This is a genomic window from Pantoea pleuroti (assembly GCF_014156615.1).
Classification (GTDB): Bacteria; Pseudomonadota; Gammaproteobacteria; order Enterobacterales; family Enterobacteriaceae; genus Pantoea; species Pantoea agglomerans.
The window spans coordinates 48949-105397 of the sequence record NZ_SBFD01000013.1 but is presented as its reverse complement, the minus strand read 5'-3'; the positions used below and the strand labels follow the sequence as shown (position 1 = coordinate 105397).

Here is a 56449-nt window from a genome sequence, read left to right as displayed (position 1 = left end):
AGGGAACAGAAGGAGACACACCATGCTGTATATCTTTGATTTGGGCAATGTGATTATTGATATCGACTTTAACCGCGTGCTGGGTGTCTGGAGTGACCTTAGTCGTGTGCCGCTGGCCTCGCTGCAAAGCCATTTCCAGATGGATGAGGCGTTTGAACAACACGAACGTGGCGAGATCAGCGATGAAGATTTCGCGCTGGCGCTGTGTGAAAAGCTGGAAATCGCGCTGAGCTATGAACAGTTTGCCGCTGGCTGGCAGGCGGTATTCGTTGACGTGCGTCCGGAAATCCTGGCGCTGATGAACCGGTTGCGGCTGGAAGGTCATCGGGTGGTGATCCTCTCTAACACCAACAAACTGCATTGCGAATTCTGGCCAACGCAGTATCCGGACGTGCAGCAGGCAGCCGACAAGCTCTATCTCTCCCAGCAGCTGGGCATGCGTAAACCGGAAGCCCGCATTTACCAGCATGTGCTGGACGCAGAAGGTGTGGCTGCCGATCAGGCGGTATTTTTTGACGATAATCCACAAAACATTGAGGCGGCCCGCGCGCTGGGTATTGAAAGTGTACTGGTTACTGACAGTAAAACGGTACCCAACTGGTTGCAGGTCAACAGTAATTCATGATGTCACGTAAATTTCGTCCCGGGCTGCATGCGTTCTGGTTGTGGCTCAAACTGTTGTGGAAACGCATTGATGAGGATGGCATGACGACCCAGGCCGGTAATCTGGCTTATGTCTCATTGCTGGCGCTGGTGCCGCTGATTGCGGTGGTGTTTGCCCTGTTTGCGGCGTTTCCGGTCTTTTCAGATATCAGCGTGCAGTTGAAGCACTTTGTCTTTACCAATCTGATGCCGGCTGCAGGTAACACGCTGCAACGCTATCTTGAGCAGTTTGTGGCTAACGTAAACCGTATGACGGCGGTCGGAGCGGTCGGCCTGATTGTTACCGCCTTACTGCTGATGCATTCCGTCGATACCGCGTTAAACACCATCTGGCGCAGCAACAAGAAGCGGCCGATGGTCTATTCCTTTGCGGTCTACTGGATGATCCTGACACTTGGCCCGTTACTGGCCGGAGCCAGTCTGGCAATCAGCTCTTATCTGCTGTCGCTGCGCTGGATTAACGCGACAGGCGTCACCAGCCTGGTCGATCAGATGCTGCGAATTTTCCCGCTCCTGCTGTCGTGGCTCGCCTTCTGGTTGCTCTACAGCATCGTTCCTACCCAGCGAGTGCCGCCGCGCGATGCGCTGATTGGCGCGCTGGTTGCCGGTGCGCTGTTTGAGCTGGGCAAAAAGGGCTTTGCGCTCTATGTTACTATGTTCCCCTCTTATCAGCTGATCTACGGCGTACTGGCCGTGATCCCCATTCTGTTTCTCTGGGTCTACTGGACCTGGTGTATTGTGTTGTTAGGCGCTGAAATCACCGTTGCGTTAGCCGACTATCGGCAGTTAAAGCAGCAACACAAAGAGGAGCAACGCGAGGAAACATGATTGCATTGATTCAACGCGTACAGCGCGCCAGCGTCAGCGTCAATCAGGAAGTGGTCGGTGAAATCGATGCCGGTTTACTGGTTTTGCTGGGCGTGGAAAAGGGCGATGACAACGCGCGTGCGGAACGTCTCGCAGAACGCGTATTGGGCTATCGCATCTTTAGTGATGAGCAGGGCAAAATGAACCTGAGTGTTCGCCAGGCGGGCGGAAGCGTGCTGGTGGTGTCACAGTTTACGCTGGCCGCAGATACCCAAAAAGGGATGCGTCCTTCCTTTTCGGGTGGCGCCGAGCCCGCTGAAGCCGAGCGGCTGTATGAATATTTCAGCGACTGCTGTCGCAAGCAGGGCATCACCACGGCTAATGGCCGTTTTGCTGCGGATATGCAGGTCTCGCTGGTGAATGATGGTCCTGTGACGTTCTGGTTACAGGTTTGAGAACGTCAGCTGAGCGGCAGGGAACAGGCCACACATCCGAGCGGGAGAAACATTACATGTATCACCTTCGCGTGCCACAGACGGCGGAAGAGCTGGATATCTATTATCAGTTCCGCTGGGAGATGTTGCGTAAACCTCTGCGTCAGCCGCAGGGGTCGGAACGTGACGCCTGGGATGCGCTGGCGCATCATCAGATGGTGGTTGATGAGCAGGGAAATCCGGTCGCCATCGGGCGTCTCTATATTAATGCCGACAATGAGGCCGCTATCCGCTTCATGGCCGTTCATCCCTCGGTTCAGGGCAAGGGACTGGGTACCCTGGTGGCGATGACGCTGGAATCCGTGGCGCGTCAGGAAGGGGCTAAGCGGGTAACCTGTAGCGCCCGCGAAGATGCTGTCGCTTTCTTCGCTAAACTCGGCTACATCAATCAGGGCGAGATTACCGCGCCGCAGACGACGCCGGTTCGTCACTTTCTGATGATCAAACCGGTCGTCACGCTTGACGATATCCTGCATCGCGCCGACTGGTGCGGTCAGCTGCAACAGGCCTGGTATGATCATATCCCGCTCAGCGAGAAGATGGGCGTTCGTATTCTGCAGTTTACCGGGCAAAAATTTATCACCACCATGCCTGAAGCGGGCAACCAGAATCCACACCAGACGCTGTTCGCTGGCAGCCTGTTTTCGCTGGCAACGCTGACCGGCTGGGGATTAATCTGGTTGCTGCTGCGCGAGCGTCATCTGGGCGGCACCATTATTCTGGCGGATGCGCACATTCGCTATAGCCACCCCATCAGCGGACGGCCTGGCGCGATTGCCGACCTGGGCTCATTAAGCGGCGATCTCGACCGCCTGGCGCGCGGGCGTAAAGCGCGTGTGCAGCTTGAGGTCGAGCTTTTTGGCAATGATGAGTGTGGCGCTGTGTTTGAAGGGGTCTATATCGTCCTGCCCGCCGATCCTGACGGGCCGCTGGAAGAGGGCGGTTCCGGCGCGCGTATCAACTAATCATCAGGGCCGCATCTGCGGCCCTGATCTGTTGTTAACGTACCTCGCCAGCCTGCATGGTCTGCTGCAGTTGCTGACTGTCTGTAGTCACAGACAAACTGCCATTAACCGTCGGGCGCAGCGGCTGATTTGCGGTTAATGCACCGCTCAGCTGCAGTTGCATATTGCTGTCACCGGTTAACGGCAGTGCGGGCCATCCCCAGTTCTGCAACACATTCACCGGCACAGCACGACCTGTCAGTTGTAGCGTCAGCGGACGGGCTGGCTGCTGGCCTACGGTGGCCGTCCCTTCGAGCAGACCCTTATTACTGAACGCACTCAGCTCCGTAACCTGAATCTGCTGCTGGTCAGCGCTCAGCGCAATCGACGGATGACGCAGGTCGGTGCGATTAAAGGTTGATTCTGCCGCGTTCAGGCTGAGCTTACCCGACCAGATCCCCCACTGGTGCTGCTGCGCCAGCAGCAGGTTTTCACCGGATCCATCCAGTGAGGTCAGCTGGAAGGGAAAAGCCGGATTGATATCGATAATCAGGTTGCGATTAGAGGTGAAGCGCGTCACCGCTACGCTATCCAGCCACGCGGGCAGTGTCGCCTGCCAGCGGTCGCGCCAGTCCTGCGGCAGCGTATATTCCAGTCCGGCCACCGCCAGGTTTTTCAGTGTCAGGCGTTTATCGCTACGCGACCAGTCACCGTCAGCCCGAATCACCCCATTCGCCCAGCGTGAACTGAACTGCGTCAGCGCCACGCCCTGCGGTGAGAAGTCCAGGTTAACGATGGGGTCATTTAGTTCGAATCCACCGTTGATAAAATTGCTGGCATTCAGCGCCAGCGAACCATCGTTACTCTGCCAGTCATCACCCTGCCAGTTAACGTTTCTCAGCGTCAAATCCAGATCCGTTACCGCCCAGTCAGGCCCCTGCAGGCGGGCATCGGTCATGTCGAGTCGCGTAATGGCAATAGAGGGGACAACCTGCAGGCTATGCAGAAAATCTTTCAGGCTGCTGGTGGTCTGCAGACGGATGTCGTTCAGTCGCAGCTGATTAATTTTCCAGTTGCCCTGGGCATCGCGCTCACCGTTGCCGGTCATAGAGCCACGCGCCAGGTCGGCACCAATATTGTCAAAGCGCATCCGACCCTGGGAAACACTGCCCTGGATCAGTACGTTTTCACCCGGCACATTATTCAGCGTCATGCTGCCTGCACTCATCTGGAAGCGGGCATCGCGACCCAGCATATCAAGGGCAGTGGGTTTCCACGGCAGGATGCCGCCATTCACCTGCTGAGCAAACAGCGGTAACGCGCTGTTGGGGCTGTCGATACGCATATTGTTGAGTTGCAGGCGTTCGGCCTGAATCGGTAGCGCGCTGCCTGCTGCCAGATTGGCCAGATTCACTTCTCCATCGCGCAGCTCAAGGCTGCTGAAATGCAGCGGATCGCTGAACTGAATCAGTGCCAGACCGAGATCGACCCGTTTCGCCACCAGAACTGCAGGCTGTCCATCGTGACCAAAGCTGAAGTCATCCAGAATGATGTGAGAGGGAGAGGAGAAATTGTGTTCAATTTTACTCAGGGAGAGATGCCATTCGGTTTTGTCACTCACCCAACGGCTAAACCAGCCTGCACCCCACTGTGTCTGCAACAGAACATAGATCACGACCAGGGTGAAAAGCAGCAGCAAAAGTAAGGTGAGGAAAAACTTTCCAATAAATTTCATAGCATCCTTCCCGAGTTAAATCCGGTGAGAGGTTGTTATGCCTGAATTACCGTTACAGCTCAACAGCCTGGATGTAAATCCGAATAATTAGCAGGCAGGCCGAAGCCTGCCTGTGGCCTTACTTCTCTGGCGGAAAAATCAGGTTGAGTACGATAGCGGTAATGCCGCCCGCCGCAATACCGGAAGAGAGCAGGGTTTTCAGCCAGTCAGGCGCAAACTGCAGGATCAGCGGCTGTTGGGAAACGCCCAGGCCCACCGCCAGCGACAGCGCAATAATCATGATGGCGCGGCGGTTAAGCGGCTCGCGTGACACAATGCGAACACCCGAGGCGGCGATGGTGCCGAACATCACAATGGTGGCGCCGCCGAGTACCGGTTCAGGGATCATCTGCACCAGCCCGCTGACCGCCGGGAACAGTCCCAGCACAATCAGCATCAGCGCGACAACAAAGCCCACGTAGCGGCTGGCAACACCGGTCAACTGGATCACGCCATTGTTCTGACCGAAGCAGGAGTTCGGGAAGGTATTAAACAGCGCGGAGACAAAGGAGTTGAGGCCATTCGCCAGCACGCCGCCTTTCAGGCGTTTCATATAGAGGGGGCCGCTGACCGGCTGCTCTGACACATCCGAGGTGGCGGTGATATCGCCGATAGTCTCCAGAGAGGTCACCATAAACACCAGCATCAGCGGGATGAGCAGATTCCAGTCGAAGCCCAGCCCGTAATAGAGCGGGGTCGGCACCACGATCAGTGGCTGATCGGTGGGGATGCCGGCGGCAGGCAGCATGCCCATCGCCCAGGCCAGCAGATAGCCCACGGCCATGGCAATGACCAGGGAGGCAACGCGCAGGTAGGGATTCTTCTGCCGGTTAAGTAGCACGATCACCAGCAGCACAGCCCCTGCCAGCATCAGATTTTTCGGCGCACCAAAAGTATGGTCGTTAATCGCACTGAAACCGCCGCCAATGGAGGTCAGCCCCACCTGAATCAGCGACAGGCCGATAATCATCACCACGATACCGGAAACCAGCGGCGTAATGATCCGGCGCGCCAGGTGCAATACGCGTGACAGCACCATTTCGGTACAGGAGGCGACCATCAGCGTGCCAAACAGCGCCGCCATCATGGTGGGCACGTCAGCGCCGCCATTTTTTAGCGCCATGCCGCCCATAATCAAGGGCGTAACGAAGTTGAAGCTGGTGCCCTGAATCGACAGCAGGCCCGAACCCACCGGCCCCCATGTTTTGATTTGCAGCAGTGATGCCACACCCGATGCAAACAGCGACATGCTGATAACGTGCCGGGTATCCTCTGCGGGCAGCCCTAACGCCTGACAAATCAGAATCGCGGGGGTAATGACCGCGACAAACATCGCCAGCAGATGCTGACCGGCGGCAAACAGCGTTTGCGGCAAAGGAGGACGATCTTCAAGACGATAAATCAGTTCGCTTTGCGTGGCGGAAGGCTGTTCTGGCTGCGGATTAGTGGACATCTTCTGTTCTTCCCAAAAAATAATGTGGCGATTGTAATCATCCGCAGGCTAAAAGCAATCGTTTGCCCGGCAGGGATAAAAAAGCCGAATCAGATGGGGATCATTCAGACGTTGGTATAACGGGTGTTCTCTGGCAGCCAGCGTTCAATCAATGCGCTGGCCTGCTCGGGATAATGCTGGTGGATGTGGCGCGCCACACGCTGAACTTCGGGCACCATCGCCGCATCGCGCAGCAGGTCGGCCACTTTAAATTCGGCATTGCCGGTCTGACGGGTGCCCAGTAGTTCACCCGGCCCGCGAATCTCCAGATCGAACTGGGCAATGACGAAGCCGTCATTGCTGTCGCGTAGCACCTGTAAACGCTTCTGCGCCGTCTTGCTCAGCGGCGCTTTGTAGAGCAGTACACAGTGTGATGCCACGGCACCACGACCCACACGGCCCCGCAGCTGATGCAGCTGCGCCAGCCCTAACCGCTCCGGGTTTTCGATGATCATCAGGCTGGCATTCGGCACGTCCACGCCGACCTCAATTACGGTCGTTGCCACCAGCAGCTGCAGTTCATTCGCTTTAAACGCCTGCATTACCGCCTGTTTTTCCGCAGGCTTCATCCGGCCATGCACCAGCCCGATGTTTAAGTCCGGCAGCGCAGTTTTCAGGGATTCCCAGCTGGCTTCTGCCGCCTGTGCTTCCAGCAATTCTGACTCTTCAATCAGGGTACAGACCCAGTAGGCCTGTCGCCCTTCACGGCAGGCATGCTCAACCCGCGCCACAATCTCATCACGTCGGGTATCGGGAATAGCCACCGTGGTCACCGGTGTACGTCCCGGCGGCAGCTCATCAATGGTTGAGGTATCGAGATCGGCATAAGCAGTCATCGCCAGGGTGCGTGGAATTGGTGTGGCGGTCATGATCAGCTGATGCGGATGGAAGCCCTGCTCCTCACCTTTCTCCCACAGCGCCAGTCGCTGGTGGACGCCGAATCGATGCTGCTCATCAATAATGACCAGTGCCAGACCGTTGAACTGCACCTGCTCCTGAAACAGGGCATGTGTGCCCACCACCATCGCCACCTGACCGCTGGCTATCGCTTCCTGCTGAGCCTGGCGGGCTTTGCCTTTCTGTTTTCCGGCCAGCCAGCCCACTTCAATGCCCAGCGGCGCAAACCACTGGCGGAAGTTACTGGCGTGCTGTTCAGCCAGCAGTTCGGTCGGCGCCATCAGGGCTACCTGCTTACCATGTGCGATAACGTTCAGCGCCGAAAGCGCGGCGACCAGTGTCTTACCCGAGCCGACGTCACCCTGCACCAGCCGCATCATCGGAAAGTCATTTGCCAGATCTTTCTCTATCTCCGCCACCACGCGTTTCTGCGCATTGGTCGGTGAAAAGGGCAGCGCAGCCAGCAACTGGTCACTAAGGTTGTGCCGGGGAAGCATCGGTAAAGCGTAATAGCGCTGAGCACCGGCGCGTACCGCCAGCATGCTGAGGTTGTGCGCCAGCAGCTCTTCCAGAATCAATCTGCGTTGTGCCGGATGACGACCACTCTCCAGCTCGCTGAGTTTTAGATCGGGTGGTGGACGATGCAGCGTGCGGAGCGCATCTGGCAGGCTGATCAAACCGCCGCTCAGTTCCTGCGGCAGCAGTTCGGCAATCGGGCAGCTCTCCAGCAGCGTCAGTGCCTGATCGGTGAGATTACGCAGCGTGGCCTGCCGAATACCTTCGGTGGTGGGATAAACCGGCGTTAAGGTCTCTTCCAGCGTCACATTGCTCTGTTCGCCCTGGATTCGGTATTCGGGATGGATAATCTCAGCGCCACGCTGACCGCGTTTAATTTCACCATACGCGGTGACGCGCCGGCCCGGCGACAGGTTGTTCTTCATCCCGGCATTGAAATTAAAGAAGCGCATCGTCAGTACGCCGCTGCCATCGCTAATCTGACACACCATCATCCGGCGGCGACCAAAGGTGATATCTGTGTGCAGCACTTCGCCTTCTACTGTGGCCCAGATACCGGGCAGCAGATCATCAATGGCATAGAGTTGGGTACGATCTTCGTAGCGTAGCGGGAGATGAAGCAGGAGATCCTGAATGGTATGCAGGTCAATTTTGGCCAGCTTTGCCGCCTGGCTGGCACCGACGCCGGTCAGGGTACTGAGCGGGATGGCATCCAGCAGACGGCCTTTCATCTTCTTTTACCGGTCGATTGCATGGTTGCCCACCAGCTGGGATCGGCTTCAACTTCGCCCTGCGCATTGATGCGCGGATAGGGTAAACCTTTCTGTTTTGCGACCCGCGCCAGCACCGGGAATCCGCCTTCGAACAACAGACGTTGCTGCTCATCTTCGTCCAGCAGGCTGTAGTCGCGCAGGTACAGACCCGCGTTCTGCCGCTGCCGCTGTGCTTCATACAGGATCAGCGCGCAGGCGACCGAGACATTCAGCGACTGCACCATACCCACCATCGGAATCACAATCTGCCGATCGGCCAGCGCCAGCGCTTCTTCGGTGATGCCGGTTTTTTCCTGGCCCATCAGGATGCAGGTCGGAAGGGTATAATCGATCTCACGGAAATCCACGGCATCGGCAGAGAGATGGGTCGCTAAAACCTGCATCTTCTGTTGTTTGAGCTCTTTTACAGCATCGCCGATGGTGGGATGGGTGACCACTTTTACCCAGCTGTTGCTTCCGGCAGATGCGGAAGCCTGAGTGCGCATCCGCTGGCTCGGCCAGACGGCGTGCACTTCGTGGATGCCGACGGCGTCCGCCGTGCGGATCACCGCGGAAACATTGTGCGGCTTATGCACCTGCTCCATACAGACCGTGAGATCGTGCTGGCGTAGTGCCAGCATCGCCTGAATCCGGGCAAATCGTTGATCGTTCATGCCTAATTACGGTTACGATGGACTTTGATCACATCCGGCATCACGCGAATTTTACGCATGATATTCGCCAGATGGACGCGATCACGTGCGGTCAGGCGGATAAAGGCGCTGTAAACGCGGCCATCACGCTCTTCGGTATTCAGGCTCTGAATATTGGAACCGGCCGTGTTGATTGCCGCCGTCAGGTTAGCCAGTGCGCCCTGATGGTTAAACATGTCGACTTTGATTTCCGCCACGAACTCCTGCTCGGTGACTTTATCCCACTCGACCGGCATGAATTTTTCAGGCTCTTTCTGGTAGCCGCGAATATTCCGACAGGATTCATGATGCACTACCAGCCCTTTGCCGGGACTGACATGGGCAACAATCGGATCACCGGGAATCGGACGGCAGCATTTGGCGAAGGTAATCAACACGCCATCTGCACCTTTGATCGGCAGTTTACCGCGCTTGCTGTTGCTGCTGATGGCGTTGCTGTCAGCCTGCAACAGGTTCTTCGCTACCACCACGCTCATCGCATTGCCCAGACCGATTTCTGCCAGCAGATCGTCAAGCGAGGTCAGCTTCATACGATCCAGCTCCTGCCTGATATTCTCAGGCGGGATCTCAGCCAGTTTACGGCTGCCGCCCAGCGCATGGCTGAGCAGGCGGCGACCCAGATTGACGGAGTCTTCGCGCTTGAGGTTTTTCAGCAGCTGACGAATTTTTGCGCGGGCTTTGGAGCTGACGACAAAGTTGAGCCAGGCGGCGTTAGGACGGGCGCCTGGCGCCGTGATGATCTCAATCGTCTGACCGCTGGTCAGGGTTTGCGACAGCGGATAAGGCTGGCGGTCAACGCGTGCGCCAACGCAGGCATGGCCGATATCGGTGTGGACCGCATAAGCGAAGTCCACCGGCGTCGCACCGGTTGGCAGCTCAACAATGCGGCCTTCAGGTGTAAAGACGTAGATCTCATCGGGAAAGAGATCGGACTTCACGCTTTCAATAAATTCAAACGAACTGCCCGCACTCTGTTGCAGCTCCAGCAGGCTTTGCAGCCAGCGCTGAGCGCGAATCTGTGCGGTGGTGCCACTTTCGCCCGCCTGTTTATAAGCCCAGTGCGCAGCGACCCCCATTTCCGCCATCTGATCCATATCCTCGGTGCGAATCTGTACTTCGACCGGCACGCCATGCGGACCAATCATTGAGGTATGGAGCGATTGATAGCCGTTCGCTTTGGGGATGGCGATGTAATCTTTGACGCGGCCCGGACGCGGTTTATACAAACTGTGCATCTGGCCCAGAACGCGATAGCAGGTATCCAGATCTTTCACAATGACGCGAAAGGCATAGATATCCATGATCGAGTGAAAACGCTGCTCTTTCAGCGTCATTTTGCGGTAAATCGAGTAAAGATGTTTTTCACGCCCGCTGACGCGGCAGGGAATGCCCGCTTCCTGCAAACGGCCGTCGATCTCAGACAGAATCTTCTGGATCATCTCTTTACGATTACCGCGCGCGGCTTTCACCACCTCTTTAATGACCCGATAACGGTTCGGATAGAGGGCCTCAAAACCGAGCTCTTCCAGCTCTGTTTTAAGATGATGAATACCCAGGCGGTGCGCCAGCGGACTGTAAATCTCTAACGTTTCCAGCGCGATGCGGCGACGCTTGTCCGGACGTAATGCGCCGAGAGTGCGCATATTGTGGGTACGGTCAGCCAGCTTGATGAGAATGACGCGGATATCCTGCACCATCGCCATAATCATCTTGCGGAAGTTCTCTGCCTGCGCTTCTTTCTTGTCGCGGAATTTCAGCTTATCCAGCTTGGAAACGCCTTCGACCAGTTCCGCCACGCTTTTACCGAACAGTTGTTCCATGTCCTGGTAAGTGGCAGGCGTATCTTCGATCACGTCATGCAGCAGCGCGGCCATGAGAGTTTCATGGTCGAGCTTCATTTCCGCCAGAATACAGGCCACGGCAACCGGATGGGTGATATAAGGCTCACCGCTGGAGCGTGTCTGTCCCTCGTGGGCATCACGTGCGACAAGGTAGGCTTGCTGGAGGCGCTTGATCTGCTCCTCTGGCAAGTATTTTTCAATCAGTTGATTGAGACTTTCAAACAGATACAAGGGCGACCTGCAGGTGGCTGTTAACGACGACCTTCAGCGATAGCGGTAACGGCCTGTAACTCAGCGGCTTCCTGCTCTTGCTGTTCCTGACGATCACGCACATCTAAAATCTGATTGGTGACCAAACCTTCTTCGATTTCGCGCAGGGCGATAACGGTAGGTTTATCGTTCTCTTCCGGAACCAGTGGATCTTTGCCGCCTACCTGCATCTGACGTGCACGACGTGCAGCGACCAACACCAGGTCAAAACGATTACCAACTTTTTCTACTGCGTCCTGAACGGTTACGCGTGCCATAGGTGTGCTACTCCACAGATGAAGAAATGACTGCGCATCATACTGAAACTGTATTCAGACTGCCAACAGTTTGCTGATTAAAGCATCGTGACGCGCCTTCTGACGCGCCATACGCAGACGTTCTGCGCGAATAATGGTTTTCAGATCGGACAGCGCCAGATCGAAATCATCATTCACAATTAAATAGTCGTACTCAGCGTAGTGGCTCATTTCCGCTACCGCCTGAGCCATGCGGCGCGTGATCACCTCTTCGCTGTCCTGGCCACGACCGCGCAGACGGCGATCGAGCTCTTCTTTCGAAGGCGGCAAAACAAAGATGCTGCGTGCGCCAGGCATTTTGGTGCGAATTTGCTGCGCACCCTGCCAGTCGATGTCGAGAAACACGTCAACGCCGGTTGCCAGCACCTGCTCAATAGCATGGCGCGAAGTACCGTAATAGTTGTCGAAAACTTTGGCATGTTCGAGGAAAGCCTCTTCCGCGATCATCTGCTCAAATTCATGTTTCTCAACAAAAAAGTAATGTTCGCCATGGGTTTCACCCGGACGCATACCGCGCGTCGTGTGCGAAACAGAGACCTGCGTATCATACAACGGCTGGGTCTTTAACAGCGCCTGAATCAGGCTGGATTTACCTGCGCCGCTGGGAGCAGAAACAATATAGAGCGTGCCTTGAGCCATGGTTTTCTTGAATTGATTAAAAGCGGAGTCGATTTCCTGCACAGTATACACAGCTTCCCGCTGCCACGCAGCGTTTGCGCAGCGGCAACCCTCAACTTTTGCGCATCTTCGCGCAAATCTCTGTCGGACGACTGTAATTATTCCCTGATTGCGACGGCATCCCTTCCATAACTGAACATCACCTCTGGCTGACGCTGAAGCACCGGTATTGAATGCTGCAAAACGTCAGGAGAGAGATCATGAAAGTATTCGGCTGGCCGCTGTTTGCGGCTGCTCTGTGGATTGCCATATGGCCTGCGCACAGCGCCCTTTGTCCCGTCTGGACACCCACCCGGGCGTCAGAAGAGATCCGTCGTCTGCAACAGCAACTGCAGCACTGGGATGATGCTTACTATCGTCAGGGGCAGAGTCCGGTGGCTGATGCAGATTATGACAGTCTGCAGCAGCGACTGAATCACTGGCAGCACTGCTTTAACCCTCTGCAGCCCGCTTACGCACCGCAACTGCCGGGTGAGGGTGAGCACCTGCATCCGGTCGCCCACACGGGCGTAAAAAAGATGCGCGACAAGCTGGCCCTGGCTTACTGGATGCAGGGACGGCACGATCTCTGGGTGCAGCCGAAAGTGGATGGCATTGCCGTTTCCCTGGTTTATCGCCACGGCAGGCTGGTTTCACTGTTGAGTCGTGGTGATGGATTACGCGGTGAAGAGTGGCTGGCTAAAGCCGCCTGGATCCCTGCGATTCCGCTGCGGATCGAGACCGGACTTGAAGAGGTTGTGCTGCAGGGTGAGCTGTTTCTGTCGATGACCGGTCATCAGCAGGCGGTTGATGGCGGCAGGAATGCGCGCTCACAGGTCGCTGGCGCCATGATGAGCAAGCAGCGGGTTCCTCTGCTGGATTCGCTCGATATTTTTATCTGGGCCTGGCCAGATGGCCCCGCCACGATGACGGAACGCCTTCAGCAACTCAGCCGCTGGGGACTGGGCGTTGCCGCAAACTGGAGCCACAGCGTTAAAGACGAAGAGGAGGTTGCAGCTTGGCGGGAGCGCTGGTTTCATGCTGCGCTGCCCTTTGTCACTGACGGCGTCGTCGTTCATCAGAGCCTGCGTCCTGCGGGCAAAAACTGGCTGCCTGGAGAGGGAACATGGGCCGTTGCCTGGAAATATCAGCCTCCGGAAGTCAGCGCTGAAGTGCTCTCCGTCGATTTTCCAGTCGGCCGAACCGGGAAGATAGCCGCGGTACTTAATCTGCAGCCGGTACAGCTGGATGATAAGACGGTCAGGCGGGTCAATGTTGGATCGCTGCGTCGCTGGCAGGAGAGCGATATCGTGGCGGGAGATGTCATCACACTGAGTCTGGCAGGCCAGGGCATTCCCCGGCTGGAGCGGGTGATCTGGCGCGTGGCAGAGCGGCACTATCCTCAGCCTCCCGACGCGTCGCGCTACACGCCGCTGAGTTGTTACACCTTCAGCGCTGAATGCCAGAAGCAGCTACTGGCAAAATTACGCTGGCTCAGTCAGAAAACGGTACTGAATATTCCTGGCGTTGAGCGCAGCACCTGGCTGCACTTACTGGAAACCGGCAGTATGACACACTTGTTCGGCTGGCTGACGTTAACACCAGAACAGATCGCCGCCGCAACGGGCCTCTCTCCGGAGCGGGCGGGCCAGCTCTGGCACCGTTTTAATCTCACCCGTCAGCAGCCGCTTCGTCGCTGGGTGGATGCCTTAGGTGTTTCACTGCCGCGGAAGGCACTCAGTGCGCTGCCCGATCAGCAATGGGAGAGCTTAACGCAGCGGGATGTCAGGGACTGGCAAGCTTTACCGGGTGTCGGTGCGGCGCTGGCAAAGCGCCTGGTTACGCAGTTCCATGATGCCCGCCTGCAGGCGCTGATCGCTTTTCTGAGACAGCAGGGAATTCCCGCAGCCTCAATGCTCGGGATGGGGATAGTTGAAAATCGGCAAACCAAGACGGAAGCGCAGCGCCAGTAAACGGGCGAAGAATCCGAACAGCAGGGTGATGATAATCACCGCCTCATGCGCCAGCGTGGTTTTCAGCAGCAGGATATACATCCAGCCAGAGGCGAAAGCGATACCAGCGTAGAGTTCCTTCTGAAACACCAGCGGAATGCGATTACAGAACATGTCACGCAGTACGCCGCCAAAGACGCCGGTAATGACCGCGCTTATCGCGGCAATAATCATGGCGTGTCCTGAATCGAGCGCAACCTGCGCGCCGATAATAGAAAAGACCACCAGTCCCAACGCATCAAGCACCAGAAACACTTTGCGCAGATGCGTCATCAGGGGTGCCAGGAAAGTGGTTACTACCGCCGCCGCTGCAACAATCATGATGTATTCGGGATGTTTCACCCAGCCTAGCGGATAGTGACCCAGCAGGATGTCGCGCACTGAACCGCCACCAATGGCGGTCACGGACGCGATAATGATGACACCGAACAGATCCATTTTGCGGCGCCCCGCCGCCAGCGCACCCGTCATGGCTTCAGCAGTAATACCAATAATGTAGAGAACGGTCAGTAACATAGCAGACTCCAGTAATACGGCGGCAAGACTACGGCATTGCCTGAGAAACGGCGACTGAGCTTTTCTGGCGATCGGCGTCCGGGATGAGCGCAGTTTATACCAGCCAGCGCTGGCGTCAGCATAGAAAGACTTTTTTGCGAAGGGTCTGCGGCAGGTGATTGAAAAAGTTGAGAGGAAACAACGTACAGAGGGTTTGCGCGTTCCGGCGCGGGGTTTTCCGACTCAGGGCGGACGGTGAACTGACGACGATCGCCAGATAGTCGCTGGTCGAAAACCAGTTTATACAGGAGATAAAAAAGGTCTGGATGCTGCGGGCAAAGAATCGATCAGAGAAATAATGTGACAGACTAAATAAAAAGAAAAGGCGTGCTGGTTAACAGCACGCCAACGCATCGTTTCGGATGCTCAGAGCCCACCATACAGACTTATTTTATTATTTATTTTTTGCACGAATTTTAGAAAATGCATTCAGGCTAAAACGGTATTCCGGCTGGAACCATGAACGACCATAGTAGCAGTAAATCAGCATACGAATGGATGCCATCGCCAGGTAACCCCAGATCGCACATAATACTGAAGGGGTCAGCCAGACGGTAAATAAGGTGACGGCAAGTCCGGCTAATACCGAGGAGGTTTCAGCAAAAGCGATACGGGTATATTGTTTTTCGCGCTGTAATATCGCACGGTAATGCTGACCCTGTGGGATAATAATAAACACCACAGAGACCATTTGCAGCATTAATGCCAGTTCAGGCTGATCAAAAAGGCTGATCAGCAGATGGCTGCCAGTAAATAACAGACCAAACACCGCGACGCCCATCAACATATTCCCCCAGTAGATCGTGGAGAGGTCATTGATAGAGAGAATCGAGCGGCGGATCAGTGTATTTGAGAAGCCCCGATCGGCCAGAGTATCGATAGCCAGTAAAGCAATCACGGCGATCGCCAGCAGATTGAGTTCATTCGCCTGCAGAATCTGCGCCAGCAACGAGAGTTGTAATACGCCGATACCAATAATTTTGATTGAAGAGAGCAGAGACCATTTTGCGCTATTCAGACTGTTTTCACGTATTGCCATAATATACTCGTTAGAGTCCATCGACTCTGTGAGAATTAAATAGTTGTGTAACGGCAAGGAGAGGTTGCTGTAACACCGTTAGTTAGTGCAATTTTTCCGGCCGAAGTCCTGAAAACGCTTTACAGGCTTGCCATGTTATTATGGGTTCAATCAAATGATGCCTGGATAAAAAGATATCCCTGGTAAAATTGCTGTTTCGTATCATGGCGGAATCCCCTGCAGCGAATAAGAATTCCGCCAGATCACGAATAAATCCTGTTGTAGTTTTATATTCTCCTGCCAGCATCCTTGCGGCAATCTCAATGCATTCTTTTTCTGATAACAAAGGATACGTTGAGCGGTCCATGACTTTTTTCCTGCTTTATCATTATGGGTATTGCTGTGTGTGGAATGATTTATACATTGTTTTATTTAATTTAACACCATAAGAAAAGTCTGATTACGCGACCGCAGAAATAAATGGTTTCACTTTATGCATGATAAATATTAAATCCCCAGCAGATTGCTAATAAACGATTGTTAATGATTAATGTATGGGCCAGTGAGAAATTGTTTATGCGGCAAACCAGCAGGCCCGGAATCAGAGGGGGTCGCCTGCCTTTCATAGGGTTTTGCCAGGATTTTTCCTGGCAACGATGCTTAAGCAGGGTTGGTGATAAATGCGTAAGGATGATGAGTAATCAGATAAGCGCTTTATGCTTTATCGTCGAAAGTTTTTCTATTTTTTTTCATTAACGGCCAGTGATAAATGCAGAGAAAAAGGCGCGCTAACTCATTGATTTATTGTGTAAGAAGCTGGTTGAGTTTCTCAAGATCGTTGCTAATCCATTCAATATCCTGCTTAAATTTCTCATCTGAAGTAAATGGCTGGCGATAGACCGTTACCATCACCTCGGCGCCCTGTTCGTTTGCTATCACGCGCATCGGTACGTAGATCTCCTTTCCTGAGCCGCTATCAATCCAGTGATCCATTACCCCAAACGGATTATGTGGCGAGAACCGGATCTTCACACTGCCCTGGGGGCCTTTAGCACGCCAGCGATTGCCATCGGGTTCTAACGCACTGTGCGTCAGCCCGGAAGCCCACTTTGGGAAAAATTCTGGCTTCCAGATGGTTTCATAAAGATCTAACCAGTGACGTGGAATCGTCAGGCTCAGAGTGCGAGAGGAGAGCATGTAACCTCCAGTGAATAAGCTAAAAAAGCATTAAAGCATGGGGCCAGGCTTGTTAAAACGTTGTAACAGCAGAAGTGTGGTGTTGAAAGGGTTTCGTACAAATGGCAGACAACTGGTGATGCTGTCTGCCACTGACTCAGATGAAATTGCCGCGCGCAGAAACCACATGATCTTCGCAATGGCCGTTAGCGTGCCGCAGAACAAAGCCGTCCGACTGCGCCATCACGGCACAACTGTGATTAGGGAAGATACGCAGCAGCGTGCCGACTTCAGGGCGGCGATCCTGATAAAGCAGAAAACCGTGCTCCTCAGATAATTTTGTCACTTCATAAGTATGACCCGCTTCGTCGGCTGCCACACCAAAGCCGCTGGCATTGGTGCCGTGTGGCCCTTTATCCGAACTCAGCATTTTTGACCCGGCATCCACAATCGCGAAATGACCGTTCACCGCCACGACACGGGTAAGGACGCTCATTGCCAGCTGATCGACGTGACTTAATCCGAGACGGCAGGCGGTTAGGTCCAGTAGTGCATAGTTTCCGGGCCGGATTTCATGAATGCAGGGTGCAATCTCTGCTGCCAGCGCCGTAGGCGTTGAACCCACAGAGAGAGGGCAGTCGGTAAAACCAGCCGCCTGCAGTTTTGCCTGTACTCGCTGCATCAATGCCGTTTCCTGCCGGGCGACATCCGCAATGGCCGCGGCATTCCCGGCACCATAAGCGTGGCCGGCATGTGACACTAATCCGGCAAAGCGTAACCCTTTGTCCTGCAGCGCCTGAGCAATCAGCACCGCTTCATCTGTATCAGGATTGACACCTATCCGATGTAATCCAACATCAACCTTAATCGCTACCGCAAGGTCGCATTCCGGTTGCTGCTGACAGGCATCAGCAATAGCCGCTACGCCCTGCAGCCTGTCCGCAATCAGAATGAGCTTTACCTGATGAAGCACGGCGTGGCGCAGCAATTCAGCCACGCTTTGCGGTTGCACAATCGGGTAGGCTAATAGCAGATCACGAACGCCGCCCTGAATAAAACTGATTCCTTCGCTGGGCTTTGAGACGGTAACACCCTGGGCGCCGGACGCGATCTGACGCTGCGCAATCCAGACGCTTTTATGCGTTTTAATATGCGGTCGCAACGCGACGCCTGCCGCACTGGCTTTGCGCTGCATATGCTGCAGGTTCTGCTCCAGGCGCTCTGCATCCACTTCAATATAGGGCGTAAGGCGATCATCAATCAGCGGACGCTGCCACTGCTGTGTATCGTTGATATCCATAAGATTGTCCGGCATTGACGAGGTAAGAGGATTCATCATTCCTTAATTATCTCTTTGATACCAGCCTGCCGGACGCAGACAGGTGTGCTGAACAGCTGAAACTGCAGGGGTAGCTATAACGGCAGAGTCAGTATGAGAGCACAGCAAACGAGGATGAGAGAGTGGACGTAGAGCAGATGTCGTTCAGCAGATTAAAACAACAAAGCAGGCGCGAGGCCTGCTTTATCAGTTAACTCAGACGTAGAGCGACTCTTCACCCGGTGGCCGGGTTTTGAAGCGACGATGCAGCCAAAGATACTGTTCGGGTGCGCGAAGGATCTGATTTTCGATCACTTTGTTCATATAAGCTGCAGCAGCAGTCTCGTCCGTATGAGGATAATTTTCCAGCATCGGTTCGATGATCAAATGGTAGCCATCATTTCCTGGATTACGAATCAGCATAATCGGCACCATCGCTGGCTTCGCCAGACGCGACAGAACAAAAGTCCCGTTAGTCGTGGCGGCTTTTTCCACCGCAAACAGCGGCGCAAAGGTGCTGCCTTTGGGGCCGTAATCCTGATCAGGCGCAAACCAGACCGATTCACCCTGTTTCAGGGCATTAACCATACCGCGTAGATCACGACGGTCGATCATCGCTTTATTTGAGCGCATCCGCCCTTTAGTCTGCACATACTCCATCGCCTGGTTATTGTGTGGGCGATACATCGCCATCATTGGCTGACAGAGTCCGCTGATGCGGCCGCCCAGCTCCAGTGACATGAAATGCACACCAATCAGCATCACGCCTCGCTTTTCTTTCTGCGCGGCATGCAGATTTTCCATTCCCGACACTTTAAACAGACGTCTTACCGCACGGTCAGACCAGAACCAGGCAATACCGGTTTCAGCCAGCGCCATCCCGAGCGACGCAAAATTACCGGCGATCATATGTTCTGTTTTTTCTTCGCTGATGCCCGGAAAGCAGAGTTCGATGTTACGACGGGTAATACGCTCGCGGCGCTGCAGGAAATGGCGAGAGATTTTGCCGGCACCGGCACCGAGACGCATAAGAACAGGATAGGGGAGCTGGACCAGCAGCCAGAGTACGCCAAGGCCAAACCAGGTAAACCAATAACGCGGATGCAGCAGCGAACTGCTAAATTTTCCGGTGTTTTTCATTAACAACCTTCATGGGATAGAGGGATGCATCGCACAAAGAGCACTTCCATGAGTCTTAAGGCGGTACAGCTGTACTGATTTCGACCAACATTTTATCAAAAAGTGCCTTCAAATAAAGGGAAACTCCGGCATCTACAGGATTGAGCTGTTTCATGGAGAGGCGTTAATACCGGCTATAAAAGTACATTAATCCTATAAAATCATTATTTTTCAAATAATTAATCTAAGCCTGAAAGAAACTTTAATTGTAAGCGAGGCCGTTTCAGGAACAGTCTGGAAATGATTATTTATTTATCTTTACCTGATTCTGATGCTGGACGCGCTGAAAAAGCGATCAATTGACGGAAGGAGCTAACTCTTTAAGTGCTGACAGCGCCTGAAAGGGGAACACAGCGCCGCTGCGAGCGCTTTGTTGAGTGGGAATTGCTCGATCTTCTGAATATGAATGATGATTTTGAGTAAATCTTATAAAAATCAGCTTCTTATTTTGGTTTTTTATGACGATTTACTATTCTACTCATCAATCCAGTTTCCGATGAGCACAGCTACAAGCTCATCAGCTTACTGGCTTGATGGTTGTCGTAAATCTTTCACCTTTGAGCAGTTCACCGGATGGTTTTCGATAGTAAGACTTTCCATCAAGACGGTAGTAAGTGTAACCATCCTTTGTCTTAGTGATTTCCATGATCCAGGTTGACTTGTCTATACAATTTTCTTCTGTTTTCATGTCGTCGAAGCATAATAAGTAATCAATATCGTGGTCTGGAAACAAGCCAGAATTCTTAGGGGCAAGCTTTTGATACTTCCCATCAAACTTCCAGATTGAAACATTGTAACTTTCAGGGGAAGAGATGGTTTTAACTCCATTATTATCCCACCACTCGATTTTATCGCTATCAGTGAAAGGGATATTTTTAACTAATAATTCTTTATTAGCTTCAGAACCATGAATTGCAAGCACCTTTGGAGAACTAAAGAAGCTCACGTAAAATAATAGTAACATTGCCAATGCCACAATAAAAATAATAATCTTTTTAATTCGCATTAGTTTCTCCTGCTATTTATTTCAAACTCAGCTTTCATATTGGTTAAAAAAGGCTTAAAAGCAAAGTATTCCCATCGTTGAAGGATAAACCATATACGAAAGGCTCTGATATAATGAAATTTAGGATTCTGGATGTCAGTTTTATCGAGACCGAAATGATCCTGCCCTGTAAAAGTTATTTTTGCGATATAACCATTATCAGTTATATCGAGCTGGTTTATCAATATATTTGTAGCATGAATATCATGTATCGACATACCTAATCCATTGAAACTGTCGGCCCAACGGTTAAACTTAGGAAGTATTGAATTGCCTATAGCTTGTGTTATTAAATCTTTATCTGTAACTGATAAGCTTTTTTGTCCATCAACAATAATTTTATCTAATGAAGATTTGATTACTGTAAGTGGTGAGAGTGGCGATGTTTGACCACCTAATATTAGCGTCTTATATGCACTATCAAGAAAGGGACTGGAATAGCTTTTTCCGTTACCGTGATAAAGATGCTTTACGAGATTGTTGAATATTTGATGTTGCCCAAGGTAATATGCAGGCATAGAAAGACGAAGAAACTCATTGAAAAGAATTTCAGCCATTTCCGTTCTGGATTTTTGACGGGTATCCTGGAAGGCGTTAAATATTGATACTTCCTTTCCAGTCCAGGGATCGACGACATTTGAAACATCATCCAGGCCTAAATCACTTCTTAGCTGTTTTTCAGTAAAATCTCCACACTTCATATCATCAGTGCTGTAATCGTTAAACTTGTGCTTCGTTTGAAAAATGGTGGCAGGAAACTTCAATGCTGGCATGATGACTTCCTTGTGATATTAATGTTTCATCCTGAAAAAATCATGTAATTAATCGAATGCTAAATTATTTTAATATCGACATATCTGTAAAATCGAATGCTTCTTTGTTACAGCCCTGCTCATATAACTACCAGTTGCAGGTATTAAGCAGACTGATGTAATACTAAACGGCATGGTCGGAAAAGTGAAGGAGTGTAAGTCCCACCTTTCATTATGACCAATGACTATCCCTGACCTCACAGGACAAAATGTTACCCATATAACTGACCTGTTAAACCAGACTCAGGACTACACCATTCTGACTATTAATTTATAGCTGGTTAAGCAGACGATTTCCCCACTTTACTCCCAAAACCAGTGAACTTTGACAATAGAATATTGACATCAGGGAAAAGTAAAAAAGCCCATTTAACATGGGCTTGTGGGATGCTCTGTGCAGATGTGAAAATTATTCGATATTTTGAATCTGCTCGCGCATCTGCTCAATCAGCACCTTCAGTTCAATGGCTGAAGTCGTGATTTCTGCATTGATCGACTTCGATGCCAGCGTGTTCGACTCACGATTGAACTCCTGCATCATAAAGTCGAGACGGCGGCCCACGGCCTCTTTCTTTTTCAGGATGTTGTAAGTCTCTTTAACGTGCGCATCCAGACGATCCAGCTCTTCAGAAACATCAACCCGCTGCGCCATCATCACCAGTTCCTGCTCAAGGCGATTGTTTTCCAGCTGGACTTCAGCATCTTCCAGTTTGGCGACCAGCCGCTCACGCTGCCATTTGATTACTTCAGGCATCTGCGCACGCACTTTGCTGACTTCCTGCGAGACGCCTTCCAGACGCTGCTCAATCATTGCTTTCAGGGCGGTACCTTCGCTTTCGCGTGCCGCGATAAAGTCATCAAGCGCCCCATCCAGTGCCTGCAACAACTGGGTGTTAATGGCATCCAGGTCCTGTTCCTGCGCAGACATTACACCCGGCCAGCGCAGAATATCCAGCGGATTAATCGCGCCTTCGTCGCTCTGCATTTTTACCCAGTTGGCAGCCTGCACCAGCTGTTTCGCCAGCGTTTCGTTGAGCATCAGTTCGCCCTGCGCGCTGGGATCGGCATCATAACGAAGGTTGCACTCAATTTTACCGCGCGTCAGACGCTGGCGAATGCGCTCGCGGATAACCGGCTCCAGCCCACGAAACTGTTCCGGCAGGCGGATGTAGGTTTCCAGATAACGCTGGTTCACGGAACGCAGCTCCCAGGCGGCGCTGCCCCATTCGCCTTTGGCTTCGCTGCGGGCATAAGCGGTCATACTGCGGATCATAAGCGGTACTCATTTGCGGAAAGATGGGTGAAGTATAGCGAGGCGAGCCACGGCATAACAGGCATAAGCGTCGCACAGGAAAATAACGAACCATTTCCGCTTTCAGCGACAGCCACTTATGATGACCATTGACCCTTTGTGAGGATGACTGATCTATGTCTCGCGTTATTGCCCTTCCTGTTGTGATGGCTCTGCTGCTGGCTGGTTGCCAGGCACGCCACTCGCCGCCCACTAAACCGCAACCCATCTGTGCGGGTGGCGACATGATGATGCAGACCACGTTGTGGTTTGGACTGAGCAAGCCTGATGGCGGCAGGGTGAGTTCACTCGACTGGATGAACTTCGTGGATAATGAGGTCACGCCACGGTTTAAAGCGGGGCTGTCGGTCTATGATGCCAAAGGGCAATGGCTGGGCGAGAACGGTCAGCTGGCACGGGAGAACAGTAAGGCGTTGATGCTGATCCACGGGATCGATCCCGCCACCAACGGTGATATTGAGGCGTTACGCAGCCTCTATAAAAAACGGTTTGGTCAGGAGTCGGTTATGCGGGTGGATGCACCCGTCTGCGTCGGATTCTAAGGCGAAAGCGGGCGGCAGAACTGCCGCCCGTTGAATAATCAGATAAACAGACCGGCAAAGGCTGCGGAGAGCAGACTGACCAGCGTGGAGCCATAGACCAGCTTCCAGCCAAAACGGGAAACCACATTTCCCTGTTTCTCATTCAGTCCTTTTATTGCGCCTGCCACAATGCCGATAGAGGCAAAGTTAGCGAACGAGACCAGGAACACCGACAGAATACCCAGCCCACGCGCACTCATGCCCGCCGCGACTTTCTGCAGTTCAATCATCGCCACAAACTCGTTCGCCACCAGTTTGGTTGCCATGATACTGGCCGCCTGCAAGGCATCGGCTTTGGGAATGCCAATCAGCCAGGCCAGAGGATAGAACAGGTAGCCGAGCAGTTGCTGGAAGCTGTAGCCGAACACCGCCGCAAACAGTGCGTTGACGGCAGCAATCAGGGCAATAAAGCCAATCAGCATGGCCAGAATAATCATCGCAACTTTGAAGCCTGCCAGGATGTATTCGCCCAGCATCTCAAAGAAGCTCTGCTCTTCATGCAGTTTATCAAGTGCGATAGGCTGCTCATCTTGGCTTTTCATCGGGTTGATGATCGACAGGATAATAAAGGTGCTGAACATATTAAGCAGCAGTGCCGCAACCACATATTTCGGTTCGATCATCGACATATAAGCACCGACAATCGACAGCGAAACGGTAGACATCGCGGTCGCCGCCATGGTGTAGAGCCGGCGTGGCGGGATATCACCCAGAATCCCTTTATAAGCGATGAAGTTTTCCGACTGCCCAAGAATCAGCGTGCTGACGGCGTTGAACGACTCCAGTTTGCCCATGCCGTTAATCTTCGACAGCAGCGTCCCGAAAATACGGATCAACAGCGGCAGGATGCGCCAGTGCTGCAATATGCCGATCAGTGCCGAAATAAAGACAATCGGGCAGAGCACGCCAAGGAAGATAAATGCCAACCCCTGCTTACTCATTCCGCCAAACACGAACTCCGTGCCCTGTGCGGCAAAACCCAGCAGCGTCTCAAAGAAACCGGCGAACGAGCCGACCAGCGCCAGACCCCCGGCAGAGTGAAGGAAGAACCAACCCAGCGCGGCTTCCACCACAATCAGTTGAATAATAAAGCGCAGGCGAATCTGTTTACGGTCATGACTGACCAGCAGCGCAAGGGCGAAGATCACCACCAGCGCCAGCAGGAAATGAAGAATGGCGGCCATATGTCTTTTTTATCAGAGAGAAAGGAACGCGCATTTAGCCACAGCTGGCGGGGAATTTCATCTGATGCCTGCGTCAGACCAGCGCAAGAGACAGCGGGCAAGGAAGTCCGTATAATGCGCAGCCAATCATTAGCAAGCCGGAGAATACCCATGCGTCCAGCAGGCCGTAGCGCACAACAGGTGCGTCCAGTCACATTGACCCGCAATTACACCAAACACGCAGAGGGTTCCGTTCTGGTGGAATTCGGCGAAACGAAAGTGCTTTGCACTGCCTCGGTAGACGAAGGGGTTCCGCGTTTCCTCAAAGGCCAGGGCCAGGGTTGGGTAACGGCCGAATATGGCATGCTGCCGCGTTCGACCCACAGCCGTATGGCGCGTGAAGCTGCAAAAGGCAAGCAGGGCGGACGTACGCTGGAGATTCAGCGTCTGATCGCCCGTTCACTGCGCGCCGCGGTTGATCTTAAAGCGCTGGGTGAATTTACCATTACGCTCGACTGTGACGTAATTCAGGCCGATGGCGGCACTCGCACCGCATCAATCACCGGAGCCTGCGTGGCGCTGGCTGATGCGCTGAACAAGCTGGTGGCCAGTGGCAAACTGAAAGCGAACCCGATGAAGGGCATGGTCGCGGCGATTTCAGTGGGCATCGTCAAAGGCGAAGCGCTGTGCGATCTGGAGTATGTTGAAGACTCAGCCGCAGAAACCGATATGAACGTCGTGATGCTGGAAGATGGCCGCATGATCGAGGTGCAGGGCACCGCTGAGGGCGAACCGTTCAGCCATGAAGAGTTGCTGACGCTACTGGCGCTGGCACGGGGCGGAATTGAGGAATTAATTCAGGCGCAGAAAGCAGCGCTGGAAAATTGATGTAACAGGCGACCTCAGAGTCGCCTTTTCTTTATTTGAGGAGTGAGAAATGAAAGCCTGGCAGCGTCAGTTTATTGAATTTGCCCTGAACAAGCAGGTGCTGAAGTTCGGTGAGTTCACTTTGAAGTCCGGGCGTAAAAGCCCCTATTTCTTTAATGCTGGTCTGTTTAACAGCGGACGGGATTTAGCGCTGCTGGGACGCTTTTACGCGCAGGCGCTGGTGGATGGCGCTGTTGATTTTGATCTGCTGTTCGGCCCGGCCTATAAAGGCATTCCGATAGCCACCACCACGGCGGTGGCGCTGGCGGATCATCATGACCGCGATGTGCCTTACTGCTTTAACCGTAAAGAAGCGAAAGATCACGGCGAAGGTGGCCTGCTGGTTGGCAGTCCGCTGCAGGGCAAAGTGATGCTGGTGGACGATGTGATCACCGCAGGCACCGCGATTCGTGAGTCGATGGATATTATCGGTGCGCACAACGCCACTCTGGCAGGCGTGCTGGTCTCGCTTGATCGTCAGGAGCGTGGACGCGGAGAAATGTCGGCTATTCAGGAAGTTGAACGTGATTACGGCTGCAAAGTGACCGCGATTATAACGCTGGCAGACCTGATTGCCTGGCTGGAAGAGAAGCCTGAGATGGCCGATCATCTGGCTCAGGTACGTGCCTACCAGAAAGCGTACGGGATTTAACAGAGGCGGGCGCAATGCCCGCCTTCTTTTACGCTTTACGCCAGCTGGGCGGCAATCAGCGGCCAGCGAGCCTCAAAGTCTGCGGTAGGACTGAAACGAAACTCAGAACGGACATACCGTGACAGTAAACCCTCACAGAAAGCCAGCAACTGACTTGCCAGCAGCGCCTCATCAGCCTGAAAGGCTTCGCCCTCGCGCATTTTCCGTTCACGCATCACCTGTCGCAGCTGCACTTCAATCCGCTCAAACAGCTGATTGATGCGTCCCTGCAGTCGGTCCTGCTCAAACATCAATGCATGGCCGGTCAGAATGCGTGTCAGTCCCGGATTACGCTCACCAAATCCCAGAATCAGTTGCACGATCAGACGCAGACGCGTCATGGTCTCTTTTTCATCCTTGAGGATCAGATTGATGCGGGTAATCAGACTGTCTTCGATAAACTCAATCAGGCTATCGAACATTCGTGTCTTACTCGGGAAGTGACGATACAGCGCCGCTTCGGAAACGCCCACCGTGGCTGCCAGTTTGGCTGTGGTAATACGCTGACTGCCATCACCCGACTCCAGCATCTGCGCCAGCGCCTGCAAAATCTCTTCGCGACGATTCCGCTTCGCGACTTTTTTTTCTGCCATGACCTTAAAGACCCCTGAAATTCACCTAAAAACAGGCAACACCTACGCATCTGCCACAGGAACGCGTCCTGTGGCGATGAGGAAAAAATAACGGGCGTAAGTGAAAGTCGGTAATGCGGGTTACTGGCGGCCGGAGTGGCCGAAGCCGCCTTCGCCGCGCAGGCTGGCGTCGAAATCTTCGACCAGGTTAAATTCCGCCTGCACCACCGGTACAAAGACCAGTTGTGCCATGCGATCGCCGGGCTGCAGCGAGAAGCTTTCCTGGCCGCGATTCCAGACCGAGACCATCAGCTGTCCCTGATAGTCGGAGTCAATCAGACCCACCAGGTTGCCCAGCACGATGCCATGTTTATGGCCAAGGCCTGAGCGCGGCAGGATCACAGCGGCCAGATCGGAGTCGGCAATATGAATCGCCAGGCCGGTCGGAACCAGCGTTGTGGTGCCTGGTGCGATGTCGAGAACATCATCAATGCAGGCGCGTAAATCTAACCCAGCGGAACCTGAAGTCGCGTAGGTCGGCAGTGGAAACTCTTTGCCGACGCGCGGATCCAGAATTTTAACGTCTATTTTTTTCATCATAACGGCTGACAATCTCGTCTATTAATTGTTGGCCAAGGAGAGACTTATCGCTGAGCGGTAAGCGTTTTTCTCCATCCTGCCAAAAAAGGTGAAGAGCATTGGTGTCGCTATTAAACCCCTGTCCGGCTTTAGCGACGTCGTTAGCGCAGATCAGATCCAGATTCTTGCGCACCCGTTTTTGCCGGGCGTATTCTTCCACATTCTGTGTTTCAGCAGCAAATCCAACGACGAATGGCCGGTTTTCCTGAAGTGCAGCGACGCCGGCAACAATATCGGGATTCTTTACCAGGTTCAGCGTGACGTTATCATCGCCGCCCTGTTTCTTGATTTTATCGGCCGCAATATCGGCTGCCCGGTAGTCTGCCACGGCTGCGCTTGCAATGAAAATATGTTGTTTATCTATCTCACTCATGACGGCGGCCTGCATCTCCAGCGCGCTGGTCACATCAATTCGCCGCACACCCGCTGGCGCAGACAAGGTGACCGGGCCGCTGACCAGCGTGACCTGTGCACCGCGTCTGGCGGCGGCGTCGGCAATAGCAAAGCCCATTTTGCCGGAGCTGTGGTTAGTGATGTAGCGCACCGGGTCCAGCGCCTCACGGGTAGGGCCGGCGGTAATCATAATGTTGAGATGTTGCAGATCGTTGACGGGCGAGGCCCACTGCACCGCATGGTCAACAATCACCAGCGGGTCGAGCATCCGGCCCGGCCCGACATCGCCGCAGGCCTGGCTGCCGCTGTCCGGTCCCCAAATCAGCACGCCACGCGCCTGCAGGCTCTGCAGGTTATGCTGGGTCACCGCCGCACGATACATCTGCTGATTCATAGCGGGCACCACTGCCACGGGTGAGGCCGTCGCTAACACGGCGGTCGTCACCAGATCGTTTGCCATACCGGCAGTAATACGGGCAATCAGGTCAGCAGTGGCCGGTGCCAGCACAATAAGGTCGGCCCATTTTGCCAGTTCAATATGACCCATCGCCGCCTCCGCTGCCGGATCAAGCAGATCGTCAAATACCGGATAGCCGGAGACAGCCTGCAGGCTGAGTGGAGTAATAAATGCTTTCGCACCCTCTGTCATCATCACGCGGACATCAGCACCGCGATCGCGCAGGCGGCGCACCAGCTCAGGTGCTTTATAAGCAGCAATACCGCCGCTCACGCCAAGAAGAATTTTTTTGCCGGCTAATCCCATCATGATGTTGGCCTCACTAAGCTCTCTGCCGCTCGCGGCGGCGAATGCACGGACTTTATCACAAAAGCGCGGATGCGCCTTTTCACTGACTGCGTTTGCGAGCTGTCTCGTAGATTGCAGCTTCACTCATAGCCGCACGCTTCATGATGGGCCATGCTGAGGCTCATCTCAGGGAGAGCGGACATGAAAATAAAGGGACCACGGGAAAAACTCCAGAAGCTGGGTGCGCATGCCCTCAGCGATACCGAACTACTGGCCATTTTTCTCCGTACCGGATCGCCTGGACAGAACGTCCTGGAGCTGGCCGGTCAGATGCTGGACGGTTTTGGCTCGCTTTATCAGCTCATGACGTCAGACAAAGCGGCATTCGGTGAAATCAAAGGGGTCGGCGATGCCAAGCTGGCACAACTTCATGCGATTGCCGAACTGGCGAAGCGTTTTTTCGCCAGTAAGCTGGCCCGCGAAAGCGCAATGGAAAATCCACAAATCACGCGCCAGTATCTGCAAAGTCTGTTAGCCCATCAGGAGCGTGAGATCTTTATGGCACTGTTTCTGGATAATCAGCATCGTGTGCTGCGGGCACAAAATATGTTCTCTGGTTCCATTTACAGCGTGGAAGTTCACCCCCGCGAGATTGTCCGGGAAGCGCTGAAGCTCAATGCCGCCGCCCTGATACTGGCGCATAATCACCCGTCGGGCATGGCAGAGCCGAGCCGTGCAGACCGTGAAGTGACCCATAAAGTCAGCGAAGCCTGCCAGCTACTCGACATCCGTCTGCTCGATCATCTGGTGATTGGTCATGGCGAATATGTCTCCTTTGCCGAGCGGGGATGGCTTTGACAGCGGGAAATTTCACGCCAGGTGGCGGCTTTTTGCCCGATCATTCGGGATCTTTATCTGTTCGGGACTTGAGCACTTGGGCTGAGCGGCGTATACTACGCCACCTTTGAGAATCTCGGGTTTGGCGGTTAGGCCAGCTTAGCGGGTTCCATGGAATTCGCCTGGCGGGCTGCAAGCCTGACGAGGCGGCCCAAACCTAATTTTTAAAGCTCGAGCTGATTTGATTTTTGGAGATATTGACATGTCACGAGTCTGCCAGGTAACTGGAAAGCGTCCGGTGACGGGTAACAACCGTTCCCACGCAATGAACGCGACGAAACGCCGTTTCCTTCCGAACCTGCACTCACACCGTTTTTGGGTTGAGAGCGAGAAGCGCTTCGTTACTCTGCGTGTATCTGTTAAAGGTATGCGTATTATTGATAAAAAGGGCATTGATACGGTGTTAGCCGATATGCGTGCCCGTGGTGAGAAGTACTAAGGTACTAAGGAACTGAATCATGGCTAAAGGTATTCGTGAGAAGATCAAGCTGGTTTCCTCTGCTGGTACAGGTCACTTCTATACCACCACGAAGAACAAGCGTACTAAACCAGAGAAGCTGGAACTGAAAAAGTTCGATCCGGTTGTACGTCAGCATGTGCTCTACAAAGAAGCTAAAATTAAGTAATTTTAGTGTTCTGCTAAAAACCCGGCTCCGGCCGGGTTTTTTGTTTGTGTAAAACGCTGAGGAGAGGGTATGCCAGAGTTGCCAGAGGTTGAAACCAGCCGTCGCGGTATCGAGCCGCATTTGGTCGGTGAAACCATCCTTCACGCCGTGGTGCGTAATTCACGTTTGCGCTGGCCCGTTTCGCAGGAGATCCTGGCGCTGAGCGATCAGCCGGTGCTCAGTGTGCAGCGCCGGGCGAAATATCTGCTGCTGGAACTGCCGCATGGCTGGATCATTATCCACCTTGGCATGTCCGGTAGCCTGCGCGTGCTGTCAGAAGAGCTGCCAGCGGCGAAGCATGACCATGTTGATTTAGTCATGAGCAATGGCAAAGTGCTGCGCTATACCGACCCGCGCCGCTTTGGCGCCTGGCTCTGGAGCAGCGATCTGGCGGGCAGCAGCGTGCTGGCACATCTCGGGCCGGAGCCGCTTAGCGAGGAGTTTGACGGCGCTTACCTGTTTGAGAAGTCACGCGGCAAGCGGACGCTCATTAAGCAGTGGCTGATGGATAACAAAGTGGTGGTGGGCGTAGGCAACATTTACGCCAGCGAGTCACTGTTTACCGCCGGGATCATTCCCGATCGTGCTGCCGGCAGTCTGTCGCAGGCCGAGGCGGAACTGCTGGTCAATACCATCAAAGCGGTGCTGTTACGCTCCATTGAGCAGGGCGGAACCACACTGCGTGATTTCTTACAGAGCGACGGTAAACCCGGCTATTTTGCACAGCAGTTACAGGTTTATGGGCGGGCAGGCGAACCCTGCAGGGCATGCGGTACGCCGATTGTCAGCGGCAGACATGGACAGCGCAGCACCTACTGGTGCCCGAACTGCCAGCATTAAGCCAGTTTAGCCAGCAATGCCTGATGCACCGGCGCGGGCAGGAAGGCGGTAACATCGCCGCCGTGACGCGCCACCTCTTTGACCAGCGAAGATGAGATAAACGAGAAGCCTTCAGACGGCATCAGGAAAACACTCTCCAGCGTTGGCAGCAGATGACGATTCATCTGGGCCAGCTGCATTTCATATTCAAAGTCTGATACCGCACGCAAGCCACGGACCAGCACATTCGCGTGCTGGTCACGAGCGAAATTCGCCATCAGGTCGCTGAATCCGACCACCTCAACGTTGGGCAGATGGGCTATCACTTCACCAGCCAGCGCCACGCGCTCATCCAGGCTGAACATTGGTTTTTTACTGGGGCTGGCGGCAACGGCCAGAATGACCTGATCAAACATCTGCGCTGCCCGCGTCACGATGTCGAGATGGCCGAGCGTCACAGGATCAAACGTTCCGGGATAGATGGCTTTCGTGATCATACTCGCCCTTTTGCCGAAGCATGATTCAGCGCCCAGAGGGCTGAATATTTATTGAAGGTATATTGCGCATTGACCACCGCCAGAATCCAGCCCTGTTTTCCGTCGAGAAAACCGGCACGCAGCAGCAGGGTTTTCACAAACGCGCCCAGCGTATGGCTGAACAGAGAAAACAGGCTGCAACGCTTACCGCGCCGATGGCGTTCCGTAGCCCAGGCTTCGGCATAAGCCAGCTGCTTGCGCTGAAAGGCGATTAAATCGCGGCAGGTCAGATGCTGCAGATCGCCGGGTAATGCCACCACTGGCGCGCCGTCACTCTGCAGTGATTCATGCACCAGATTGTCATTGTAGCGGAAGGTGCGTGGATAGAGTCGCATGACGCGGTCAGGATACCAGCCGCTATGACGCATAAAGCGGCCGAGAAACAGATTACTGCGGCCAAGACTATAAACCGTACGGCTGGGTGGCGCGACCAGCACCTGCTCAATCGCGGCGCGTAGTTCAGGTGTCACGCGTTCATCCGCATCGATCATCAGAATCATGTCGCCGGTGGCATAGTGCTGCGCGCGCTGGCGCTGGATGCCATAGCCCTGCCAGTCATCATTGTGGTAGACCTTCGCCCCAGCCTGCGTGGCGATGTCGACACTGTTGTCATGGCTGCCTGAGTCCAGCACGATAATTTCATCGGCCCAGCTGACCGAGGCCAGGCAATCAGGCAGCAGTTCCGCTTCGTTTTTGGCGATCATCACCACGGAAAGACGTTGGCGTGCTGACATTAGTGGGCCCGTGGTGGCAGATGCGGTTCGAGTAACTGCAGCAGACGCTGTAGCGCACCCTGATTCTGGTGCAGCACGTCTACCGCATGACGTCCGTAATAGCGGCGGTAATCATCATCCTGTAACAGGTTGGTGACCTCTTTTTCCAGCGAAATCACGTCGGTGACGGTGATCAGCCCCTGGCCTTCCTGCAACTTGCTGCAGATATCTTTGAAGTTCCAGATATGGGGTCCCATCAGAACCGGAAGAGCATGGGCAGCAGGCTCCAGCGGGTTGTGTCCACCCCGTTCAACCAGGCTGCCGCCGACAAAGGCCAGGTCGGCAATGCCGTATAGCAGCATCAGTTCGCCCATTGAGTCTCCGATGACCACCTGCGTTGAGCCAGACGGGATCTCGCCGCTGCTGCGCAGGATAAAACTGAAGCCGCGTTCCTGCGTCAGTTCACGGGCATCGTTAAAACGTTCGGGATGGCGGGGCACCAGAATTAGCAGCAGATCCGGGAAGGTCTGCAGCAGGCGGCGATGGGCATCCAGCACAATGGCCTCTTCACCTTCGTGCGTGCTGGTGGCGATCCACACCGGACGGCGCGGCGCCCACTGACGACGCAGCGTTACCGCTCTGGCGGCCAGTTCTGGCGTCACGGAAATATCAAACTTCAGGCTGCCGGTAATCGTTAGTTGAGAACGTTTCAGGCCCAGGCTCAGGAAGCGGTCGCCATCTTCCGCATTCTGCGCCGCGATAAGCGTGATGCTCTGCAACAGCCGGCGCATGAATTTACCCAGCTTGCGGTAGCCTTTAGCCGACCGGGCCGAGAGGCGGGCATTGGCGATCACCAGTGGAATATTACGCTGGTGCAGAATGCGGATAATGTTCGGCCACAGCTCAGTTTCCATGATGATCACCAGGCGGGGATTGACCGTATCCAGAAAACGATTAATCGAACCCGGCAGATCATAAGGCAGATAGACGTGATGCACATCTTTGCCAAATGCAGATTGCGCGCGTTCAGAGCCGGTAGGCGTCATGGTGGTGACGGTAATCGGCAGGGTCGGGTAACGATGACGCAGAGCGCGCACCAGCGGGATCGCGGCCAGGGTTTCACCCACAGAGACCGAGTGCAGCACAATGCCGTCGGGCTTAACTTTGCCGACACAATAGCCATAGCGTTCTGCCCAGCGTTTGCGATAGGCAGGCGCTTTACGACCGCGCAGCCACAGGCGCAGCCAAATCAGTGGCTGAATTAAGTAGAGCAATGCGGTGTAAATGGTCGTCATAGTTACCGTTACAGCAAATTCGCGTCTAAAAGCAGATTAAAATCAGATGGCGGCATGTTATCAGAAACCCCGCATGCACTCATCCCACATTGTCAGTTGCTGCTCAGGACCTGCTGATAAAGCGAAGTCAGCGCCTGCGCCAGCCGTTGTGGACCATAAGGTTCAATTTTGCGCCGCGCCGCGTCACCCATTCGTGAATCGACAGAAAGCGCCGGTAGTGCATTAATAGCCTGATTTAACCCCTTGATATCCAAGGCATCACAGACGAATCCTTCCTGACCAGCGGTAATAAATTCTGCGCCACCGCAGCCGGTGCTGGTAATCACCGGTAAGCCGCAGGCCATCGCCTCCAGCACCACATTAGGAAAAGGATCGTAGAGGGTGGGCAGCAGCAGGCCATCAGCTGCGTGATAGAACGGCTGCACATCCTGCTGTACGCCGACAAAGCGCAGCCGGTCCAGACAGTTAAGCTGATTTGCCAGCTGCTGATACCGTTGCAGTTGCTTATCCTGACCCACCACAATCAGATAACGGTCGCTGGCAGCCAGCGCCTGTATCGCCGCTTTCAACCCCTTGCGTTCAAAGCCGGAGCCAACATAAATCAGTACGGTCGCCGCATCAGGCAGCGCCAGCTGCTGACGGGTAGCGCGACGTGCTGCTTCCATGGCGGGCTGGAAACGGCTGGCGTCGATAGCATTATGAATAACGTGGATTTTTCCGGCGTCGAGCGAGAAACAGCGCAGGATATCGCGCTTTACCATCTCAGAATTACAGATCACCGCTTTCAGCGTCGGAGAGTTAAACATCTCCGCTTCCGCCTGCAGAACATAGCGATGATAAGGGCTGAGCACAGCACTCAGTCGTTGCCACGATGAGACGATGCGGGCGCGCTGTTCCAGCCAGACGCGATGAACACCATCACCCGCGCGAAAAATATCACAGCCCGCGATGCGCTCGTGGCTTTGCACAATATCGAACTTTTCGCGCTCCCAGCAGGCGCGTGCTGCACGGGCAAAACCGCGCTCACGGGATACCCGGCCCAGCTTTGCCGGATTACAGATATGCAGATGCCAGTCAGGATTCGGTGTGCCCTGCCAGCTGCGGGTAATGATGTTGAGATCGAGCTGCTCGCTGCCCAGCGCTTCCAGCGCGCGCGAGATAAAACGCTCGGCACCGCCATCCGGACGATATTTCTGCCGGACAATCGCCAGCCGTAACTTACTCATTCAGATAGCTCCTCGCTGCCGCGACCACATCCTTCACCGGAATGGCCGACAGATAACGCTGGTCTGTTTTGGTGTCGATGGAATCGGGTGAGGGCAGCGGGCCATAGTCACCCGCCCAGATGACATGATTGTTGTCGCCCCATGGCCGCCAGTGCTGCAGCTTGGTCGGGCCAAACAGCGCAATGCAGGGCGTTTCAAGTGCGGCGGCCATGTGCATTGGTGCAGAGTCGACACCAATAAACAGCCGGGCATGATCGATAAGCGCCGCCAGCTGCGGCAGAGTAAACTGACCGGCCAGCGAAACCACATCCGGCGACGCACACAGCGCCCGAATGCGGTTAATCATCGCCAGCTCCTGTTTGTCCGGCCCGGCGGTCAGCACCACCTTGCGGCCCGGCTGCGCCAGCTGATCGAGCGTGGCGGCAACACTCTCCTCTTCCCAGCATTTAAAGCCCCAGCGTGAGGTCGGCTGCACCACAATATAGGGCGCAGTGACATGATGTTCCGCCAGTCGTGTCAGCACAGTTTGCTGGTCAGCGTCGCTGTAGTGCATTGAGACACGTGCGCCGTTGCTGCTGATGCCGAGGGGTGCCAGCGCCGACATATTCTGCTCAACGGTATGCAGTTTGCTGTGATTATGTGTGGGGACCAGGCAGTTGTGACACCATCGCCACAGGACGTTATCGCGTTTTTTATAGGCAAAACCGATGCGAACGGGTGCCGCAGAGAACCGCGTAATCAGGGCTGCCCGCCACTGATCGGCCAGATTAATCACCAGATCATAATGGGCGGCACGTATGGCGCGAATTAATGCACGCTCATGGCCCAGCTTGCGCCAGGTACCCTCCTGCTTCCATTTACGATCGATGACGTGCAAATGGCGGATAGCCGGATGCGCTTCCAGCATCGGACGCGTCTCCTGATAGAGCAACACGTCGATGCTGGCCTGCGGATAAAGCTCATGAAGCGCATTGATGGCGGGCGTTGTGAGCAGCATGTCACCATGATGGCGCAGCTTAATCAGTAATATATTTTTTGGAGAGATGTTTGCTGGAGTCAGGCTGGCCATAAACAAGAGTTCTCAGAATTCAGTGAACCGATTGTAGGGCAAACCCTTTTTAGGATAAAGCCAGCCTCAAAGGTTATTTATCACGCCAGCGATAGAGTCGGGCCAGCCACAACAGCAACTGATACCACTGCTTAATTCCCCGGGCATTGCGTAACATGCGCAGGTGTGTCCGGGTGGCGAACAGCTCGGCAATGATTGCCTGGCGTGCGCGTGCGTCAGGCTCACGTCTTACACTGTGGCAAACGCTGAGCGCTTCATGAGTCACCTGATAGTGAAACGACGGGTAGATCTTCACGCGGTCACGATAGCGGTCATTGAGCTCTTCCAGCAGTCGCGCAATCTTCATGTAGTGGCGCTGATACTCAACGTTGCGCTCGCCGGTACGTTTGCGATTGCTGATTGAGGCGTCATGCATGTAGTAGCGATAGAGCACCGCTTCGGTATAACGCACGCGTTTTGCCAGCAGCATAAATTCAGTGGTCCAGGGAATGTCCTGATGATGCAGGCCGGGTTCAAACTGCAACTGGTGCTGCTCAATCAGTTCCCGGCGATAGATGCCCAGCCAGACCACATGCATATAACGATGGGTTTTCAGCGCGGTATTCAGCCAGTCGGCACCGCTCAGAACCGGCGTGCTGCGCAGGCGATCCAGCGGAATCAGCGGCTTTACCCGCTGGCTGTGTTTGAAAAACCACTCGGCGTTGCACTGTGCCGCATCCAGATTATCTGCTTCCGCCAGCGTCACCAGCGTCTGATACATATCGGGTTTCATGGTGTCATCTGCATCAGGGAAGGTGACATATTTCCCGCGGGCAATCGCCAGCCCGGCGTTACGGGCGCGCGAGACGCCGCCATTTTCCTGATGAATCACACGAATGTGAGAATGCTGCTGTGCATACTGATCGGCGCGCTCGCCTGAGCCATCGGTTGAACCGTCATCGACGATAATGATCTCAAGCAGAGTCAGCGTCTGCGCCAGCAGTGACTGCATGAACTCATCAAACATGCTGCCCGCGTTGTACATCGGGGTAATGATACTCAGCAGAGGAGAAGTACTCATGACAATATCTGCACCAGCATTGTATTCACTGCGAAAGGGCGTTGCCTCGTCATAAATCATTTCCAAATCAGCAGAGTGAAATCAGGGAGTTCACAATTATAAAACGATGTTGCATCCCTGCTTTACTAAAAACCACGCCCGACAATAATAATGCGCTATATGCGCTTTTTTTACGCAATGTGGCCGTGCAGGTAAACAGATGATTATGCTGGCTTGCTGTCAGCGTCGTTATTACAGAGGTCGTGGCAAACAGCTGGCGGGATAAATGGCGGGAAAGTCAGGCGCTGAAATAACAGCGCCCGCATCAATCTGATAAACCTGAGTGTGCTATTGCTCACTCTGCTTAAAAAACTTGAGACTGACATACTTCATCATCCAGCTCAGGCTTTCAGCATACTGTTTCTGATGCCACTTTACGCGGGCGAATCGCTTCATCTCTTTATAATGCTTTGGCGTATCAAGTGGTTGTGAAGCCCAGGGGGAGCGCTGGTAATAGCTGTAGTAGCGCTGGGAAAGATCGCTGCCAGCCCATGCATGCCAGGGTTTGCATTTACCGGTGTAGTGAATCATCACCGTCTCTTCAGGCACGCCCGAGTGATCCCAGACTTTATTGGCGATGATGTCGTAAATGTAGTTATAGCGGTCTGGCAGGATCAGGACCTCATCCTCCAGCACGATATTCAGCGCATCCTGATCGGGAAAACCAAACTCTGCGCCCCGCGTTACCAGCACGTCGGTAATGCGCGCGGTGGTCTGCCTTTCGAGCCAGCGTGGAATATTAATCAGCATAAAGCCGGAGTTGAAATAGTGGTGATGCTTCAGCCCCAGCCTTGCGCACTGGTTATGTCGCGCTCGCGGTGTGTCATTACAGGCCGCCAGCGTGTAATCAGTGATATCCAGCGTGAACAGGGGAGAGTAGTCGCCAACCACCAGGGTGTCAGCATCAATATAGATCACCCGATCGCTGTAGCTCGCCACGGTTTCCGGGATCAGGAAACGGTAGTGGATACTTTTGGGATAGCGTCCGACCGCAGGCAACTGATCAACCCAGGCACGGTTAAAGATATGCAGCGTGATCGCCAGACGATGGCCTTTGGCCAGCGATCGCAGTTTTTCCACATCCTCTTCGCAAAGCGAGTCTGAAAAAACATGGGCGTGGAAAGCGGTATCAGGATGATGGCTGAGAAGTGAAAACAACGTAATGCCCATGCCACGCGCGTAGGCGTAGTTGATGCCAAACGCAACATGAACCGGATTATCATCCGTGTCAGCAAGCGTGTTAACCAGCAGCTGACTTTGCTGAACGGCCTCAGCAAGAGGGGTAATTGCCATTACGCTTCACTATTCCAGATTATGAGTAATAAACGTTTGTATTCTAGTCAGTTTATCGTGATCCAGCCCGAATAATTTTTCAGCAGGCTGATCAAACTGAAAACGGGTGGCAAAAACGAACGTCGACGCAGCAATATTATCCGGTCCGATAAACAAAACGTTATTGACCGGGCGCTGTTCCCGGACTTCACACGGCCCGTAAAGCATGATCACCGGTATCTGCTGCGCATCCGCAATATAAGCATTGCCAGAGTCAGAGGAGATGTAGAAATCCATCTGTGCAATGGCCCACGGAACCTCTTCCAGTTTTAGCTCACCAATCAGACTGACGATATTGTCTTTCGGGCCGGTCAGGCTCAGTAACTCATCCAGCCACGGCTGCTCAGCCGGTGGGCCAAACACATAAAAGGTACAGGGCAGGTCAGCCAGCGACGCCATCAGCTGCTGCCAGATGCTGGCAGGAATGGTTTTAGCCCGGTTACCGGCAGAAATACTGATGCCAATTTTAATACCGCCGCGCGGATTAACCAGCGCGGCGGGCGGCGCAGGCGGCTGCCAGAGCGGAGAGGTCGCATGCTTGGGGAAATCGGTGTAGCGGTAGTCTCGATTAATCAGCTTCAGGTAGCTGTCGAGCGTTAAATCCGTTTTGGTGTGGTCGACAATACCGCTGGCGCTGCGATAGAAGGTCTTATGGTAGGACTTACGCACATAGGTGCGCAGAAACTGCTTGTTCGGTGCGTTGCAGAGCGCGGCGAAAAACAGGTTCACGCTGTTTGGCTGCACCAGATAGACGTTGTCATAGCGGTTCATCAGAGTGAACGCGAGCTTCAGTTTGGCAAAAAAGCTGCGCTTCGCCTCTTCAATCAGGAAATAGCGGCTGACCGTGTCATCATGACGCGCCAGCGGCTCCACCGCTTTGCTGATCAGCAACTCAGACTGACCCAGTGCGCGCAGCATCGGGGTGATATTAATAAAATCACCAATCTTTGCCGTCTGGATGATCAGGCTGCGTCCGGTTGGCCGGTAAAACAGCCGCATTATGGCCCGGAAAGGCAGCAGAAGCAGGTAGATCAGCACATAGTTCATGGCATGTTTTCCGTAATAACGGCCCGCAGTTTCTCTGCCACCGTGTCAGCAGTCAGCTCTGCCAGATTATGATTCGGGGCGCTCAGTGCCTGTTGGTTCTGCCCGTAACCGCCAATCAATCCAGGATCGGTCGGACCATACAGCGTGAGGTTGGGGCGATCCAGTGCCGCCGTCAGATGGCTCAATCCGGTATCCACTGAGACCACCGCGCGTGCGCCCGCCAGCTGTTGTGCTATCGCTTCCAGCGTCAGCTTAGGCAGCACATCGACATGCTCAAATCCTTCTGCAAGGCGCTGCGCACGCTGATGCTCATGTTCAGCACCCCAGGGCAATTTCACCCGCAACCCGCTGGGCTGCATCTGCTCAATCAGCTGTCGCCAGTGTGATTCCGGCCAGTGCTTGTTGTCACGCGTCGTGGCATGCAGAAAGATCAGGTAATGATGTGCGTCAGCGGGCAGATGATGCAGGAAGTGTCCGGCAATCGCGTAGTCACCCTGACTTTGCGGCTTTTCATAGCCCAGGCTTTTGGCGAACAGTTCGCGCGTCCGCTCAACCGCGTGCTGTCGCTTACTGACCTCATGGCGGATGTCATACCACCAGCTGGCGAACGGCTCACGCGCGCTACGGCTGTCCTGCCCATGTTTCACCCCTTTCGATAAGCGGGTGACCAGCGCGGCACTTTTGATCAGGCCCTGTGCATCAATCACGATATCGTACTCACGTGACTGTAACGCGCGCTTAAACAGCACGCGCTCTTCACGCTGCTGACTGCCAAACCAGTGTTTGCGCCAGCGGCGAATCGCGACCGGTAACACTTTATCTACTGCGGGATGCCAGCCAGGGATCTGTGCGAAATTCTCTTCCACTACCCAGTCGAAACGGATGCCGGGAATGGCATGCATTGCATCGGTCAGTGCCGGGAGCGAATGCAGCACATCGCCCATTGATGAAGTTTTAACAATCAGGACGTGCATGGCACCTCCTGTGGCGCGAGCAGTTCGCTCAGCGTCTGATGTACACGTTCAGGCTGAATATCGATCAGGCTCTGGTGATAGCCCTGTTCGGCATCGCCTTTGCGCACTTTGTGATAGCCGGTAATCAGGCGAATAATTCGCGCCTGCTTTGCCAGCGGCGGCGTAAAGTCAGGGCTGCTTGGTCCATAGAGCGCCACCAGTGGACGATCCAGCGCCGCGGCGATATGCATCAGGCCGGAGTCGTTGCTGACCACGGCACGGCATTGTGCCAGCAGAATCACCGCCTGTTCCAGCTGAGTTTCACCCGCCAGATTACGGCAGTGGCCACGCGCCTCTTCGGGCAGCGCAGCGATAATCTCTTCGCCGGTCGGGCGATCTTTGGCGGAGCCAAACAGCACGATCTGAAAGCCTTCAGCAATCAACTGGCGGGCCAGCGTGGCGTAGTGATAGTGCGGCCAGCGTTTGGCCGGACCAAATTCAGCGCCCGGACAAAAACCGATGACCGGACGGGTCGCGGCGAGCTGAAACTGTGCGGCCGTTTCAATTTTTTCCTGCTCTTCAACCTGCAGTTTTGGCCACAACAGCGGCTGTGGCAGCTGCGCCGCCGACGCAACAGGTGTGTCGTAGCCCAGCGCAACGTAGCGCTCAACCATCAGCGGAAACGCGGCTTTATCCAGCACGCGCAAATCATTCAGCAGGCCATAGCGCATTTCACCGCGCCAGCCGACGCGGCGTTTTATTCCGGCAAAGAAGGGGACCAGCGCCGACTTGAAAGAGTTAGGCAGCACATAAGCACGGTCGTAGTGACTGGCGCGCAGCACTTTGCCCAACCGGCGACGCTCACCGATTTCCAGTGCGCCATGCCCAAGCGGCATCGCCAGCGCCTGATTCACCTCCGGCATGCGTGACAACAACGGACGGCACCATGCAGGTGCCATCACGTCAATCACCGCATCGGGATGTTCGGCCTTGAGGGTGCGATAGAGACTTTGCGACATCATCATATCGCCGACCCACGACGGGCCGATTACCAGAATTTTCATCGCCGGAGCAGCTTCCTTTATGCGTTACGGTTCAGCCAGACCATATAGTCAGCGACGCCCTGCGCCACCGTTTTAAATGGCTTGTCGTAGCCAGCGGCACGCAATTTAGTGAGATCGGCCTGAGTATAGGCCTGGTACCGTCCTTTGAGCTTTTCCGGGAACGGGATGTACTCGATCTGACCTTTCTGGTGGAACTTCAGTACTGCGTCAGCCACTTCCTGGAAGGACTCGGCGCGGCCTGTGCCACAGTTATAAATCCCGGAGACGCCATTTTCCCAGCACCACAGGTTCACTTCCGCAACATCATCAACGTGGATGAAATCACGTTTAAAGCCGTCGCTGCCTTCAAACAGTTTTGGATTTTCATCGTTGCTGATCTGCGTGTTCAGATGGAAGGCCACGCTTGCCATGCTGCCCTTGTGGCCTTCACGCGGTCCATAGACGTTGAAATAGCGGAAGCCGCATACCGGCGAGTTCGCTTCCGGCAGCATCTGACGGACGTAATGGTCGAACAGCATCTTGGAGTAGCCATAAACATTAAGCGGCTGCTCATACTGACGCTCTTCAATGAAATTCTCATTGCGTCCGCCGTAGGTCGCTGCGGAAGAAGCGTAGAGGAACGGGATCTCGCGCTCAAGACAGAAGTGCAGCAGCTCTTTGGAGTACTGATAGTTGTTTTCCATCATGTACTTGCCATCCCACTCGGTGGTGGAGGAGCAGGCGCCCTGATGGAACACCGCTTCGATCGGGCCTAAATCATCGCCCGCCATCACGCTCATCAGGAACTCTTCTTTGTCCATGTAATCGACGATATCCAGGTCGACTAAATTGGCAAACTTGGTGCCATCCTTCAGATTATCCACCACCAGAATGTCGGTGTGACCGCGATCGTTCAGCGCTTTGACAATGTTGCTGCCAATCATTCCTGCGCCGCCAGTTACGATAATCATGTTGTTACCTTCAACGTTGTGGGGTGAAACAGGAGGTTTCACACACGAATACCTCACATCATAACATTTCATCAGGGTGCAGACAGCCAGATGACTCTGTAACGCTTTGTGCGTACATCCTTGCGGCGTGAACTATGCTGCAAAAATGACATTCTGTTGGGCGATTTATCGTGAAGAAGCGGCCTGTTCAGTAAGATATGCCAGATTTTTGCCATCTGAGGAGAGCAATGATGCCTGCGCAATTTTATCAACAACTTCGTCAGCAACTTGATGATGCACGTCAGGAAGGACTGTTTAAACAGGAGCGGATCATCACCTCTGCCCAGCAGACGGAGATCGCGGTTGGCGATAATCCGGCGGTGATTAACTTCTGCGCCAATAACTACTTAGGTTTAGCGAACCATCCGGCGCTGATTCAGGCGGCGAAAGAGGGGATGGATTCGCATGGTTTTGGCATGGCGTCGGTGCGCTTTATTTGCGGCACGCAGGATAGTCATAAGCAGCTGGAAAAGCGGCTGGCAGACTTTCTCGGCATGGAGGATGCCATTCTTTACTCCTCCTGTTTCGATGCCAATGGCGGCCTGTTTGAAACCCTGCTCGATGCGCAGGATGCCGTCATCTCTGATGCGCTGAACCACGCTTCCATCATCGATGGCGTCCGGCTGTGCAAAGCGCAGCGTTACCGCTATGCCAATAACGATATGGCGCAGCTGCGCGCCTGTCTGCAGGAAGCGCGCGATAAAGGCGCGCGTCATATTTTGATCGCCACCGATGGGGTCTTCTCAATGGATGGGGTGATTGCGAATCTGCCCGCTATCTGCGATCTGGCCGATGAGTTTTCTGCGCTGGTGATGGTGGATGATTCCCATGCGGTGGGCTTTGTCGGGAACGCCGGACGCGGAACCCATGAATATTGCGATGTGATGGGCCGGGTCGACATCATTACCGGCACGCTGGGTAAAGCGCTGGGTGGCGCCTCCGGTGGCTACACCGCAGCAAAAGCAGAAGTGGTGGAGTGGCTGCGCCAGCGTTCCCGTCCCTATCTGTTCTCTAACTCGCTGGCCCCGGCCATTGTTGCCGCCTCGCTGCGGGTGCTGGATCTGCTCAGCGAAGGCGACGGGCTGCGTCAACGTCTGTGGGACAACGCCCGTTACTTTCGGGAGCAGATGACGGCGGCGGGCTTTACGCTGGCGGGAGCCGATCACGCCATTATCCCGGTAATGCTGGGTGAAGCCAGCGTCGCCCAGGAGTTCGCCCGCCTGCTGCAACAGGAAGGCATCTACGTTACCGGCTTCTTCTATCCGGTGGTGCCAAAAGGACAGGCACGTATTCGCACCCAAATCTCTGCGGCGCATACCCAGCAACAGCTGGAACGTGCGGTGGCGGCCTTTACCCGTATCGGCAAACAACTGGGCGTTATCGCCTGAGGAGACCGTCATGAAAGCACTCGCCAAACTGAAGAAGGAAACGGGCATCTGGATGGTGACCGATGCGCCGGTTCCGGAACCGGGCCACAACGATTTGCTGATTAAGATTCGTAAAACCGCCATCTGCGGTACCGATGTCCATATCTACAACTGGGATGACTGGTCGCGCAAAACCATTCCGGTACCGATGATTGTCGGTCATGAATATGTGGGGGAAGTGGTTGCGATAGGACAGGAAGTGAAAGGCTTTAAGATTGGCGATCGGGTCTCGGGCGAGGGGCACATTACCTGCGGACATTGCCGCAATTGCCGTGCCGGGCGAACGCATTTATGCCGTAACACAATGGGTGTAGGTGTTAACCGCCAAGGCTGCTTTGCGGAGTATCTGGTTATCCCGGCCTTCAATGCGTTCAAAATTCCCGACAACATTTCCGATGAGCTGGCGGCAATCTTTGATCCGTTCGGCAACGCCGTGCATACCGCGCTATCGTTCGATCTGGTGGGTGAGGATGTGCTGATATCCGGCGCGGGTCCTATCGGCATCATGGCCGCCGCGGTCTGTCGCCATGTCGGCGCACGCAACGTGGTGATCACGGACATCAATGAGTATCGTCTGGCACTGGCGCGCAAAATGGGCGTCACGCGCGCGGTGAATGTGGCGAATGAGGATCTGCGAGACGTGATGCACTCGCTGGGCATGACAGAAGGATTCGATGTCGGGCTGGAGATGTCTGGTGCACCGCCTGCCTTCCGTTCATTGCTGGAGGTAATGAATCACGGGGGGCGGATTGCACTGCTGGGCATCCCGCCGGGTGAAATGGCGATCGACTGGAATCAGGTAATCTTCAAAGGGCTTTTTATCAAGGGCATTTATGGCCGGGAGATGTTTGAAACCTGGTATAAAATGGCGGCGCTGATCCAGTCCGGGCTTGATTTAACGCCGGTTATTACCCATCGCTATGGAATCGACGATTTCCAGCAGGGCTTTGATGAGATGCGTTCAGGACGCTCGGGAAAAGTGATACTGAGCTGGGATTAAAACAGCGGCCGCCAGAGCGGCCGTATGATTAGCTTTGTTTTTTCTCTTCATCGGTCAGGTAGCGCACTTTGCGCGTGTAGTCCTGGCCTTTAAAGTTCAGCGGCTGTTGCGGATCGGCGAGGTATTTTTGCCATTCCGACAGCGGAAAGCCGCCATGTGCGCCTACCACTTCAGGCGGGATCACCGCCGACTGACCGCCAATTTTCTTTGAGACCGGCCAGTTAGCCCATTCGCCCAGATTGACGGTTTTAATATCCAGCATGTCCAGCAATACCGCCAGCGGCAGCTGGTCAGTAGGCGGCTGGCTGTCGTTCATTAAATTCCAGGTATCATTAAACAGCGTCAGCCACAGCGGCGAAATGCGCTGCCAGACTTCACGGGTGGCGGCCAGGTAAGCCCCATTCACGTGATCCACCAGCCAGGGCCGGATACTGTGCGGGTAGTAGGCGGGAATCGCCTCTTCCGGCGCATCAGCCAGCTTGGCAATCATTTTCCCCTGACGAAAACTGGAATAGAGATGGCCGGGCTTCATCATGATCTCCGGCATCTTAAGCAGATTGAGGTCGGAATCGATCATCAGAATGCCGTCGCCTTTAGCCTGTAAGGGCGCCTGCAATTTAATCAAACGACTGCGATAGATCTGCTTGTAGCGATAACTCTCTTCCCGATGCGGGACATCCAGCGTAGCGACACGGGTTTTTACTGGCAGGCTGCCAAAGGCGTGAGCCGGCTGATCGCTGACAATTACAATCTCTTCAGCCTCTGTCGCAAAGCGCGCCGCAAAATCGGCACTGAGCAGGGCTTCTTCGATATAGTCCGCGCCGGTGCAGGGGATCACGACAGAAGTGACCGGTACAGTACCCTGAACCTCTTTATGCGAATAAGGCAGGTTATGACTCGCCCTGATATGGCGATAACGGGGATTTAAAAAATTAAGCATGAGGTTTCTTTTTCACGACGCTTTGTAAAATATTCTCGACGCCGCTGATATAAGTTTCAATAGCGTACTGTTCACGTACGCGTTTCGCTGCCGCATTGATCAGGCGTTGACGTAAATCCGCATCCTGCCACAGTGCGGTCAGATGCTGGGTCAGTTGCACCACGTTGCCATAATCAAACAGCAGCCCGGTTTCGTCATGACTGATCAATTCGGCAGTACCGACCACGCGGGATCCCACTACGGCGGTATTCACCAGCATCGCCTCCAGCACAACCCTTGGTAAACCCTCACTGCGTGAGGCAAGAATAAACGCATCAAAGGCAGTGAGGTAATCCAGCGCGTTGTTCTGAAAGCCGGTAAAGACCACGTGCTGCTGGATGTTCTCTGCGGTAGCGAGTTGCAGCAGATGCTGAAGTTCCGGACCCGCTCCGACCACCACCATCTTCCAGTCGGCATCAGGATTAGCGCGTTTAAAACGGCCCAGTGCCTGCAGAATATGGTGATTAGATTTACGCAATATCAGCGAGCCAATCGTGCCGAACACAAAGGTCGAAGGGGAGAGTTTAAAGCGCTGGCGTACTTCAAGGCGGTCGGGCAGAGGCTGGTGGATGTCGATAGCGTTATTGACGGTAAAACAGCGTTCCGCATCAACACCGTGGCTGCGCAGGGTGTTATTCACGCCCTGTGACACGGCAATGATCGCCTGGCAATCCTGATTGACCATGCTGACCAGCCGCGGTTCCAGAACCGGATCGATACGGCAGTGTTGCACTACCGCAACATCCAGGCTGCGCGCCGCCAGATAACCTTCCACATTGGTGCTGGGCTGGTTATTCATATAGAGCGTGTCAAACTTCCCCAGCTGCAGCAGTGAATTGATTTTGCTGGCATTGGGCATAATGCGCCAGTGTGTATCAATCTGATCGATGGCGCGCTTCTTGAGCTTCTTATTAAAAAACAGCAGTGCCCGCGCGACTTCTTTAACAAACTTTGCCCAGCGTGGCTGCCTGATTTGCGGAATAAAAAAGACCGGGATAGCCAGCGCATTCAGCGTGGCCTCAATGGTTTCGTCGTTGCCACGGCTGTAGTTGTGATAGAAGCAGCAGGTGATATCAAACTTTTGACGATCGATACGCTTCAACAGCTCCAGCATACTGTTGGTGCCGCCGCCCCACTCTCTGCCGTTATCCAGCAGCAGGATTTTTTGTTTAATAATCGTCATCCCTATCACTGTTCCTGCACAGCACGTTATCGCCCGACCGAGGATTATAGTAATTCCTGCGTATAAATGAACGCTAAGCTGAACACTTAGCATTCATAGCAAATTCAGAACAGATTTTTTAGCGTGTTAAACAGCGGGCTGTTATTCACACTTTCCGCTATTACCGTTAAGGCTCGGGTGGCAGGAACCGGCGCCAGCGGCTGTTTTGGTTTACACAGGTCTGCAGGCTGGAAGCGCGGTGTCGCCGGTTTTGCCGGTGCCACAGGCGTCCGTGAGCCGCTCTGGAGTGATTCGTTCAGCAACTGACTGGGGCGAACCAGCGTAACGTCGGCTGGCAATGTGGGTAACATCTGTTGCAGCACCCGTACGGTGTTAGGGTGGGGATGACCAATGGCAATGGCGTAACCGTCGCGCTGCGCCAGTTTCACCGCCCGACTGAACTGCTGGCGGATGGCATTAATATCCTGGCTGTCATCCAGAAATACCCGGCGTTTTAATACCCTGACCCGGGTGCCCTGTGCGGCAGGAACAGCCTGACTGTTAGCGATAGTCATGCTATCCAGAAAGTAGAGATTGTAGTGGTTCAGCGCCTGCATCACTTTCTGCATGCCGGGCAGGCTGGAGGTCATCCTGCTGCCCATATGGTTGTTCAGACCTACGGCATAAGGCACGTTGTTAACCGCATTGCGCATGATGCGGGTAACTTCTTCGCTACTCATCTCCGGCGTTAAGGTATCTTTTTCCAGCGGCTGTTTGCTCAGCGGCGCCATGGGCAGATGGATCAACACTTCGTGACCACTCTGGTGCGCTTTGGTGGCCATTTCACGGGCATGTGGCGCGTTGGGCAAAACCGCCACAGAAATGGCCTGCGGCATCTGCAGGACCTTGTTCTCTTCGGCAGGTCGATAGCCTACGTCATCGATGACAATGGCCAGTTTGCCCGCCTGCGCAGCGTAGCTGAACAGCAGGGCGCTCAACAGAACGGGGATTTTTCGAAGTTGCAGCAAAACCTATTTTCCTAACCACGGGAGTGGATTGACGGCCTGTCCCTGACGTCGGATTTCAAAATAGAGCGACGGGGTACCGCGGCCACCACTGGTGCCCACCAGTGCGATAGGCTGTCCTGCCTTCACCTGCGTACCCACGCTCACCAGCGCACTTTGGTTATAGCCATACAGGCTCATATCGCCTTTACCATGTTCCAGCACGACCACCAGGCCGTAACCCTGTAACCAGTCGGCCATCAGCACGCGGCCATCGGCGATAGCTTTCACCTCGGTACCTTCGCGCGCATCAATCACCAGTCCTTTCCAGCGCAGTTCACCCTGCAGCTGTTCACCAAAGCGATGTTCAATGCGTCCGCGTACCGGCCACAAGGCCTGCCCGCCGGCACGACCAAGTCCACCGGTGCGCGCCACCAGTTCGCGTTCGCTCTGGGTCGGCTGATAGCTGGAGCCTTTGGCTTTCGCCTGCGCCTGACGCTGACGCACTTTTTCCGCCTCACGCGCTTCACGGGCGGCGCGCTCGCGCGCCTCGCGTTCCGCACGGGCAATCTTATCCTGCAGACGGCTTTCGTTCTGACGCATCTCGACCAGATCGGCCTGATCTTTTTCCAGCGCGCTTTCCAGTTTCGTCAGGGTTTTTTTCCGCGCTTCGCTCGCCTGTTGCAGCTTCTGCTGCTGGCCCTGCTGCTGCGCTAATAAGCCTTTCTGCTGCTGTTGCTTCTGCTCCAGCGTGGCGCGTTGCTGAGCCAAATCCTGACGCGTCTGTTGCAGCGATTCGATATTTTTCTGGCGCGCAGCATTCAGATAGCCGAAATAGGCCAGAATACGCTCGCTGCGCTGGCTCTCTTCACCGCCCATCAACAGCTGTACACCGTTGTGCTTACCCTGACGAAACGCCGCATCAAGCTGCTCTGAAAGCAGGTTTTCCTGTTGGGTTTGCTGTTTTTCAAGGCGGGCGATGGAGGTGGCAAGCTGTTTGATTTCGTCATTCAGGGCGTTGAGGCTATTGCGGGTGTCACGCAACTGACGGCTCGCCTGAGCGATAATTTTTTCCTGGCTCTGCAACTGATCCAGTAATTTGCTGCGCTGAAGCTTTTGCGCTTTAACGCTTTTCTCTTTTTCAGCGATGTTTTGCTGAATAGATTGCAACTGAGATTTGCTGTCTTCTGCACTAACGGCGGCCGCAGGCAATAACAGTGCCCCCGCACAAAGCAGGCTAAGGGAGAGGCTGGACAAGTGTGTGAACAACGGCAGGTTATCGCCGTTGGGACGGGTCCTTGTGTGCGAAACGGTTGTTTTTCCCTTCATAGGCCAATGATTATTCCACGATGAACCGCCGCTTACCAGTGCTCCCCACTGGCATTTGCTTTTCCAGTTATGTCCACTTTCACAATGACATGGATTAAGCCTTACGCCATTTTTGCTATTCAGCCACTTTTTTTGGAAAATGAAGCACAAATCGATACTCTGGCCGCATAGCATCTGTACATGCGAAGTGGCGCAGGTATACTCAGAACCCTTGTTTTAGCTTATTAGCCCGGTCTGGAGTCGTTACCCCTCATGCAAGAAATTATGCAGTTTGCAAGCAATCACCCCATCCTGAGTCTGGCATGGGTCGTTTTACTCGTTCTGGTGATTGTGACTACCGTTAAAGGAATGTTCTCTAAGGTAAAAACGATCAGTCGCGGTGAAGCAACCCGCCTGATTAATAAAGAGGACGCGGTAGTTGTAGACGTGCGTTCGCGCGACGATTTCCGCAGAGGTCATATTTCAGGTGCGCTGAATGTCGCAGCCGCTGAGATTAAAAAAGGCAACATCGACGAACTGGCAAAGCATAAAGCGCAGCCCATAATTGTGGTGTGTGCAACCGGACAAAGCGCGGGTGATTCTGCTGCGCATCTCAGCGCGGCCGGCTTTGAGCGGGTTTCAGTGCTGAAAGATGGTATCAGTGGCTGGAGCGGCGAAAATCTGCCGTTAGTTCGCGGCAAATAATCTTACAGAGGTGCTGATCATGGCAAATGTTGAAGTGTATACCAAGGCGACTTGCCCTTACTGCCATCGGGCGAAGGCGCTGTTAACGCAAAAAGGCGTATCGTTTCAGGAGATCCCCATTGATGGAGACATGGCGAAACGCGAAGAGATGATCAAGCGTAGCGGCCGCACCACCGTGCCTCAGATTTTTATTGATGCGCAGCACATTGGTGGCTGCGACGACTTATTCGCACTCGATAATCGCGAAGGTTTAGATCCCTTACTGCAGGCGTAATTTTACGCCGGACAATCTCATACATAGGATTTGGTCACATGTCAGAACATAACACCAACGAAATGCAATTCCAGATTCAGCGCGTATTCACCAAAGACATCTCTTTTGAAGCGCCAAATGCACCACAGGTTTTCCAGAAAGAGTGGGAACCGGACGTTAAACTGGATCTGGACACTGCATCTTCTCAGCTGGCTGACGAAGTTTACGAAGTGGTACTTCGTGTGACTGTAACCGCCACCGTGGGCGAAGAAACCGCTTTCCTGTGTGAAGTTCAGCAGGCCGGTATTTTCACCATCAGCGGTATCGAAGGAACGCAGATGGCACACTGCCTGGGCGCATACTGCCCGAACATCCTGTTCCCGTACGCACGCGAATGCATTACCAGCCTGGTATCACGTGGTACCTTCCCGCAGCTGAACCTGGCACCGGTTAACTTTGATGCGCTGTTCATGAACTACCTGCAGCAGCAGCAAGGTGAAGAAGGTGCTGAACCACATCAGGATGCCTGATGACAACTCACGCTTCGATTAGCGTCATCGGTGCCGGTTCATACGGCACCGCTTTGGCGATTACGCTGGCCCGCAACGGCCATCCGGTGCTGTTGTGGGGACATAACCCGGCGCATCTGGCGCAACTTCAGAGTGACCGCTGCAACACCGCTTTCCTGCCTGATGTCCCGTTCCCCGACAATCTTTCCCTTGAACCTGATCTGACCAAAGCTATTGCTGCCAGCCGCGATTTATTGGTTGTGGTGCCGAGTCATGTCTTTGGCGAGGTACTGCAGCAGATCAAGCCTCATCTGCGATCCGACTCGCGTATTGTCTGGGCGACCAAAGGGCTGGAAAAAGAGACCGGCCGTCTGCTGCAGGATGTGGCGCGGGAAATTGTCGGCGATGACATTCCGCTGGCTGTAATCTCCGGACCGACCTTTGCGAAAGAGCTGGCAGCCGGATTACCGACGGCTATCGCGCTGGCCGCAACGGATGCGCAGTTTGCTGAGGATCTGCAGCAGAAGCTGCACTGCGGTAAGAGCTTCCGCGTTTATAACAACCCTGACTTCATCGGCGTACAGCTGGGCGGCGCGGTAAAAAACGTGATTGCTATCGGTGCCGGGATCTCTGACGGGATTGGTTTTGGCGCGAATGCACGTACCGCACTGATCACCCGTGGTCTGGCTGAAATGAGCCGGCTGGGCGCCGCGCTGGGTGCCGATCCCACCACCTTTATGGGGATGGCGGGTCTGGGCGATCTGGTGCTGACCTGTACCGATAATCAGTCACGTAACCGTCGTTTTGGCATGATGCTGGGCCAGGGCGAGGATGTAGATAGCGCGCAACGCATTATCGGACAAGTTGTAGAAGGCTACAGAAACACCAAAGAAGTCAAAGCATTGGCTGCCCGTTTTGGTGTGGAAATGCCGATCACCGAGCAGATTTATCAGGTGCTGTATTGCGAAAAGCCGGCGAGAGATGCAGCATTGAGTCTGCTGGGACGAACAAGGAAGGACGAAAACAGCACTGGCTAACGCAGGACGCGTAGCATCATCACCTGCAGCGCCCATTCAGGCGCTTTTTTTATCGGGAGAAAACAGCAATGTCGTCTGATGAGTTAGAACTGGTCTGGAATAATATCAAAGCAGAAGCGCGCGCCCTGGCTGATTGTGAGCCAATGCTGGCCAGCTTCTTCCACGCGACATTGCTCAAGCATGAAAATCTCGGTAGTGCACTGAGTTATATGCTGGCCAACAAGCTGGCTAACCCGATTATGCCCGCCATCGCCATTCGTGAAATCGTTGAAGAAGCCTACCGTGAAGATCCGTCGATGATTATGTCAGCGGCGTACGATATTCAGGCGGTGCGCCAGCGTGACCCGGCAGTCGATAAATACTCCACGCCGCTGCTCTACCTCAAAGGTTTTCACGCCTTACAGGCCTACCGCATTGGCCACTGGCTGTGGAATGAAGGCCGGCGCGCGCTGGCGGTTTATCTGCAGAATGAAATCTCCGTCTCCTTTGCCGTCGATATTCATCCCGCCGCCAACATAGGCCACGGCATCATGCTCGACCATGCCACAGGCATTGTGATTGGTGAAACCGCCGTGGTTGAGAATGATGTCTCGATCCTGCAATCGGTTACGCTGGGCGGAACCGGCAAAACCAGCGGTGATCGTCACCCGAAAATCCGTGAAGGGGTGATGATTGGTGCCGGTGCGAAAGTCCTGGGCAATATTGAAGTTGGCAAGGGAGCCAAAATCGGTGCCGGATCCGTGGTGTTACAGCCCGTGCCGCCGCACACCACCGCAGCAGGCGTACCCGCGCGAATCGTTGGTAAGCCAGGCAGTGAAAAGCCGTCGATGGATATGGATCAGCACTTTAATGGCAGCCTGGCGGGTTTTCAGTTTGGCGACGGCATCTAGTCTTTAATCAGCGCGCCCGCATAATCAAGCTGGCGCCACGCTTCATAGACCACCACCGAAACGGCGTTCGACAAATTCATACTGCGGCTTTCCGCTTTCATCGGGATACGGATTTTCTGCTGAGCCGGTAGCGCCGCTAAGATCTCAGCCGGAAGTCCACGGCTCTCCGGGCCAAACAGCAGATAATCGCCAGCCTGGTACGCTACGGCACTGTGTGCGGGCGTACCTTTGGTCGTCAGCGCAAACAGACGCTCAGGCGACTCTGAGGCGATAAATGCCTGATAGTCGGCGTGGAATTTAATGGCAGTGAATTCGTGGTAATCCAGCCCGGCGCGGCGTAAACGCTTGTCATCCCAGGCAAAACCAAGCGGCTGAATCAGATGAAGCTGAAAGCCAGTATTGGCACACAGGCGGATGATATTGCCGGTATTCGGCGGAATTTCTGGTTCAAACAAGACAATGTTAAGCATAAGGCCCCCGATGACAGGGGCCGAAGCATAACAAATTATTGACGAGCGGAGGAGTAGAGCGGCAACCAGAGGGTCAGACGCAGGCCGCCCAATGGGCTGTCATCCGCTTTAACCCAGCCGCGATGTTGCTGCACTGCCGTTTCAACAATCGCCAGGCCAAGACCGGTGCCGCCGGATTCGCGATCGCGTGCTTCATCGGTACGGTAGAACGGCCGGAAAATCTGTTCACGATCTTCCGGACTCACGCCAGGACCATCGTCATCAACGTGTACCGTGATACCGGAAATATCGACGGAGAAGCTGACGCTGATATGGGTGTGTGAATAGCGCAGCGCATTGCGTACGATATTTTCCAGCGCACTCTCCAGCGCATGGGGATTACCATAAAGCGGCCACGGGCCAGGCGGATAGGGAATATCCATCTTCTTGCCCATCTGCTCCGCTTCGAAGCGGGCATCTTCCAGCACCCCATTCCACAACTGATTCGCCTTCATCGCTTCGCTGACCAGCGCATTTTTATGCTGGGTGCGCGACAGCACCAGCAGATCGTTAATCATGCCATCAAGACGCTGTGCTTCCATCTCAATGCGGCCCAGCTCTTTGCCTTCACCCTGGCGCCGACGCAGCAGCGCGGTAGCCAGTTGCAGACGGGTGAGCGGGGTACGAAGCTCATGACTGATATCCGATAACAGACGTTGCTGACCGGTCATCATCCGCTCCAGCGCACTGACCATCTGGTTAAAGCTGGAACCCGCCGCCAGAAACTCCTGTGGGCCCGATTCCAGTTCCGGATGCTGACGCAGGTTTCCGCTTGCGACTTCGTCGGCAGCATATTTCAGCTTACGTGCCGGACGAGCCAGGCTCCAGGCCAGCCAGAGCAGCAGTGGTGAGCTGATGAGCATGGTGACGATAAGCAGTAACAGGGGACGGTCAAACAGCAGATTGACGAAATCGAGCTGGGAACTGTTGGCGGGACGAATCATGTAAAGCTGGTAGTTATCTTCGCCATCCCGAACGGCGAAAGGCCCTACCAGCTCAACACGACCATATTTCTTCTTCTGCGGATGATCGGCATTGTCAGACTGGCCGATAAAATTGCGGATAACCTGCATTTCGTTATGTTGCGCGCCGATCACCCGACCTTCACTGGTCACTAACAGCAGCCGCTGACCCGGCGGTGCCCACTTCTCCACTGCCCGAAACAGACGACGCCACCACATCAGATCGTTAGGGGGATCCTGTGACAGCTCTGCTTCGACGTGTTGCTCAATCATGATGCCCTGCCGCTGTTCACTTTCCAGCAGCGAGGTCATCTGTCGTGAATCGAGCTTGGGCACCATTAGCACCAGCATCAACACCAGCGCCAGCGTCAACCAGAAGATGGCGAAGATACGGGTGGTCAGACTTCCAATCATGATGCCGAAACCATCAGATAGCCGCGGCCACGTAAGGTTTTGAACCAGGGATGGCCGTCACGGCGTTCAGGCAGCTTGCGACGTAGATTGGAGATATGCATATCAATAGCGCGGTCAAAAGGCGTCAGGCGTTTGCCCAGCACTTCCTGACTCAGATGCTCACGCGACACCACCTGGCCCAGATGCTGCGCCAGCAGATAGAGCAGGGTGAATTCCGTGCCGGTCAAATCCAGCGTGACATCATCGAAACTGGCCTCCTGACGGCCGGGATTGAGACGCAGGCAGTCCACTTCCAGCGTGGGCGAGCTATTGTCGTGTTGCTGCTGCTGTTCACTCCAGTTTGAGCGCCGCAGAATAGCGCGGATACGCGCCACCAGTTCACGATCGTTAAACGGCTTAGGCAGATAGTCATCTGCACCCAGTTCGAGGCCCAGTACGCGATCCAGCTCGCTGCCGCGCGCCGTTAGCATGATGACGGGGGTTTGATGTTGCTGACGCAGTTCTTTCAGGGTGTCGATACCGTTTTTCTTCGGCATCATGACATCAAGTAAAAGCAGATCAATTGAGTTATCGAGCAGGTTCAGCGCTTGTTCACCATCGCTGGCTACCACCACTTCAAACCCTTCCATTTCTAACAGTTCTTTTAAAAGCGAAGTTAATTCGCGATCGTCATCTACCAACAGGATTTTATTCATTTTTGTAGCCCTCCGCAGGCAAAATACCGTGTTCCTGGCGCACCTATCCATCGCTTTACGTAGTTTTACACCCCCTGACGGATGTTTGCAGCTGTCGCCGTACACTGGCTCTCGTTGAATCGCAAAACGGAACGAACTGGAGTACACGATGCGCAAATTAACCGCCGTCGTCCTTGCCTCAGCGATGGCTCTGAGTGTCGCCAGCGCAGGTGCTAAAGATGCGACGACGATTGACGAGATGCATCATGGCGGATTGCCGACAGGCAGTATGACGCAAAATCCGCAAAGCCACATGTTCGATGGCATCGAGCTGACTGAAGAGCAACGTCAGCAGATGCGTGACCTGATGCAACAGGCCCGACATGAGCGCCCGGTCGTCCATATTGACGATATCGCAGCACTACATGAGTTAGTGACTGCAGACCAGTTTAACGAAGCGGCCATCCGCGAGAAGGCGGAAGTGATCGCCAGAGTTCAGGTTGAACAGCAGGTCGAGATGGCGCGCGTACAGAATCAAATGTTTCAGCTGCTAACGCCAGCCCAGCAGTCGGCGTTACAACAGAATTACCAGCGGCGACTTAATGAGCTGCGACAGTTTTCGAATTTGCAGTCAGCGTCATCGCTGCAGGCAGTGAGTAGTACCAGCAGTAACCAGTAACATAGTATCCCTGTTTTCCTTGCCATAGACACATCCCTGTCTTCCCCCGCCATGATGGTGGGGGTTTTTTTTATCTGCCGTGTAACAACCTTCTATTATTAATCAGATGTTTAAGGATTTTATAAAGCGAGATCAAGCTTTATGAATTAATCCGAGTGTGGGCGACAGAGAGAGACTTATGGCTTCAGTTTTCCTGCGGGCAGGGTTAACATCATTTTTTTGAGAAGAGCCAGGCACTGAGTGCGCAGAAATGGTTCAGGAGTAGTGTGAATAACACGAGTGGTGGAAGTGTTTTATCACAGCTTCTGAGTTTAATGCAGGCTTAAGAAATGAGAATGCTGCTCCAATAATCCGTGCCAGCCTGATGCTCATTAAAGGAATTGTGCGTACCAATCATAAGTGCAGCAATATGCTACGAGTTCAGGTGTTATCTTTGCTTAGGATTGCAGAAAATTGAATGGATAAAGTAACGCTTGTCGCCGGTGCGTGGATGATGTGCGGCGGACCTTTTTCTACATTCTGACGGAGCGGATATGAATATCAGTCAGTTCTGGCTGCCTGATTGGATACATGTCGTTGAGATGTCTGAGTTGAAACGATTTTTTGTAAGGTTTGGCTCTGGCCTGCCGATAGTTTTGGGACTAAAGCAATTTAATTAAGGAGTGATTATGTCTGGGATGGTTTTTTGTCGTGGATGTGGCAAAGAAATTCATGAATCAGCCAGGGCTTGCCCTAATTGTGGTGCGACTCAATCAGGGTCAGGTCAGGGCAATAAGAACCGAATTGCTGCTGCTCTGCTGGCGCTTTTCCTTGGGGGGTTTGGGGTTCATAAATTTTACCTTGGAAAAATTGGTCAGGGATTTTTGTACCTGATTTTTTGCTGGACGTTCATTCCAGCTTTTATCGCTTTTATTGAATTCATTTTGTATCTTTGCCAGTCTGACGACGACTTCGCAAGGAAGTACGGTTAACTTGAAGC

Annotated in this window: 59 protein-coding genes; 21 read left to right on the top strand and 38 right to left on the bottom strand. The window is 54.1% G+C overall.

The features are described from left to right. Nucleotides 1–22 precede the first annotated feature (22 nt). From yihX to fabY, 4 genes are read left to right on the top strand one after another with little or no spacing between them, the layout of a single operon-like run. Entirely contained in the window at nt 23–625 is a 603-nt protein-coding gene (gene yihX / locus EPG66_RS21305) for a glucose-1-phosphatase (protein WP_182688039.1), read from the top strand. Beyond that, on the top strand, nt 622–1491 hold the full coding sequence (locus EPG66_RS21300; RefSeq protein WP_010672108.1) for a virulence factor BrkB family protein: 870 nt from the start codon (nt 622–624) through the stop codon (nt 1489–1491). Before yihX ends, EPG66_RS21300 begins: the two co-directional genes overlap by 4 nt. Continuing rightward, the gene (gene dtd, locus EPG66_RS21295; RefSeq protein ID WP_022624890.1) at nt 1488–1925 is read left to right on the top strand and encodes a D-aminoacyl-tRNA deacylase; all 438 of its coding nucleotides are present in this window, start codon (nt 1488–1490) and stop codon (nt 1923–1925) included. The genes EPG66_RS21300 and dtd overlap by 4 nt, the downstream gene beginning before the upstream one ends. Before the next feature lie 56 nt (nt 1926–1981). Then, nucleotides 1982–2929 (top strand): fatty acid biosynthesis protein FabY, encoded by a 948-nt coding sequence (gene fabY / locus EPG66_RS21290; RefSeq protein ID WP_010258423.1) that lies wholly within the window; start codon nt 1982–1984, stop codon nt 2927–2929. A 34-nt stretch (nt 2930–2963) separates the two neighbouring features. On the opposite strand, the gene EPG66_RS21285 is transcribed toward fabY, so the two are convergent. From EPG66_RS21285 to gmk, 7 genes are all read right to left on the bottom strand, one after another. Continuing rightward, entirely contained in the window at nt 2964–4643 is a 1680-nt protein-coding gene (locus EPG66_RS21285; RefSeq protein WP_182688037.1) for an AsmA family protein, read from the bottom strand. A gap of 118 nt (nt 4644–4761) precedes the next feature. Then, complete coding sequence (locus tag EPG66_RS21280; protein ID WP_010258420.1) at nt 4762–6135, bottom strand: nucleobase:cation symporter-2 family protein; 1374 nt, start codon at nt 6133–6135, stop codon at nt 4762–4764. A gap of 104 nt (nt 6136–6239) precedes the next feature. Next, entirely contained in the window at nt 6240–8318 is a 2079-nt protein-coding gene (gene recG, locus EPG66_RS21275) for an ATP-dependent DNA helicase RecG (RefSeq protein ID WP_010258417.1), read from the bottom strand. After that, complete coding sequence (gene trmH, locus EPG66_RS21270) at nt 8315–9013, bottom strand: tRNA (guanosine(18)-2'-O)-methyltransferase TrmH (protein WP_031591913.1); 699 nt, start codon at nt 9011–9013, stop codon at nt 8315–8317. The genes recG and trmH overlap by 4 nt, the downstream gene beginning before the upstream one ends. 2 nt (nt 9014–9015) lie before the next feature. After that, nucleotides 9016–11124, bottom strand: coding sequence for a bifunctional GTP diphosphokinase/guanosine-3',5'-bis pyrophosphate 3'-pyrophosphohydrolase (gene spoT / locus EPG66_RS21265; RefSeq protein WP_010258411.1), 2109 nt, complete (start codon nt 11122–11124; stop codon nt 9016–9018). Nucleotides 11125–11144: 20 nt separating this feature from the next. Beyond that, nucleotides 11145–11420 carry a DNA-directed RNA polymerase subunit omega gene (gene rpoZ, locus EPG66_RS21260; RefSeq protein WP_003851346.1) on the bottom strand — a complete coding sequence of 92 codons (276 nt, stop codon included), beginning with the start codon at nt 11418–11420 and terminating at the stop codon, nt 11145–11147. Between the two features lie 54 nt (nt 11421–11474). After that, a complete protein-coding gene (gene gmk, locus EPG66_RS21255; RefSeq protein WP_010258405.1) occupies nt 11475–12098 on the bottom strand; it encodes a guanylate kinase in 624 nt (207 codons plus the stop codon). 239 nt (nt 12099–12337) lie between these two features. On the opposite strand from gmk, the gene ligB reads away from it, so the two are divergent. Continuing rightward, complete coding sequence (gene ligB / locus EPG66_RS21250) at nt 12338–14089, top strand: NAD-dependent DNA ligase LigB (protein ID WP_083070694.1); 1752 nt, start codon at nt 12338–12340, stop codon at nt 14087–14089. Here ligB and EPG66_RS21245 read toward each other — a convergent pair. The 9 genes from EPG66_RS21245 to EPG66_RS21205 form a co-directional block, all read right to left on the bottom strand. After that, nucleotides 14027–14644: a trimeric intracellular cation channel family protein gene (locus EPG66_RS21245; RefSeq protein ID WP_010258398.1), complete on the bottom strand. Its 618-nt coding sequence runs from the start codon at nt 14642–14644 to the stop codon at nt 14027–14029. The genes ligB and EPG66_RS21245 overlap by 63 nt on opposite strands. A 433-nt stretch (nt 14645–15077) precedes the next feature. Continuing rightward, nucleotides 15078–15722 (bottom strand): oligosaccharide flippase family protein, encoded by a 645-nt coding sequence (locus EPG66_RS21240; RefSeq protein WP_031591903.1) that lies wholly within the window; start codon nt 15720–15722, stop codon nt 15078–15080. 82 nt (nt 15723–15804) lie between these two features. Continuing rightward, nucleotides 15805–16068, bottom strand: a complete 264-nt coding sequence (locus EPG66_RS21235) for a hypothetical protein (protein ID WP_182688027.1) — start codon at nt 16066–16068, stop codon at nt 15805–15807. A gap of 434 nt (nt 16069–16502) precedes the next feature. Further along, nucleotides 16503–16898, bottom strand: a complete 396-nt coding sequence (locus tag EPG66_RS21230; RefSeq protein ID WP_182688025.1) for a polyketide cyclase — start codon at nt 16896–16898, stop codon at nt 16503–16505. A gap of 136 nt (nt 16899–17034) precedes the next feature. Beyond that, nucleotides 17035–18177, bottom strand: coding sequence for an alanine racemase (locus EPG66_RS21225; protein ID WP_182688023.1), 1143 nt, complete (start codon nt 18175–18177; stop codon nt 17035–17037). Between the two features lie 234 nt (nt 18178–18411). Beyond that, the gene (gene lpxP / locus EPG66_RS21220) at nt 18412–19335 is read right to left on the bottom strand and encodes a kdo(2)-lipid IV(A) palmitoleoyltransferase (protein ID WP_182688021.1); all 924 of its coding nucleotides are present in this window, start codon (nt 19333–19335) and stop codon (nt 18412–18414) included. Between the two features lie 556 nt (nt 19336–19891). Then, nucleotides 19892–20380, bottom strand: a complete 489-nt coding sequence (locus tag EPG66_RS21215; RefSeq protein ID WP_182688020.1) for a DUF943 family protein — start codon at nt 20378–20380, stop codon at nt 19892–19894. After that, complete coding sequence (locus EPG66_RS21210; protein WP_182688018.1) at nt 20380–21192, bottom strand: DUF3289 family protein; 813 nt, start codon at nt 21190–21192, stop codon at nt 20380–20382. Before EPG66_RS21210 ends, EPG66_RS21215 begins: the two co-directional genes overlap by 1 nt. A 448-nt stretch (nt 21193–21640) precedes the next feature. Continuing rightward, nucleotides 21641–22504, bottom strand: coding sequence for a YicC/YloC family endoribonuclease (locus EPG66_RS21205; RefSeq protein WP_010258384.1), 864 nt, complete (start codon nt 22502–22504; stop codon nt 21641–21643). 155 nt (nt 22505–22659) lie between these two features. Between EPG66_RS21205 and EPG66_RS21200 the strand changes: the two genes are divergently transcribed. Next, nucleotides 22660–23085: a DUF3574 domain-containing protein gene (locus tag EPG66_RS21200; RefSeq protein ID WP_031591889.1), complete on the top strand. Its 426-nt coding sequence runs from the start codon at nt 22660–22662 to the stop codon at nt 23083–23085. 38 nt (nt 23086–23123) lie between these two features. Here the strand turns inward: EPG66_RS21200 and EPG66_RS21195 are convergent, their stop codons facing one another. Further along, nucleotides 23124–24308, bottom strand: coding sequence for a NupC/NupG family nucleoside CNT transporter (locus tag EPG66_RS21195; RefSeq protein WP_031591888.1), 1185 nt, complete (start codon nt 24306–24308; stop codon nt 23124–23126). Nucleotides 24309–24458: 150 nt separating this feature from the next. On the opposite strand from EPG66_RS21195, the gene rph reads away from it, so the two are divergent. Next, nucleotides 24459–25175: a ribonuclease PH gene (gene rph, locus EPG66_RS21190; RefSeq protein WP_010258378.1), complete on the top strand. Its 717-nt coding sequence runs from the start codon at nt 24459–24461 to the stop codon at nt 25173–25175. 49 nt (nt 25176–25224) lie between these two features. After that, nucleotides 25225–25866, top strand: a complete 642-nt coding sequence (pyrE, locus tag EPG66_RS21185; protein WP_031591887.1) for an orotate phosphoribosyltransferase — start codon at nt 25225–25227, stop codon at nt 25864–25866. A 35-nt stretch (nt 25867–25901) separates the two neighbouring features. On the opposite strand, the gene slmA is transcribed toward pyrE, so the two are convergent. The 3 genes from slmA to coaBC all read right to left on the bottom strand — a co-directional run bounded on the left by slmA (nt 25902) and on the right by coaBC (nt 28275). Beyond that, on the bottom strand, nt 25902–26498 hold the full coding sequence (gene slmA / locus EPG66_RS21180; RefSeq protein ID WP_010258372.1) for a nucleoid occlusion factor SlmA: 597 nt from the start codon (nt 26496–26498) through the stop codon (nt 25902–25904). Between the two features lie 120 nt (nt 26499–26618). Then, nucleotides 26619–27077, bottom strand: coding sequence for a dUTP diphosphatase (gene dut / locus EPG66_RS21175; protein ID WP_069025529.1), 459 nt, complete (start codon nt 27075–27077; stop codon nt 26619–26621). After that, nucleotides 27055–28275 (bottom strand): bifunctional phosphopantothenoylcysteine decarboxylase/phosphopantothenate--cysteine ligase CoaBC, encoded by a 1221-nt coding sequence (gene coaBC / locus EPG66_RS21170; RefSeq protein ID WP_031591883.1) that lies wholly within the window; start codon nt 28273–28275, stop codon nt 27055–27057. Before coaBC ends, dut begins: the two co-directional genes overlap by 23 nt. Nucleotides 28276–28455: 180 nt before the next feature. On the opposite strand from coaBC, the gene radC reads away from it, so the two are divergent. The 4 genes from radC (at nt 28456) to mutM (ending at nt 30656) form a co-directional block, all read left to right on the top strand. Next, nucleotides 28456–29112: a RadC family protein gene (radC, locus tag EPG66_RS21165; RefSeq protein ID WP_182688016.1), complete on the top strand. Its 657-nt coding sequence runs from the start codon at nt 28456–28458 to the stop codon at nt 29110–29112. A 241-nt stretch (nt 29113–29353) separates the two neighbouring features. Then, nucleotides 29354–29590 (top strand): 50S ribosomal protein L28, encoded by a 237-nt coding sequence (gene rpmB / locus EPG66_RS21160; protein WP_006121249.1) that lies wholly within the window; start codon nt 29354–29356, stop codon nt 29588–29590. 19 nt (nt 29591–29609) lie between these two features. Next, nucleotides 29610–29777 carry a 50S ribosomal protein L33 gene (gene rpmG / locus EPG66_RS21155; RefSeq protein WP_003024094.1) on the top strand — a complete coding sequence of 56 codons (168 nt, stop codon included), beginning with the start codon at nt 29610–29612 and terminating at the stop codon, nt 29775–29777. Nucleotides 29778–29846: 69 nt separating this feature from the next. Next, nucleotides 29847–30656, top strand: a complete 810-nt coding sequence (gene mutM / locus EPG66_RS21150; RefSeq protein ID WP_031591878.1) for a bifunctional DNA-formamidopyrimidine glycosylase/DNA-(apurinic or apyrimidinic site) lyase — start codon at nt 29847–29849, stop codon at nt 30654–30656. Here mutM and coaD read toward each other — a convergent pair. From coaD to rfaD, 11 genes are all read right to left on the bottom strand, one after another. Then, nucleotides 30653–31132: a pantetheine-phosphate adenylyltransferase gene (coaD, locus tag EPG66_RS21145; protein WP_182688014.1), complete on the bottom strand. Its 480-nt coding sequence runs from the start codon at nt 31130–31132 to the stop codon at nt 30653–30655. The genes mutM and coaD overlap by 4 nt on opposite strands. Next, nucleotides 31129–31905: a glycosyltransferase family 2 protein gene (locus EPG66_RS21140; RefSeq protein WP_031591873.1), complete on the bottom strand. Its 777-nt coding sequence runs from the start codon at nt 31903–31905 to the stop codon at nt 31129–31131. Before EPG66_RS21140 ends, coaD begins: the two co-directional genes overlap by 4 nt. Next, nucleotides 31905–33179 (bottom strand): lipid IV(A) 3-deoxy-D-manno-octulosonic acid transferase, encoded by a 1275-nt coding sequence (gene waaA, locus EPG66_RS21135; RefSeq protein ID WP_031591872.1) that lies wholly within the window; start codon nt 33177–33179, stop codon nt 31905–31907. Before waaA ends, EPG66_RS21140 begins: the two co-directional genes overlap by 1 nt. 92 nt (nt 33180–33271) lie before the next feature. Further along, nucleotides 33272–34405: a glycosyltransferase family 4 protein gene (locus EPG66_RS21130; RefSeq protein WP_182688011.1), complete on the bottom strand. Its 1134-nt coding sequence runs from the start codon at nt 34403–34405 to the stop codon at nt 33272–33274. Next, the gene (gene rfaQ, locus EPG66_RS21125) at nt 34398–35474 is read right to left on the bottom strand and encodes a putative lipopolysaccharide heptosyltransferase III (protein WP_182688008.1); all 1077 of its coding nucleotides are present in this window, start codon (nt 35472–35474) and stop codon (nt 34398–34400) included. The genes EPG66_RS21130 and rfaQ overlap by 8 nt, the downstream gene beginning before the upstream one ends. 73 nt (nt 35475–35547) lie before the next feature. Beyond that, entirely contained in the window at nt 35548–36534 is a 987-nt protein-coding gene (locus EPG66_RS21120; protein WP_237164995.1) for a glycosyltransferase, read from the bottom strand. A gap of 327 nt (nt 36535–36861) precedes the next feature. Further along, the gene (locus EPG66_RS21115; protein ID WP_115758615.1) at nt 36862–37866 is read right to left on the bottom strand and encodes a glycosyltransferase family 8 protein; all 1005 of its coding nucleotides are present in this window, start codon (nt 37864–37866) and stop codon (nt 36862–36864) included. Between the two features lie 9 nt (nt 37867–37875). Then, a complete protein-coding gene (locus tag EPG66_RS21110; protein WP_143991533.1) occupies nt 37876–38952 on the bottom strand; it encodes a glycosyltransferase family 9 protein in 1077 nt (358 codons plus the stop codon). After that, on the bottom strand, nt 38949–39926 hold the full coding sequence (rfaC, locus tag EPG66_RS21105; protein WP_083070702.1) for a lipopolysaccharide heptosyltransferase RfaC: 978 nt from the start codon (nt 39924–39926) through the stop codon (nt 38949–38951). Before rfaC ends, EPG66_RS21110 begins: the two co-directional genes overlap by 4 nt. Further along, nucleotides 39914–40969 carry an ADP-heptose--LPS heptosyltransferase RfaF gene (gene rfaF / locus EPG66_RS21100; RefSeq protein WP_010258260.1) on the bottom strand — a complete coding sequence of 352 codons (1056 nt, stop codon included), beginning with the start codon at nt 40967–40969 and terminating at the stop codon, nt 39914–39916. Before rfaF ends, rfaC begins: the two co-directional genes overlap by 13 nt. 17 nt (nt 40970–40986) lie before the next feature. Further along, on the bottom strand, nt 40987–41919 hold the full coding sequence (gene rfaD, locus EPG66_RS21095; RefSeq protein ID WP_010258257.1) for an ADP-glyceromanno-heptose 6-epimerase: 933 nt from the start codon (nt 41917–41919) through the stop codon (nt 40987–40989). Nucleotides 41920–42149: 230 nt separating this feature from the next. On the opposite strand from rfaD, the gene EPG66_RS21090 reads away from it, so the two are divergent. Together EPG66_RS21090 and tdh are read left to right on the top strand one after the other, a co-directional pair. Further along, nucleotides 42150–43346, top strand: coding sequence for a glycine C-acetyltransferase (locus tag EPG66_RS21090; RefSeq protein ID WP_010672085.1), 1197 nt, complete (start codon nt 42150–42152; stop codon nt 43344–43346). 10 nt (nt 43347–43356) lie between these two features. Further along, the gene (gene tdh / locus EPG66_RS21085) at nt 43357–44385 is read left to right on the top strand and encodes an L-threonine 3-dehydrogenase (protein ID WP_182688006.1); all 1029 of its coding nucleotides are present in this window, start codon (nt 43357–43359) and stop codon (nt 44383–44385) included. 28 nt (nt 44386–44413) lie between these two features. Here the strand turns inward: tdh and EPG66_RS21080 are convergent, their stop codons facing one another. The 4 genes from EPG66_RS21080 to envC form a co-directional block, all read right to left on the bottom strand. Then, nucleotides 44414–45325, bottom strand: coding sequence for a hypothetical protein (locus tag EPG66_RS21080; RefSeq protein WP_039387216.1), 912 nt, complete (start codon nt 45323–45325; stop codon nt 44414–44416). Continuing rightward, entirely contained in the window at nt 45318–46547 is a 1230-nt protein-coding gene (locus EPG66_RS21075) for a glycosyltransferase (RefSeq protein WP_010258244.1), read from the bottom strand. The genes EPG66_RS21080 and EPG66_RS21075 overlap by 8 nt, the downstream gene beginning before the upstream one ends. Nucleotides 46548–46651: 104 nt before the next feature. Continuing rightward, nucleotides 46652–47554 (bottom strand): divergent polysaccharide deacetylase family protein, encoded by a 903-nt coding sequence (locus EPG66_RS21070; protein WP_069025522.1) that lies wholly within the window; start codon nt 47552–47554, stop codon nt 46652–46654. A 3-nt stretch (nt 47555–47557) separates the two neighbouring features. Then, on the bottom strand, nt 47558–48859 hold the full coding sequence (envC, locus tag EPG66_RS21065) for a murein hydrolase activator EnvC (protein WP_064703044.1): 1302 nt from the start codon (nt 48857–48859) through the stop codon (nt 47558–47560). 252 nt (nt 48860–49111) lie between these two features. Here envC and EPG66_RS21060 point away from each other — a divergent pair, with 252 nt between their 5' ends. The 5 genes from EPG66_RS21060 to cysE all read left to right on the top strand — a co-directional run bounded on the left by EPG66_RS21060 (nt 49112) and on the right by cysE (nt 52232). Continuing rightward, nucleotides 49112–49543, top strand: a complete 432-nt coding sequence (locus tag EPG66_RS21060; protein ID WP_010258234.1) for a rhodanese-like domain-containing protein — start codon at nt 49112–49114, stop codon at nt 49541–49543. A gap of 19 nt (nt 49544–49562) precedes the next feature. After that, nucleotides 49563–49817, top strand: coding sequence for a glutaredoxin 3 (grxC, locus tag EPG66_RS21055; RefSeq protein WP_010258231.1), 255 nt, complete (start codon nt 49563–49565; stop codon nt 49815–49817). A gap of 38 nt (nt 49818–49855) precedes the next feature. Further along, nucleotides 49856–50326 (top strand): protein-export chaperone SecB, encoded by a 471-nt coding sequence (gene secB / locus EPG66_RS21050; RefSeq protein WP_010258229.1) that lies wholly within the window; start codon nt 49856–49858, stop codon nt 50324–50326. Continuing rightward, nucleotides 50326–51342, top strand: coding sequence for an NAD(P)H-dependent glycerol-3-phosphate dehydrogenase (gene gpsA, locus EPG66_RS21045; RefSeq protein ID WP_031591863.1), 1017 nt, complete (start codon nt 50326–50328; stop codon nt 51340–51342). The genes secB and gpsA overlap by 1 nt, the downstream gene beginning before the upstream one ends. A gap of 68 nt (nt 51343–51410) precedes the next feature. After that, entirely contained in the window at nt 51411–52232 is an 822-nt protein-coding gene (cysE, locus tag EPG66_RS21040; protein WP_010258225.1) for a serine O-acetyltransferase, read from the top strand. Here cysE and trmL read toward each other — a convergent pair. The 3 genes from trmL to cpxR are packed head-to-tail and all read right to left on the bottom strand — an operon-like array spanning nt 52229 to nt 54812. Continuing rightward, a complete protein-coding gene (gene trmL, locus EPG66_RS21035; protein ID WP_010258223.1) occupies nt 52229–52702 on the bottom strand; it encodes a tRNA (uridine(34)/cytosine(34)/5-carboxymethylaminomethyluridine(34)-2'-O)-methyltransferase TrmL in 474 nt (157 codons plus the stop codon). The two genes, cysE and trmL, sit on opposite strands and share 4 nt — an antisense overlap. Nucleotides 52703–52737: 35 nt before the next feature. Beyond that, nucleotides 52738–54117, bottom strand: a complete 1380-nt coding sequence (gene cpxA, locus EPG66_RS21030; protein ID WP_010258221.1) for an envelope stress sensor histidine kinase CpxA — start codon at nt 54115–54117, stop codon at nt 52738–52740. Beyond that, on the bottom strand, nt 54114–54812 hold the full coding sequence (gene cpxR / locus EPG66_RS21025) for an envelope stress response regulator transcription factor CpxR (protein ID WP_009088062.1): 699 nt from the start codon (nt 54810–54812) through the stop codon (nt 54114–54116). The genes cpxA and cpxR overlap by 4 nt, the downstream gene beginning before the upstream one ends. Nucleotides 54813–54960: 148 nt before the next feature. Between cpxR and cpxP the strand changes: the two genes are divergently transcribed. Both cpxP and EPG66_RS21015 read left to right on the top strand, forming a co-directional pair. Beyond that, nucleotides 54961–55470 carry a cell-envelope stress modulator CpxP gene (cpxP, locus tag EPG66_RS21020; protein WP_010258214.1) on the top strand — a complete coding sequence of 170 codons (510 nt, stop codon included), beginning with the start codon at nt 54961–54963 and terminating at the stop codon, nt 55468–55470. A gap of 668 nt (nt 55471–56138) precedes the next feature. After that, on the top strand, nt 56139–56441 hold the full coding sequence (locus tag EPG66_RS21015; protein ID WP_031591859.1) for a TM2 domain-containing protein: 303 nt from the start codon (nt 56139–56141) through the stop codon (nt 56439–56441). Nucleotides 56442–56449: the final 8 nt, after the last annotated feature.

Excerpts from the sequence above, each read along its gene's own strand:
- yihX (WP_182688039.1), top strand. The coding sequence starts at position 23 with ATGCTGTATATCTTTGATTTGGGCAATGTGATTATTGATATCGACTTT.
- EPG66_RS21300 (WP_010672108.1), top strand. The coding sequence starts at position 622 with ATGATGTCACGTAAATTTCGTCCCGGGCTGCATGCGTTCTGGTTGTGG.
- dtd (WP_022624890.1), top strand. The coding sequence starts at position 1,488 with ATGATTGCATTGATTCAACGCGTACAGCGCGCCAGCGTCAGCGTCAAT.
- fabY (WP_010258423.1), top strand. The coding sequence starts at position 1,982 with ATGTATCACCTTCGCGTGCCACAGACGGCGGAAGAGCTGGATATCTAT.
- EPG66_RS21285 (WP_182688037.1), bottom strand. The coding sequence starts at position 4,643 with ATGAAATTTATTGGAAAGTTTTTCCTCACCTTACTTTTGCTGCTGCTT.
- EPG66_RS21280 (WP_010258420.1), bottom strand. The coding sequence starts at position 6,135 with ATGTCCACTAATCCGCAGCCAGAACAGCCTTCCGCCACGCAAAGCGAA.
- recG (WP_010258417.1), bottom strand. The coding sequence starts at position 8,318 with ATGAAAGGCCGTCTGCTGGATGCCATCCCGCTCAGTACCCTGACCGGC.
- trmH (WP_031591913.1), bottom strand. The coding sequence starts at position 9,013 with ATGAACGATCAACGATTTGCCCGGATTCAGGCGATGCTGGCACTACGC.
- rpoZ (WP_003851346.1), bottom strand. The coding sequence starts at position 11,420 with ATGGCACGCGTAACCGTTCAGGACGCAGTAGAAAAAGTTGGTAATCGT.
- gmk (WP_010258405.1), bottom strand. The coding sequence starts at position 12,098 with ATGGCTCAAGGCACGCTCTATATTGTTTCTGCTCCCAGCGGCGCAGGT.
- ligB (WP_083070694.1), top strand. The coding sequence starts at position 12,338 with ATGAAAGTATTCGGCTGGCCGCTGTTTGCGGCTGCTCTGTGGATTGCC.
- EPG66_RS21245 (WP_010258398.1), bottom strand. The coding sequence starts at position 14,644 with ATGTTACTGACCGTTCTCTACATTATTGGTATTACTGCTGAAGCCATG.
- EPG66_RS21240 (WP_031591903.1), bottom strand. The coding sequence starts at position 15,722 with ATGGCAATACGTGAAAACAGTCTGAATAGCGCAAAATGGTCTCTGCTC.
- EPG66_RS21235 (WP_182688027.1), bottom strand. The coding sequence starts at position 16,068 with ATGGACCGCTCAACGTATCCTTTGTTATCAGAAAAAGAATGCATTGAG.
- EPG66_RS21230 (WP_182688025.1), bottom strand. The coding sequence starts at position 16,898 with ATGCTCTCCTCTCGCACTCTGAGCCTGACGATTCCACGTCACTGGTTA.
- EPG66_RS21225 (WP_182688023.1), bottom strand. The coding sequence starts at position 18,177 with ATGGATATCAACGATACACAGCAGTGGCAGCGTCCGCTGATTGATGAT.
- lpxP (WP_182688021.1), bottom strand. The coding sequence starts at position 19,335 with ATGAAAAACACCGGAAAATTTAGCAGTTCGCTGCTGCATCCGCGTTAT.
- EPG66_RS21215 (WP_182688020.1), bottom strand. The coding sequence starts at position 20,380 with ATGCGAATTAAAAAGATTATTATTTTTATTGTGGCATTGGCAATGTTA.
- EPG66_RS21210 (WP_182688018.1), bottom strand. The coding sequence starts at position 21,192 with ATGCCAGCATTGAAGTTTCCTGCCACCATTTTTCAAACGAAGCACAAG.
- EPG66_RS21205 (WP_010258384.1), bottom strand. The coding sequence starts at position 22,504 with ATGATCCGCAGTATGACCGCTTATGCCCGCAGCGAAGCCAAAGGCGAA.
- EPG66_RS21200 (WP_031591889.1), top strand. The coding sequence starts at position 22,660 with ATGTCTCGCGTTATTGCCCTTCCTGTTGTGATGGCTCTGCTGCTGGCT.
- EPG66_RS21195 (WP_031591888.1), bottom strand. The coding sequence starts at position 24,308 with ATGGCCGCCATTCTTCATTTCCTGCTGGCGCTGGTGGTGATCTTCGCC.
- rph (WP_010258378.1), top strand. The coding sequence starts at position 24,459 with ATGCGTCCAGCAGGCCGTAGCGCACAACAGGTGCGTCCAGTCACATTG.
- pyrE (WP_031591887.1), top strand. The coding sequence starts at position 25,225 with ATGAAAGCCTGGCAGCGTCAGTTTATTGAATTTGCCCTGAACAAGCAG.
- slmA (WP_010258372.1), bottom strand. The coding sequence starts at position 26,498 with ATGGCAGAAAAAAAAGTCGCGAAGCGGAATCGTCGCGAAGAGATTTTG.
- dut (WP_069025529.1), bottom strand. The coding sequence starts at position 27,077 with ATGATGAAAAAAATAGACGTTAAAATTCTGGATCCGCGCGTCGGCAAA.
- coaBC (WP_031591883.1), bottom strand. The coding sequence starts at position 28,275 with ATGATGGGATTAGCCGGCAAAAAAATTCTTCTTGGCGTGAGCGGCGGT.
- radC (WP_182688016.1), top strand. The coding sequence starts at position 28,456 with ATGAAAATAAAGGGACCACGGGAAAAACTCCAGAAGCTGGGTGCGCAT.
- rpmB (WP_006121249.1), top strand. The coding sequence starts at position 29,354 with ATGTCACGAGTCTGCCAGGTAACTGGAAAGCGTCCGGTGACGGGTAAC.
- rpmG (WP_003024094.1), top strand. The coding sequence starts at position 29,610 with ATGGCTAAAGGTATTCGTGAGAAGATCAAGCTGGTTTCCTCTGCTGGT.
- mutM (WP_031591878.1), top strand. The coding sequence starts at position 29,847 with ATGCCAGAGTTGCCAGAGGTTGAAACCAGCCGTCGCGGTATCGAGCCG.
- coaD (WP_182688014.1), bottom strand. The coding sequence starts at position 31,132 with ATGATCACGAAAGCCATCTATCCCGGAACGTTTGATCCTGTGACGCTC.
- EPG66_RS21140 (WP_031591873.1), bottom strand. The coding sequence starts at position 31,905 with ATGTCAGCACGCCAACGTCTTTCCGTGGTGATGATCGCCAAAAACGAA.
- waaA (WP_031591872.1), bottom strand. The coding sequence starts at position 33,179 with ATGACGACCATTTACACCGCATTGCTCTACTTAATTCAGCCACTGATT.
- EPG66_RS21130 (WP_182688011.1), bottom strand. The coding sequence starts at position 34,405 with ATGAGTAAGTTACGGCTGGCGATTGTCCGGCAGAAATATCGTCCGGAT.
- rfaQ (WP_182688008.1), bottom strand. The coding sequence starts at position 35,474 with ATGGCCAGCCTGACTCCAGCAAACATCTCTCCAAAAAATATATTACTG.
- EPG66_RS21120 (WP_237164995.1), bottom strand. The coding sequence starts at position 36,534 with ATGAGTACTTCTCCTCTGCTGAGTATCATTACCCCGATGTACAACGCG.
- EPG66_RS21115 (WP_115758615.1), bottom strand. The coding sequence starts at position 37,866 with ATGGCAATTACCCCTCTTGCTGAGGCCGTTCAGCAAAGTCAGCTGCTG.
- EPG66_RS21110 (WP_143991533.1), bottom strand. The coding sequence starts at position 38,952 with ATGAACTATGTGCTGATCTACCTGCTTCTGCTGCCTTTCCGGGCCATA.
- rfaC (WP_083070702.1), bottom strand. The coding sequence starts at position 39,926 with ATGCACGTCCTGATTGTTAAAACTTCATCAATGGGCGATGTGCTGCAT.
- rfaF (WP_010258260.1), bottom strand. The coding sequence starts at position 40,969 with ATGAAAATTCTGGTAATCGGCCCGTCGTGGGTCGGCGATATGATGATG.
- rfaD (WP_010258257.1), bottom strand. The coding sequence starts at position 41,919 with ATGATTATCGTAACTGGCGGCGCAGGAATGATTGGCAGCAACATTGTC.
- EPG66_RS21090 (WP_010672085.1), top strand. The coding sequence starts at position 42,150 with ATGCCTGCGCAATTTTATCAACAACTTCGTCAGCAACTTGATGATGCA.
- tdh (WP_182688006.1), top strand. The coding sequence starts at position 43,357 with ATGAAAGCACTCGCCAAACTGAAGAAGGAAACGGGCATCTGGATGGTG.
- EPG66_RS21080 (WP_039387216.1), bottom strand. The coding sequence starts at position 45,325 with ATGCTTAATTTTTTAAATCCCCGTTATCGCCATATCAGGGCGAGTCAT.
- EPG66_RS21075 (WP_010258244.1), bottom strand. The coding sequence starts at position 46,547 with ATGACGATTATTAAACAAAAAATCCTGCTGCTGGATAACGGCAGAGAG.
- envC (WP_064703044.1), bottom strand. The coding sequence starts at position 48,859 with ATGAAGGGAAAAACAACCGTTTCGCACACAAGGACCCGTCCCAACGGC.
- EPG66_RS21060 (WP_010258234.1), top strand. The coding sequence starts at position 49,112 with ATGCAAGAAATTATGCAGTTTGCAAGCAATCACCCCATCCTGAGTCTG.
- grxC (WP_010258231.1), top strand. The coding sequence starts at position 49,563 with ATGGCAAATGTTGAAGTGTATACCAAGGCGACTTGCCCTTACTGCCAT.
- secB (WP_010258229.1), top strand. The coding sequence starts at position 49,856 with ATGTCAGAACATAACACCAACGAAATGCAATTCCAGATTCAGCGCGTA.
- gpsA (WP_031591863.1), top strand. The coding sequence starts at position 50,326 with ATGACAACTCACGCTTCGATTAGCGTCATCGGTGCCGGTTCATACGGC.
- cysE (WP_010258225.1), top strand. The coding sequence starts at position 51,411 with ATGTCGTCTGATGAGTTAGAACTGGTCTGGAATAATATCAAAGCAGAA.
- trmL (WP_010258223.1), bottom strand. The coding sequence starts at position 52,702 with ATGCTTAACATTGTCTTGTTTGAACCAGAAATTCCGCCGAATACCGGC.
- cpxA (WP_010258221.1), bottom strand. The coding sequence starts at position 54,117 with ATGATTGGAAGTCTGACCACCCGTATCTTCGCCATCTTCTGGTTGACG.
- cpxR (WP_009088062.1), bottom strand. The coding sequence starts at position 54,812 with ATGAATAAAATCCTGTTGGTAGATGACGATCGCGAATTAACTTCGCTT.
- cpxP (WP_010258214.1), top strand. The coding sequence starts at position 54,961 with ATGCGCAAATTAACCGCCGTCGTCCTTGCCTCAGCGATGGCTCTGAGT.
- EPG66_RS21015 (WP_031591859.1), top strand. The coding sequence starts at position 56,139 with ATGTCTGGGATGGTTTTTTGTCGTGGATGTGGCAAAGAAATTCATGAA.